This is a genomic window from Herbaspirillum sp. ST 5-3 (genome assembly GCF_004804275.1).
GTDB lineage: Bacteria > Pseudomonadota > Gammaproteobacteria > Burkholderiales > Burkholderiaceae_D > Noviherbaspirillum.
Genome location: NZ_STGI01000003.1, coordinates 283,896 through 341,566, shown reverse-complemented (window position 1 = coordinate 341,566; position 57,671 = coordinate 283,896). Strand labels below are relative to the sequence as shown.

General features: G+C 61.5%; 54 protein-coding genes (2 of these 54 cut by a window edge). 33 read left to right on the top strand and 21 right to left on the bottom strand.

Annotated elements, in window-relative coordinates:
* Both E6W33_RS08505 and E6W33_RS08500 read left to right on the top strand, forming a co-directional pair.
* Positions 1-2,242: the 3' portion of a glycosyl hydrolase family 65 protein gene (locus E6W33_RS08505; RefSeq protein ID WP_136416394.1), read on the top strand. Its footprint begins 131 nt before the window's first position; the window shows 2,242 of its 2,373 coding nt (coding positions 132-2,373); its start codon lies off the left edge, out of view; it ends in the stop codon at positions 2,240-2,242.
* Entirely contained in the window at positions 2,229-3,101 is an 873-nt protein-coding gene (locus tag E6W33_RS08500) for a universal stress protein (protein ID WP_168798573.1), read from the top strand. Before E6W33_RS08505 ends, E6W33_RS08500 begins: the two co-directional genes overlap by 14 nt.
* Here the strand turns inward: E6W33_RS08500 and E6W33_RS08495 are convergent.
* On the bottom strand, positions 3,060-3,950 hold the full coding sequence (locus tag E6W33_RS08495; protein WP_136416390.1) for an AraC family transcriptional regulator: 891 nt from the start codon (positions 3,948-3,950) through the stop codon (positions 3,060-3,062). The genes E6W33_RS08500 and E6W33_RS08495 overlap by 42 nt on opposite strands.
* A 190-nt stretch (positions 3,951-4,140) precedes the next feature.
* On the opposite strand from E6W33_RS08495, the gene E6W33_RS27810 reads away from it, so the two are divergent.
* Entirely contained in the window at positions 4,141-6,243 is a 2,103-nt protein-coding gene (locus E6W33_RS27810; protein ID WP_136416388.1) for a methyl-accepting chemotaxis protein, read from the top strand.
* Between the two features lie 176 nt (positions 6,244-6,419).
* On the opposite strand, the gene E6W33_RS08485 is transcribed toward E6W33_RS27810, so the two are convergent.
* The 3 genes from E6W33_RS08485 to E6W33_RS08475 form a co-directional block, all read right to left on the bottom strand.
* Positions 6,420-7,583 carry an integrase core domain-containing protein gene (locus E6W33_RS08485; RefSeq protein ID WP_136416386.1) on the bottom strand — a complete coding sequence of 388 codons (1,164 nt, stop codon included), beginning with the start codon at positions 7,581-7,583 and terminating at the stop codon, positions 6,420-6,422.
* A 655-nt stretch (positions 7,584-8,238) separates the two neighbouring features.
* Complete coding sequence (locus tag E6W33_RS08480; RefSeq protein WP_136416384.1) at positions 8,239-9,228, bottom strand: aldo/keto reductase; 990 nt, start codon at positions 9,226-9,228, stop codon at positions 8,239-8,241.
* A 73-nt stretch (positions 9,229-9,301) separates the two neighbouring features.
* On the bottom strand, positions 9,302-10,291 hold the full coding sequence (locus tag E6W33_RS08475) for an LLM class flavin-dependent oxidoreductase (RefSeq protein ID WP_136416382.1): 990 nt from the start codon (positions 10,289-10,291) through the stop codon (positions 9,302-9,304).
* A 224-nt stretch (positions 10,292-10,515) separates the two neighbouring features.
* Here E6W33_RS08475 and E6W33_RS08470 point away from each other — a divergent pair, with 224 nt between their 5' ends.
* The 16 genes from E6W33_RS08470 (at position 10,516) to E6W33_RS08395 (ending at position 24,813) form a co-directional block, all read left to right on the top strand.
* On the top strand, positions 10,516-11,619 hold the full coding sequence (locus E6W33_RS08470) for an alkene reductase (protein WP_136416380.1): 1,104 nt from the start codon (positions 10,516-10,518) through the stop codon (positions 11,617-11,619).
* Positions 11,620-11,703: 84 nt separating this feature from the next.
* Positions 11,704-12,549 (top strand): formate dehydrogenase accessory sulfurtransferase FdhD, encoded by an 846-nt coding sequence (locus E6W33_RS08465; protein WP_136416378.1) that lies wholly within the window; start codon positions 11,704-11,706, stop codon positions 12,547-12,549.
* A gap of 142 nt (positions 12,550-12,691) precedes the next feature.
* Positions 12,692-13,396: an ABC transporter permease gene (locus tag E6W33_RS08460; RefSeq protein ID WP_136416376.1), complete on the top strand. Its 705-nt coding sequence runs from the start codon at positions 12,692-12,694 to the stop codon at positions 13,394-13,396.
* Positions 13,396-14,067 (top strand): energy-coupling factor ABC transporter ATP-binding protein, encoded by a 672-nt coding sequence (locus E6W33_RS08455; protein ID WP_136416785.1) that lies wholly within the window; start codon positions 13,396-13,398, stop codon positions 14,065-14,067. Before E6W33_RS08460 ends, E6W33_RS08455 begins: the two co-directional genes overlap by 1 nt.
* A 70-nt stretch (positions 14,068-14,137) precedes the next feature.
* Positions 14,138-14,896, top strand: coding sequence for a substrate-binding domain-containing protein (locus E6W33_RS08450; RefSeq protein WP_247869596.1), 759 nt, complete (start codon positions 14,138-14,140; stop codon positions 14,894-14,896).
* Positions 14,897-14,930: 34 nt separating this feature from the next.
* Positions 14,931-15,383: a DUF3306 domain-containing protein gene (locus E6W33_RS08445; RefSeq protein WP_136416372.1), complete on the top strand. Its 453-nt coding sequence runs from the start codon at positions 14,931-14,933 to the stop codon at positions 15,381-15,383.
* Between the two features lie 40 nt (positions 15,384-15,423).
* Positions 15,424-17,532 (top strand): 4Fe-4S binding protein, encoded by a 2,109-nt coding sequence (locus E6W33_RS08440; protein ID WP_136416370.1) that lies wholly within the window; start codon positions 15,424-15,426, stop codon positions 17,530-17,532.
* A gap of 196 nt (positions 17,533-17,728) precedes the next feature.
* Complete coding sequence (locus E6W33_RS08435) at positions 17,729-18,388, top strand: molecular chaperone TorD family protein (protein ID WP_136416368.1); 660 nt, start codon at positions 17,729-17,731, stop codon at positions 18,386-18,388.
* 17 nt (positions 18,389-18,405) lie between these two features.
* The gene (locus E6W33_RS08430) at positions 18,406-18,636 is read left to right on the top strand and encodes a twin-arginine translocation signal domain-containing protein (protein WP_136416366.1); all 231 of its coding nucleotides are present in this window, start codon (positions 18,406-18,408) and stop codon (positions 18,634-18,636) included.
* Between the two features lie 13 nt (positions 18,637-18,649).
* Positions 18,650-21,541, top strand: a complete 2,892-nt coding sequence (locus tag E6W33_RS08425; protein ID WP_136416363.1) for a formate dehydrogenase subunit alpha — start codon at positions 18,650-18,652, stop codon at positions 21,539-21,541.
* Between the two features lie 35 nt (positions 21,542-21,576).
* A complete protein-coding gene (fdh3B, locus tag E6W33_RS08420; RefSeq protein ID WP_136416361.1) occupies positions 21,577-22,257 on the top strand; it encodes a formate dehydrogenase FDH3 subunit beta in 681 nt (226 codons plus the stop codon).
* The gene (locus E6W33_RS08415; RefSeq protein WP_136416359.1) at positions 22,254-22,487 is read left to right on the top strand and encodes a hypothetical protein; all 234 of its coding nucleotides are present in this window, start codon (positions 22,254-22,256) and stop codon (positions 22,485-22,487) included. The genes fdh3B and E6W33_RS08415 overlap by 4 nt, the downstream gene beginning before the upstream one ends.
* A 2-nt stretch (positions 22,488-22,489) precedes the next feature.
* Positions 22,490-23,605: a formate dehydrogenase subunit gamma gene (locus E6W33_RS08410; protein WP_247869577.1), complete on the top strand. Its 1,116-nt coding sequence runs from the start codon at positions 22,490-22,492 to the stop codon at positions 23,603-23,605.
* A gap of 15 nt (positions 23,606-23,620) precedes the next feature.
* Entirely contained in the window at positions 23,621-23,980 is a 360-nt protein-coding gene (locus E6W33_RS08405) for a hypothetical protein (protein WP_136416357.1), read from the top strand.
* 16 nt (positions 23,981-23,996) lie between these two features.
* Positions 23,997-24,341, top strand: coding sequence for a hypothetical protein (locus E6W33_RS08400; RefSeq protein WP_136416355.1), 345 nt, complete (start codon positions 23,997-23,999; stop codon positions 24,339-24,341).
* A 31-nt stretch (positions 24,342-24,372) separates the two neighbouring features.
* On the top strand, positions 24,373-24,813 hold the full coding sequence (locus tag E6W33_RS08395; protein ID WP_136416353.1) for a DUF3305 domain-containing protein: 441 nt from the start codon (positions 24,373-24,375) through the stop codon (positions 24,811-24,813).
* Between the two features lie 9 nt (positions 24,814-24,822).
* On the opposite strand, the gene E6W33_RS08390 is transcribed toward E6W33_RS08395, so the two are convergent.
* Both E6W33_RS08390 and E6W33_RS08385 read right to left on the bottom strand, forming a co-directional pair.
* Entirely contained in the window at positions 24,823-25,320 is a 498-nt protein-coding gene (locus tag E6W33_RS08390) for a universal stress protein (RefSeq protein ID WP_168798572.1), read from the bottom strand.
* A gap of 11 nt (positions 25,321-25,331) precedes the next feature.
* Positions 25,332-26,639, bottom strand: a complete 1,308-nt coding sequence (locus E6W33_RS08385) for a putative Na+/H+ antiporter (protein ID WP_247869576.1) — start codon at positions 26,637-26,639, stop codon at positions 25,332-25,334.
* Positions 26,640-26,837: 198 nt separating this feature from the next.
* On the opposite strand from E6W33_RS08385, the gene E6W33_RS08380 reads away from it, so the two are divergent.
* Positions 26,838-28,427 (top strand): ATP-binding protein, encoded by a 1,590-nt coding sequence (locus E6W33_RS08380; RefSeq protein ID WP_136416349.1) that lies wholly within the window; start codon positions 26,838-26,840, stop codon positions 28,425-28,427.
* On the top strand, positions 28,417-29,037 hold the full coding sequence (locus E6W33_RS08375; RefSeq protein ID WP_136416347.1) for a sigma-70 family RNA polymerase sigma factor: 621 nt from the start codon (positions 28,417-28,419) through the stop codon (positions 29,035-29,037). Before E6W33_RS08380 ends, E6W33_RS08375 begins: the two co-directional genes overlap by 11 nt.
* Before the next feature lie 721 nt (positions 29,038-29,758).
* Here the strand turns inward: E6W33_RS08375 and E6W33_RS08370 are convergent.
* A complete protein-coding gene (locus E6W33_RS08370; RefSeq protein WP_136416345.1) occupies positions 29,759-31,579 on the bottom strand; it encodes a glycoside hydrolase family 15 protein in 1,821 nt (606 codons plus the stop codon).
* A 296-nt stretch (positions 31,580-31,875) separates the two neighbouring features.
* Between E6W33_RS08370 and E6W33_RS08365 the strand changes: the two genes are divergently transcribed.
* From E6W33_RS08365 to E6W33_RS26980, 5 genes are all read left to right on the top strand, one after another.
* The gene (locus E6W33_RS08365; protein ID WP_136416343.1) at positions 31,876-33,675 is read left to right on the top strand and encodes a thiamine pyrophosphate-requiring protein; all 1,800 of its coding nucleotides are present in this window, start codon (positions 31,876-31,878) and stop codon (positions 33,673-33,675) included.
* Positions 33,676-33,701: 26 nt separating this feature from the next.
* The gene (locus E6W33_RS08360) at positions 33,702-34,805 is read left to right on the top strand and encodes an enolase C-terminal domain-like protein (protein WP_136416341.1); all 1,104 of its coding nucleotides are present in this window, start codon (positions 33,702-33,704) and stop codon (positions 34,803-34,805) included.
* On the top strand, positions 34,790-37,729 hold the full coding sequence (locus E6W33_RS08355) for an FAD-binding and (Fe-S)-binding domain-containing protein (RefSeq protein WP_136416340.1): 2,940 nt from the start codon (positions 34,790-34,792) through the stop codon (positions 37,727-37,729). The genes E6W33_RS08360 and E6W33_RS08355 overlap by 16 nt, the downstream gene beginning before the upstream one ends.
* 52 nt (positions 37,730-37,781) lie before the next feature.
* Positions 37,782-38,267, top strand: coding sequence for a hypothetical protein (locus tag E6W33_RS08350; protein ID WP_136416338.1), 486 nt, complete (start codon positions 37,782-37,784; stop codon positions 38,265-38,267).
* A gap of 164 nt (positions 38,268-38,431) precedes the next feature.
* A complete protein-coding gene (locus E6W33_RS26980; protein WP_168798559.1) occupies positions 38,432-38,977 on the top strand; it encodes a Spy/CpxP family protein refolding chaperone in 546 nt (181 codons plus the stop codon).
* A 66-nt stretch (positions 38,978-39,043) separates the two neighbouring features.
* Here the strand turns inward: E6W33_RS26980 and E6W33_RS08340 are convergent, their stop codons facing one another.
* The gene (locus E6W33_RS08340; protein WP_136416336.1) at positions 39,044-39,367 is read right to left on the bottom strand and encodes a BON domain-containing protein; all 324 of its coding nucleotides are present in this window, start codon (positions 39,365-39,367) and stop codon (positions 39,044-39,046) included.
* A gap of 478 nt (positions 39,368-39,845) precedes the next feature.
* Between E6W33_RS08340 and E6W33_RS26975 the strand changes: the two genes are divergently transcribed.
* The 7 genes from E6W33_RS26975 to E6W33_RS08310 all read left to right on the top strand — a co-directional run bounded on the left by E6W33_RS26975 (position 39,846) and on the right by E6W33_RS08310 (position 46,697).
* Positions 39,846-40,013, top strand: a complete 168-nt coding sequence (locus E6W33_RS26975; RefSeq protein WP_168798571.1) for a hypothetical protein — start codon at positions 39,846-39,848, stop codon at positions 40,011-40,013.
* A 555-nt stretch (positions 40,014-40,568) separates the two neighbouring features.
* A complete protein-coding gene (locus E6W33_RS08335) occupies positions 40,569-41,831 on the top strand; it encodes an MFS transporter (protein ID WP_136416779.1) in 1,263 nt (420 codons plus the stop codon).
* 320 nt (positions 41,832-42,151) lie between these two features.
* Entirely contained in the window at positions 42,152-42,673 is a 522-nt protein-coding gene (locus E6W33_RS08330) for a hypothetical protein (protein ID WP_136416334.1), read from the top strand.
* 285 nt (positions 42,674-42,958) lie between these two features.
* Complete coding sequence (locus tag E6W33_RS08325; protein WP_136416332.1) at positions 42,959-43,570, top strand: hypothetical protein; 612 nt, start codon at positions 42,959-42,961, stop codon at positions 43,568-43,570.
* Positions 43,571-43,920: 350 nt separating this feature from the next.
* Positions 43,921-44,724, top strand: a complete 804-nt coding sequence (locus E6W33_RS08320; protein ID WP_247869575.1) for an alpha/beta hydrolase — start codon at positions 43,921-43,923, stop codon at positions 44,722-44,724.
* Positions 44,725-44,875: 151 nt separating this feature from the next.
* Entirely contained in the window at positions 44,876-45,616 is a 741-nt protein-coding gene (locus E6W33_RS08315; RefSeq protein ID WP_247869574.1) for a sulfite exporter TauE/SafE family protein, read from the top strand.
* Positions 45,617-45,809: 193 nt separating this feature from the next.
* Positions 45,810-46,697 (top strand): mechanosensitive ion channel family protein, encoded by an 888-nt coding sequence (locus tag E6W33_RS08310; RefSeq protein WP_168798570.1) that lies wholly within the window; start codon positions 45,810-45,812, stop codon positions 46,695-46,697.
* 89 nt (positions 46,698-46,786) lie between these two features.
* On the opposite strand, the gene E6W33_RS08305 is transcribed toward E6W33_RS08310, so the two are convergent.
* The 13 genes from E6W33_RS08305 to nrfD all read right to left on the bottom strand — a co-directional run.
* Positions 46,787-47,080: a hypothetical protein gene (locus tag E6W33_RS08305; protein ID WP_136416326.1), complete on the bottom strand. Its 294-nt coding sequence runs from the start codon at positions 47,078-47,080 to the stop codon at positions 46,787-46,789.
* Between the two features lie 379 nt (positions 47,081-47,459).
* Complete coding sequence (locus E6W33_RS08300; RefSeq protein ID WP_136416324.1) at positions 47,460-49,244, bottom strand: hypothetical protein; 1,785 nt, start codon at positions 49,242-49,244, stop codon at positions 47,460-47,462.
* Between the two features lie 328 nt (positions 49,245-49,572).
* A complete protein-coding gene (locus tag E6W33_RS08295) occupies positions 49,573-50,559 on the bottom strand; it encodes an SDR family oxidoreductase (protein ID WP_136416322.1) in 987 nt (328 codons plus the stop codon).
* A 3-nt stretch (positions 50,560-50,562) separates the two neighbouring features.
* Entirely contained in the window at positions 50,563-50,886 is a 324-nt protein-coding gene (locus E6W33_RS08290; protein ID WP_136416320.1) for a cytochrome C oxidase subunit IV family protein, read from the bottom strand.
* Entirely contained in the window at positions 50,883-51,533 is a 651-nt protein-coding gene (locus E6W33_RS08285) for a cytochrome c oxidase subunit 3 (RefSeq protein WP_136416318.1), read from the bottom strand. The genes E6W33_RS08290 and E6W33_RS08285 overlap by 4 nt, the downstream gene beginning before the upstream one ends.
* Positions 51,530-53,155 (bottom strand): cytochrome c oxidase subunit I, encoded by a 1,626-nt coding sequence (gene ctaD, locus E6W33_RS08280; RefSeq protein WP_136416315.1) that lies wholly within the window; start codon positions 53,153-53,155, stop codon positions 51,530-51,532. The genes E6W33_RS08285 and ctaD overlap by 4 nt, the downstream gene beginning before the upstream one ends.
* Positions 53,136-54,086 (bottom strand): cytochrome c oxidase subunit II, encoded by a 951-nt coding sequence (gene coxB / locus E6W33_RS08275; protein ID WP_136416313.1) that lies wholly within the window; start codon positions 54,084-54,086, stop codon positions 53,136-53,138. The genes ctaD and coxB overlap by 20 nt, the downstream gene beginning before the upstream one ends.
* Positions 54,083-54,883, bottom strand: a complete 801-nt coding sequence (locus tag E6W33_RS08270) for an SCO family protein (protein WP_247869595.1) — start codon at positions 54,881-54,883, stop codon at positions 54,083-54,085. The genes coxB and E6W33_RS08270 overlap by 4 nt, the downstream gene beginning before the upstream one ends.
* On the bottom strand, positions 54,883-55,218 hold the full coding sequence (locus E6W33_RS08265; protein WP_136416309.1) for a hypothetical protein: 336 nt from the start codon (positions 55,216-55,218) through the stop codon (positions 54,883-54,885). Before E6W33_RS08265 ends, E6W33_RS08270 begins: the two co-directional genes overlap by 1 nt.
* Positions 55,211-56,266, bottom strand: coding sequence for a hypothetical protein (locus E6W33_RS08260; RefSeq protein ID WP_211097264.1), 1,056 nt, complete (start codon positions 56,264-56,266; stop codon positions 55,211-55,213). Before E6W33_RS08260 ends, E6W33_RS08265 begins: the two co-directional genes overlap by 8 nt.
* Positions 56,263-56,874 carry a cytochrome c gene (locus E6W33_RS08255; protein ID WP_136416306.1) on the bottom strand — a complete coding sequence of 204 codons (612 nt, stop codon included), beginning with the start codon at positions 56,872-56,874 and terminating at the stop codon, positions 56,263-56,265. The genes E6W33_RS08260 and E6W33_RS08255 overlap by 4 nt, the downstream gene beginning before the upstream one ends.
* Positions 56,871-57,404 (bottom strand): DUF3341 domain-containing protein, encoded by a 534-nt coding sequence (locus tag E6W33_RS08250; RefSeq protein WP_136416304.1) that lies wholly within the window; start codon positions 57,402-57,404, stop codon positions 56,871-56,873. Before E6W33_RS08250 ends, E6W33_RS08255 begins: the two co-directional genes overlap by 4 nt.
* Positions 57,401-57,671: the end of an NrfD/PsrC family molybdoenzyme membrane anchor subunit gene (gene nrfD, locus E6W33_RS08245; protein ID WP_136416302.1), read on the bottom strand. The gene runs 1,115 nt beyond the window's last position; the window shows 271 of its 1,386 coding nt (coding positions 1,116-1,386); its start codon lies beyond the right edge, outside the window — the gene reads right to left on this strand; the stop codon is at positions 57,401-57,403. Before nrfD ends, E6W33_RS08250 begins: the two co-directional genes overlap by 4 nt.

The following is a 57,671-nucleotide window of genomic DNA, read 5'->3' as shown; positions in this document are numbered from 1 at the left end:
TTCCGTTGCCAACGGCTATCTCGGCAGCCGCGGGTCCTTGCCCTTCGGCACCTCACTATCGGCGCCCATGGTATTTATCGCCGGTGTATTCGACCTCGTGCCGCCATCCACCCTGCCCGAGATGGTTGCCGCGCCGGGCTGGACGCTGCTGTCGCAGGCAACCGGCCCCAACCGCCTTGCAACCGAAAGTCTTGCGCTGCTCGGACACCGCCGCATGCTCGACATGCGACAAGGCATCTTTCGGCGCGAGTTCCGTTTCAGCGACAAGGAGGGCCGCGTCATTCATGTCCGCTTCCTGCGCCTGGCCTCGCTGGCGGACCGGCACATCCTGCTGCAAAGCTCGCTGTGCACCGCGGAAACCTATTCGGGGCCATTGGCGATTCGCTCCGGCTTTGTCCAGTCGCCCGGTTCCGCCACACAGACCTTTTCCTCGAGCACGACTTGCAGGGAGTCCCCTTCCGGACCGGTGCAGATCCTCGCAGGGCGCACCCACGCCGGCACGACCATCGCACTCGCGGTGGCCGCCCGGCTCAATGCCGCGACGGCCAGCGAGCATGCGCCGCGCATCAACATCAGCAGCACGGCCGGCGCGATGGACAATGTGATGCAGATGGAAGTCGAAGCGGGAAAGGCCTACCAGTACGACTGGCTGGAAGCCTGCCATACCTCGCGCGACAATCCGCATCCGGAACAAGCCGCCGTCGCGCAGCTGGAACGCCTGCTCGCGGAAGGCGTCACGCCGGCCATCCGCCGCCATGTCGAAGCGTGGGCGAGACGCTGGCAGGCGGCCGATGTGGAGATCGAGGGCGACGTGGAGGCGCAGCGCGCGATCCGCTTTGCCTGCTATCACCTGATATCCGCCGTCAATCCCGCCGACGAACGCGTCTCCATCGGCGCGCGCGGCCTGAGCGGGAGCGGCTACAAGGGACACGTCTTCTGGGATACCGAAATCTTCCTGCTGCCCTTCTATACGCTGACCGATCCGCCCTGCGCCCGCGCCTTGCTGATGTATCGCTTCCACACGCTTGCGGCCGCGCGCGACAAGGCGCGACGACTGGGCTACACCGGCGCGCTGTACGCTTGGGAATCGGCCGATTCGGGCGAGGACGTGACGCCACCCTACGCGATCACGCCGGTCGGTGAAGTGCTGCCGGTCGTCACCGGCCTGCAGGCGCACCACATCAGCGCCGATATCGCTTACGCCGTCTGGCAGTACTGGCAAGCCACGGGCGACGACGATTTCCTGTGCAATGCCGGCGCCGAAATCCTGGTCGAGACGGCCAGGTTCTGGGCCGGCCGGGGCGAGATCGAGGGAGACGGCCGCTACCATATCCGCAAGGTCATCGGGCCGGACGAATACCATGATGAAGTCGATGACAACGCCTATACCAACTGGATGGCGCAATGGAATCTGGATTGTGCGTGCACCACGGTCGGCATGATGAAAGAGCGCTGGCCGCAACCATGGCGTGATCTGGCCGGGCGCATCGGCTTCGATGACCGTGAGCTTGAACGCTGGCGCAGCGTCAGCGCGGCGATGTACACCGGCATGGATGCCGAACGCAATCTGATCGAGCAGTTCCAGGGCTACTTCGAGCTGGAGGACATCGATCCTGCGCAATATGCCCCGCGCAGCCTGCCGCTCGACATCATCCTCGGCCGCGAGCGTACCCGGCGCAGCAAGCTCGTCAAGCAGGCGGATGTGGTGATGCTGCTGCATCTGTTCGGCGAGCGGATTCCGCCCGCCATGCTGGAAGCGAGCTTCCGCTATTACGAGCCGCGCACGGAACACGGCAGTTCCCTGAGCCCGGCGATGCATGCGCTGATCGCCGCGCAAATCGGCGACATGGATATGGCTTTGCGCTATTTCCGGCAAGCGCGCGAGATCGACCTGGCCGACAACATGGGCAACGCCTCCGGCGGCGTGCACATGGCCGCGCTCGGCGGATTGTGGCAGGCGCTTGTGTTCGGATTCGCGGGATTGCGCACCAACGAAACCGGCCTCGCACTGAGGCCGAATTGCCCGCCCGCCTGGCGCGCCGTGCGCCTCAAGCTGCTGTGGCGCGGCCGACAGCTTGCGCTGCGCATCGGGCCCGTACAGCTGGAAATCGAACTGCTCAACGGAACATCGATCCCCGTCACGGTGGGCAACGCACCCGCAGTCCTGTTGGATGCGGGCCGGACATCGCGCTGGGAATGGACAGACGGGACATGGAAGGAGCTTGCAAGTGAATACCGATAAAGCCATGCAGGTCGTCTTGCCGCTGGCGGATCCCCGAAGCCTCGTGGCCGCGTTTCCCGTCGCGCGGGTCGTGGCGAACACCGCGCATGCCGGCCTGCATATCGTGACCACCGGCGCACATCTGCCCGCAGTGCAGGACTTCGTGGAGCGCATGTCCCTGCCGCAGGAAGAACGCGATGCCATTGCCATCGAGGCAGCATCCGGCGATGTGATCGACGCCGCGATGCGGACGCTGGACGCGGCAAGACAGTCCGTGGTGGTGCTGGCGGCGCGCATCGGTGACGAGACGGACCGCAATGCGGATACGGACGCAGCCTTCGGACGGCAAGTGCTGGAGACAGTGACGTGCCCTGTTCTCGTCGTCCCGCCGGACAAGGACATGAGCGCTTGGCGCTGGCGCAAGGAATTGCTGCCGCAGGATGGCACGCCGGGTTGTGCGGGCGCGCTGGCGCAAATCATCAACCGCTCCGCGTCGCTCGGGATCGAAAACCTGGTGCTGCGCATCGCCGGCGCCAACGTCGGTCAGCCGACCGAGCCGGGAAGCCTGGCGACGCCACGTTATGTGGACCATCCGCAATACGAATGGGAGCAGTGGGGACAGGAGTTCCTCGATCGCATTTGCGGCATGGGCGCGCGCGTGGACGAAGGCAAGCTGACACTGTTGATGGCCAGCGGCGAGCCCGGTGCCGAGACGATCCGCGTGGCACGCGAGAAGGAAGTCGACATGATCGTGCTGCCCTGGCACTGCGCCATCGGTTCCGGTCGCGCGCACCTGATCAAGGCCGTCCTGCGAGGCGCGCACTGTCCGGTGCTGCTGTTACCCGAAGACGGCGGCGGGCGCTGCGCCGCCGATGGGTGAGCGTGCCTTGTCCCCGGCGGAGACACCGGCTGCGTTTGCGTTCAGCCAGGCCCGCGGCGACATGCCGGTGTACTCGGTGAACGCCCGCGTGAATGCCGGCTGACTGCCGTAGCCCACGTCCAGGCATACCGTCTTGACCGCCCGGCCCTTTTTCAGAAGCTGTTGTGCCAATCCGATGCGCCATTGCGTGATGTACTCGCCGGGCGTAATGCCGACAACTTCGCGGAAGAACCCGGCGAACTTGCTGCGCGACATGCCCGCAAGCGACGCCAGCTTTTCAAGGGTCCAGTTTTCTTGCGGATTTTCGTGGATCGCCACCAGCGAGCGGGCAAGCCGCTCATCCGCCAGACCGGCCAGCATGCAAGGCGACAGCTTCCCGGTCTGGAACACGTGGCGCATGATCTGAACAATCAGCACATCACACAACCTGTCCAGGATCAGCTCCCGGCCGCACTGCTCCATGGATGCCTCGGCGAACAGCAGGTCGAGCGTCCCCTTCAGGCTGTCGAGCTGCGCAAGCGGGACATCGAGAACATCGGGCAGCGCCTTGGCCAGCGGATTGTTATTCCCACCCTGGAACGTGATCGCCGCGCACAACAGCCTGGCCGACGTCGTCGGGGGCACATGGACCAGATGCGTCAGTCCGCGCGGATAGAACACGATGGACGGTTCATCGACATGCAGCGAAGGCTGGTCTTCGTGATGAAAAATCACCGGTCCCTGCTTCACCACATGCAGTTGTCCGGTGGCGCCATCTTCCCGGAAATGGTTCGAGCCGCAAAAGTCGCCGTTGTAAAAGACACGCGCGCTGAAGTTGTGACGTCCGACAAGGGTAGAGATTGTATCCATGCGAGGAGAATCAGAACGATTGAGGACGATTGGTTATACATTCTGGACGAACGGCAACCTTTCTACAAGCCAACTAGGCTAACTTGACGAAAATCAACAACTACGTTGTTTCCTTGCCGCACGGACCATTCGCAAAACGATCGCCGACTGCGCCGGAAAGCCGATTAACCATCACTTTCAACTCCCAAAAATGAGAAACAACCAGCCCATCACCGGCGTGGAATACATGCTGCGCAATGACCAGTCGCTCATCTCGCGTACCAATGCGAAAGGCATCATCACCTACACCAACCGCGACTTCGTGGAAGTCAGCGGATTTACCGAAGACGAACTGATCGGCGCGCCGCACAATATCGTGCGCCACCCCGACATGCCGGTGGAAGCCTTCGAGGATTTCTGGCTGACCCTGAAATCGGGCTATGGCTGGACCGGCATGGTGAAGAATCGCCGCAAGAACGGCGACCACTACTGGGTTCTCGCCAACGCCACGCCGATCTGGGAAAACGGCACGGTCACCGGCTACACCTCGGTGCGCACCATGCCCAGCCGCGAGCAGATCGAGGAAGCCACGCGCGTCTATGCGCATATCAAGGAAGGCAATGCCAAAGGCCTGAAAATCCGGCACGGCAAGGTAGTCAAATCCGGTCTGACCGGCATGCTTGCGTCGCTGCGGCACCTACATATTCGCGGCCGCATCAACGCGGTACTGGCGGCCCTGTGCCTGGTCATCATCGCCATCGGCGCTCTCGGCCTGATGGGCCTGAACAGTTCCAATCGCAGCCTCGACAGCATGTACCAGGATCGTATCGTACCGATGGGGCAGCTCGACACCATCGTGCGACTGCTCAATCGCAGCGATATTGCCTTGCTGGAGTCGCTGGACAGCAACGACCCGCGCGTCGCCGGCGATGCGCGCCGGCAGATCGACGAGAACGGACGCACAATCGATGCGCAATGGAAGGCGTATACCGCCACCATGCTCACTACCGATGAAAAGCGTCTGGCGGACCAGTTCGCCGCCGATTACGCGCGCTATCTGAAAAATGGCCTGAGCCCGGCTTCCGCCGCCCTCGCCAAGAACGATATGGCAGAGGTCAAGCGCCTCCACGACCAGGTGATGATCCCGGCATTCGTGCCGGTGAGAACGGGCATCAACGAACTCTTGAATATCCAGCTCGTGGTAGCGAAACAAGCGGCCGAAGCCGCGGCGGACCGGTATGCCACCATTCGCAACACCGTCGTCGCGGCAACGCTCCTCGCATTGGGATTTGCCGTCTTCATGGGCGTCGTCCTGTCGCGCGCCATCGTGCGGCCGCTGAGTACAGCGGTGGACGTCGCCAAGCAGATCGCTGCCGGCAACCTGATGGCGCAAGTCGACAGCAGTTCGCAGGACGAGACCGGCCAGATTCTGCATGCCCTGTCGGTGATGAAATCCAGCCTCACCAATATCGTCGCCGGCGTGCGGCGCAACGCGGAGAGCATCGCCGCCGGCGCCGCGCAGATCGCCATCGGCAACGCCGACCTGTCGGCGCGCACCGAGCGCCAGGCATCCAGCCTGGAAGAAACCGCGGCGAGCATGGAAGAACTCACCTCCACCGTGAAAAACAACGCGGAAAATTCGCGCGGCGCCAAGAAGCTCGTCGAGGGCGCGCGCGACACGGCGGCCGAAGGCGGCGCGGCCATGGACCAGGTAGTCCGGACCATGGAATCGATCACCGCAAGTTCGCAACGCATCACCGACATCATCGGCGTCATCGACGGCATCGCATTCCAGACCAACATCCTGGCGCTGAACGCCGCCGTGGAAGCGGCGCGCGCCGGCGAACAAGGTCGCGGCTTCGCGGTCGTCGCCGCAGAGGTCAGAACCCTCGCCCAGCGCAGCGCCGCGGCCGCAAAAGAGATCAAGGACCTGATCAATGCATCGGTTTCCCAGGTCGAGCATGGATCGACCGAAGTCAGCCATGCGCGCAGGACGATGGAAGACATCATGGCCTCGGTCAGGCGTGTGGCCGACATCATGAACGACATCACCGCGTCTTCGCAGGAACAGAGCAGCGGCATCGAACAGGTCAGCCAGGCGGTTGTGCATATGGACCAGGTGACGCAGGAGAATGCGGCGCTGGTGGAAGAAGCTGCAGCGGCTTCGGAGTCCTTGCAGCAGCAAGGGATGGAGTTGATGCAGGCGGTTGGGGTGTTTCGTGTGGAAGGCTCACATCAGGCTGCTTCGGTGACGCGGATTGGTTCACGGGTGGGTGGGAATGTGGTGGTGCGGGGTGGGAGGCGGGTTGCGTGATGTGTGGGCTTGAGTCGTTTTTTCTTCGGTGATTCGGTGCGGGTGGTTCTCCGTGGAGGCTTGCCGGGGGCGGCCCGGCAGCCGCTCACTTTCTTTGCTTCGCCAAAGAAAGTGAGCAAAGAAAGGCGACTGTAGGAGTCAACCAGATAGGTAACAAAAAAGTTCAATCACATGGGTTACACCTTCAGGTTCAAGTAAGCTCGCTCGCCGCCCTTGCGTTCATCAAATCGGCCCAATGCAATTGGGCCGAAATATACCTGCCATATCCCATCCCCAATCGCTTCTATCCCCACCTGCTCACCGGCGAGCAGGTTACCGATATAAATCGTCAGGCTGCTCCAATAAACCACGCCGCTGCGATGTACCTTTGCCCGATCGAAATAGCTCGGATACTCCAGCTCCGGCAAACGACGAGGATAGGGACGGTTTGATGCGCTGTAGCAGGCGCTTGGACTCTGCAGTGCCAATCCTTCATGCGGGCGCTGTTCGTTGTAGTACTGACGGAAACTATCTAGCTGCCGCTGTTGTCGCGTCAAATCCGCCTCTGGCGGCCGGCCCAGCGATCGCTTGAGCGTACGATGCATCCGCTCATGCCGCCCGTTCTGTTGCGGCTGTCCGGGCTCAATGCGCTCAGGCCGGATTCCCAGCCGGATCCACCATAGCGACAAGCGGGACAGGTTGCCTACGCCAACACTGGCAAACGGCACGCCGTTGTCGGTGCGAATGCGTTCCGGCAAACCATATTCCTGAAACAGGCGCTCGAACACTTTCTGCGTATCTTCATGCCGCGTTCCCTGCAGCCCCTCGCACCCGAGCAGAAAGCGGCTGGCGTGATCCGTGACCGTGAGCGGATAGCACCAACGGCCATCTGCCGTCCTGAACTGCCCCTTGTAATCGGCGCTCCACAACTCGTTGGGCCGCGCGGCCGAGCGCAGAGGGCCAGGCACGGTGCTGATCTTGCGAACCCGCCGGCGTGTCTGGATCTGCCCGGCACGCTTGAGAACGTTGTAAATCGTCGTCAGAGACGGGATCTCTTCCTGTGCAAACTGGCGTCCCAGCAACGCCTGGATCTTCTTCGGTCCCGGCGCATCGCGTTGCTCCCGCAACTGCAGAATCGCCTGCTTGACCGCATAGGGCGTCTCGGCCTGCGTGTGTCGCTTGTGGCTGCGATCGGACAGGGCCTCGACTCCGCCCTGTCCATACCGCTCAACCCATTTGTAACCCGTCTTGCGGCTGATGCCGTAGCGCTCGCATAGCCGGCTCAAACAGTCCACCTGCCGCAGGTAATCCGCGATGAACAGCACCTTCTCGTCCATTGGTTTGACATCCTTCCAAGGCATGGCTCTCTCCGGCAATGAAGATAGCCATAGGGTAAGTAACTGTTACCCATGTGCTTGAATTAATGTGTTACCAATCAGAGTAAACCGTACCCGACCGCAAAGTCTCCGCCCCTGACGGGGTGCCCGAAGCGCTGCAGGCAAAAGCGGGAAGCGAAATAACTCGCCCTCGCTATGCTCGGAGCTCGGACAGATTTCGCTTCTTTATCCGCTTTTGCCTGCATCGCTTCGGCGGAGCCAGAGCGGGTGTTTTTCAACCCATCCCCATCCCAGCCCTCCCCTTGAAGGGGAGGGAGAATTCCGTTCTTGACCTTGCATCTGAAAACGATAAAGGACAGTCCAACTCCCTCCCCTTCAAGGGGAGGGTCGGGGTGGGGATGGGTTTCAGCGCCCCCTTGAGAAGCTGCCGGAAAAGCACTGCGCAAAGCGGATAAAGAAGCGAAATCTGTCTGAGCACCGAGCGCAGCGAGGGCGAGTTATTTCGCTTCCCGCTTTGTGCGGTGCTTTTCCGGGAACCCCGCAGGGGCAGCGTCTTGGGGTCGCCTTTTTTGCTTACTTTTTTGGCGAAGCAAAAAAGTGAGCGGCCCGCCGGGGCCGGTCCCGGCAAGCCCCCACGAAGAAACTACAGCCCAGCATCACCGAAGAAAAACCCAAACCACTAAGCATTCAACCGACTCATCATCGCCTCCGGATACCGCAACCCCGCCGCAACATCCTTCGGAAAGATCGCATTGATCGCATCCATGTGCGCCTCGTCGATCCTGATCTCGACCGCCGCAACATTCTGCTCAAGATACTTGCGCCGCTTGGTCCCGGGAATCGGCACAATATCCTCCCCCTGCGCCAGCACCCAGGCCAGCGCCAGCTGCCCCGGCGTACAGCCGATCTGGGCCGCCCCTTCCCTCACCTTGTCGACCAGCTGCAGGTTCTTCGCAAAATTCTCGCCCTGAAAGCGCGGACTGCGCGCACGGTAGTCATCCGGCGCGAAGTCTTGCGGGCTTCTGATCTCGCCCGTGAGGAAGCCGCGCCCCAGCGGACTGTAGGGCACGAATCCGATGCCGAGCCGCCGGCAGGTGTCGAGCACTTCGCCTTCCGGATCGCGCGTCCACAGCGAATACTCGCTTTGCAGCGCGGTCACCTGATGCACCTTGCAGGCACGCTCCAGCGTGCGCGCGCCGGCTTCCGACAGGCCGATGTAGCGGATCTTGCCCTCCTTGACCAGGTCGGCCATCGCGCCGACCGTGTCTTCGATTGGCGTGTCGGGGTCGACGCGGTGCTGGTAGTACAGATCGATGGTGTCGATGCCGAGCCGCTTCAGGCTGCCTTCCACCGCCTGCCGTATGTACTCGGGTTTGCCGTTCACGCCATAGTCATTGGGCTTGTCCGGCGTGCGCACGATGCCGAACTTGGTGGCGATGACGAGCTGATCGCGCTTGCCCTTGATGGCGCGCCCGAGCAATTCCTCGTTGGTATGCGGGCCGTACATGTCAGCGGTGTCGAAGAAGGTGACGCCCAGATCGATGGCGCGATGGATGGTGGCGATGGATTCCTGGTCATCGCGGTTGGAATAGAAATCGCTCATGCCCATGCAACCCAGGCCGATGGCGGAGCCTTGCGGACCGTCTTTTCCGAGGCGACGCGTTTTCATCGTTTATTCCTTTCATTAGGCTTCAGCGGAGAGGACCATTGCCGTTGACTGGGAGGCGCAGCGCAGGTTCAGGTCAACGCAAGGACTTTTGAACTTCCGCAGCAATCTCGTAGGAATGAAGACGCGCGGCATGATCGAAGATCTGCGAGGTGATCATCAGTTCGTCCGCGCCGGTACGGGCGATGAAGGCGCTGATTTCCTTCGACACCGTTTCCGGCGATCCGACCGCCGAGCAGGACAGGACCTGTTCCAGCAAGGCCTTCTCCTGCGCGCCGATGCGATTCCAGTAGTCCTCGACCGGCGGCGGCAGTTGCGAGGGCCGGCCGCTGCGCAGGTTGACGAAGGCCTGCTGCATCGATGTCGCGCGGAATTGCGCCTCTTCATCCGTATCGGCAGCGAAAACATTGAAGCCGAGCATGACATAGGGCTTGTCCAGTTGCGCGGAGGGACGGAAGGTCGCGCGGTACAAATCGATCGCCTGCATCATCTGCGCGGGAGCGAAATGCGATGCGAAGGCATACGGCAGGCCGAGCGCCGCCGCGAGCTGCGCGCCGAACAGGCTCGAACCCAGGATCCAGATCGGCACGTTCAATCCCGCGCCGGGCACCGCGCGCACCGAGCGCCGCGATTCAGCGGAAAAATAATCCATCAGCTCGACGACATCCTGCGGAAATTCGTCGGCGTCGGAGGCAAGATTGCGGCGCAAGGCGCGCGCGGTGGCCTGGTCGGAACCGGGAGCGCGCCCGAGGCCCAGATCGATGCGGCCCGGAAAGAGCGATTCCAGCGTGCCGAACTGCTCGGCAATCACGAGCGGCGAATGATTGGGCAGCATGATGCCGCCCGCGCCGACGCGGATCGTGGAAGTGCCGCCGGCAATATGGCAGATCAGCACGGCTGTCGCGGCGCTGGCGATGCCCGGCATGCCGTGATGCTCGGCCAGCCAGAAGCGATGGTAGCCCCAGCGCTCCGCATGCTGCGCGAGGTCGAGACTATTGCGAAACGACTGCGCGGCATTGCTGCCTTGTGCAATCGGGGAAAGATCGAGAACGGAAAATTGGGTCATTTCAATTGTATGGGTGAGATGGTGCGCTGTTCTGAGATTGCGCTTTTGCGGGCGGGCAATTCCACCCTTCTCCGCGCAGATGACAAGGATGATGATAGCGAAATACGCCTCTGCTCGTACGCCACGCCCAGCGCACAACGGAACCAAACCCCAGCCGCAACATCACACTTGACATATCCGCCCCTGGCGGACACTCCGATCAATGGCTACCGGAGTCGACACGCATGAACACCAGATCCGCACCGAAAATCGATGTCTTCTCGCCCATCGCACTGGACTCCCTGCAACTGAAGAACCGCCTCGTCATGCCGCCGCTGACGAGAAGCCGTGCCGAGCCGGGCAATCTTCCCTCCAGCATGGCGGCCACCTACTACAGCCAGCGCGCGGGTGCCGGCCTGATCATCACCGAAGCGACACAGGCCAGCGCCGGGGGCCAGGGTTATATCGCGACACCCGGCATTTACAGCGAAGCACAGGTCCAGGCATGGACGAAGGTGACCGACGCAGTTCACCAGAAAGGCGGCGTGATCTTCATGCAGCTATGGCATGTGGGCCGCATTTCGCATCCCGACTTCCGCGGCGGCGATCTGCCGGTCGCGCCTTCCGCCATCGCGCCGCGCGGCGTGCAGACCTACACCGCGGACGGCCTGAAGGATATCCCCACGCCGCGCGCGCTGGAGACGCATGAAATTCCGGTCATCGTCGAAGAGTTCAGGCAGGCCGCGCGCAATGCGAAGATCGCCGGCTTCGACGGCATCGAAGTGCATGGCGCGAACGGCTATCTGCTTGACCAGTTCCTCGAAGACGGCACCAACCAGCGCACCGACCGCTATGGCGGCAGCATCGAAAACCGCGCGCGCCTGCTGCTCGAAGTGATTGCAGTGACCGCCGACGTGTGGGGCAGCGATCGGGTCGGTGTGCGCCTGTCGCCGGGCGGCACCTTCAACGACATGTGCGACCGCCATCCGCAGGAAACCTTCGGCACAGTCGTGAGGCGTCTCGCGGCGCTCGACCTCGCCTACCTGCACCTGATCGAACCGATCCAGCCGCAAGGCGAGCACCCGATGCCCGACTTGTCCGTGCATTTCTTCCGGCCGCTCTATCCCGGCACGCTGATCGTTGCGGGCGGCTACAACCTGGCGCGCGCCAACGCAGTGCTGCAAGCCGGCCTCGCCGATATGGTCGCCTTCGGCCAGTCCTTCCTCGCCAATCCCGATCTCGTCGAACGCCTGCAGCGCGGCGCGCCGCTCAACACGCCCGATCCGCAGACCTTCTATAGCGGCGGCGCCAAAGGTTATATCGATTATCCGACGCTGGCAGAGCTGTAAACCCGGACATCCGGTTGACGCGCCGCAAGGCCGGCAACCGCGCATTTGGGCACACTGGCAAATCCAAACCGCAGGATTTACCCCATGCCGCATCGCCCCGCCTTGTCCAACGCGAGCATCGACCTGACGCATGAGGTAGACGTACTGGACGAACGCGGCCGCTGTTCCACCATTGCTATCCCGGCCGAGCGGCCCCTGACCGTCTACGTGGACAAGCGCGAACTCGTCACCCTGATGACGCTCGGCAGCGCGCCGGAAGCCTTGACGCTGGGCTATCTGCGCAACCAGCGGCTGGTGCGTTCCATAGAGGAAATCGTCTCGCTGCAGGTTGACTGGGAGGTCAACGCAGTGGCGGTCAGGACGCGTTCCGGCATCGCCGACATCGAGGAGAGGACGGCGCGCAAGGTAGTCACGACAGGTTGCGGTCAGGGCTCGGTATTCGGCGACCTGATGGAGGAAGTCGATACCATCACCCTGCCCGCCGATGCACGGCTGGCGCAGTCCGTTCTCTACCGTATCATCGACACCATCCGCACCCAGCCCTCGATCTACAAGCAGGCCGGCTCCGTGCATGGCTGCGCATTGTTTTCTTCCGAGGGCCGCCTGCTCTACTTCATCGAAGATGTCGGCCGGCATAACGCAGTCGATGCCATCGCCGGAAAAATGTGGCTTGACGACATGCGCGGCGACGACAAGGTGTTCTACACGACAGGCCGCCTGACCTCGGAAATGGTGATCAAGGGCGCGCAGATGGGCATTCCTTTTCTGCTGTCGCGTTCCGGCACCACGCGCATGGGCCATACGGTGGCGCAGCGCCTCGGCATGACCCTGCTCGCGCGCTGCACCGGCAAGCATTTTCTGCTGCTCACAGGAAAGGAGCGGCTGGTTTATGAGCCGCATCTATTGAGTAGTGTCATAAGCCTTGCGTGATGCGAAGCTGAAACAGATGTCGGCGTCGTAACATGGGCCGGCATGCTGCTGAAAACATCGCACAGCGGTTCTTTCAACAGCATGCCAGACCGGGCTTTCATTGCGGTATACCGGCCGCCGCGTTCTCAGGATCACGATTCCCATGGGCTTGAACGATTCCGTGCACGCCGCGTTTTCCCTTCTTCTTTCAGGAGACGCGGGGCTGTGGCAGATCGTGTGGATTTCCGTGAAGACATCGCTGCTCGGCATGCTGGTGGCGGCGCCGCCCGCGCTGGTGCTCGGCTATCTGATCGGCACGCGCGCTTTCTCCGGGCGGCGCATCGTGATCTGGCTCACGCAGGCCGCCTTGTCCCTGCCGACCGTGCTGATCGGATTGCTGCTGGTCATGATGCTGTCGCGACAAGGGCCGATGGGCAGTCTGCAGTGGTTGTTTACCCAGCCCGGCATCGTGTTTGGCGATGCGCTGATCCTGCTTCCGCTGCTGATCGCCCTGACGCTCGCGGCGGTGCAGGCGACCGACCCGCGCATTGCCGAAACCGCGATCGCGCATGGCGCATCCGGCTGGCGCCTCATGTGCACCGTGCTGCATGAAGCACGCTTCGGCGTCATGGTCGCTGCCGTCAACGGCTTCGGCCGCGTCATTTCGGAAGTCGGCTGCGCGCTGATGGTGGGCGGCAATATCGCCGGAGATACGCGCACTATTCCGACCGCGATTGCGCTCGAAACCAGCAAGGGCGAATTTGCCCAGGGCATCGCGCTCGGCCTCATCTTGATGACGATTGCGCTGGTCATCAATGCCGCAATGCTGCTATTGCAGGGCAACGCCGGTTCTTCGATGGGGGCATGATGAAATCCTTGCTGAACATCCATCGTCTGCAAAAGAAAATCGGCCAGCGCCTGCTGCTCGACATCGATCAACTGCACATCGAGGCAGGCTGCGCCTATGTATTGACCGGCGCCAACGGTTCGGGCAAGAGCACCCTGCTGCGCGTGCTGGCAGGCCTGATGCCGGCCGACATTGCAGAAGCGAACTTCAGCGGCAATGCGGTTCGGCTTTCCCCTTATCCGAAGGCCATGCGCGACGCCATTGTGTACGTGCATCAGCATCCGGTGCTGTTCTCCACCAATCTGTTCCACAACATCGCTTACGGTCTCTTGGCGCGCGGCGTGAGCAAGGCCGAGGTTGCCAGGCGGGTCGACGAGGCGATGGCATGGGCGGGCATTGCGCACCTGCGAAGCAGCAAGCCGGCCGTGCTGTCCGGGGGAGAAAAGCAGCGCGTCGCGCTGGCGCGTGCCAAGGTGCTGTCGCCGAGATTGCTCCTGCTGGACGAACCGACCGCCAATCTCGACGGCCGGGCGAAGGAGCAGGTGATCGGCCTGATTCCCTCTCTGCTGGACGCCGGCAACAGCATCGTCATCGCCTGCCATGACCGCGACCTCATCGCGGTTCCCGGCATGCAGCGCATGAAGCTGCGCGACGGCCACCTGCAACTGAAAACTCCTTCAACGCCGTCCTGAAAGGAAAACCATGCGCCTCTCTTCATTGCACTGTCGCGTTGTTCTGGTCCTGCTCGGCCTGCTCTGCGGCATGTCTGTCGCAAATGCCCAGACGCTCCGGCTGTCGACCACCACCAGCACCGAGAACTCCGGCCTGCTCGCCTGGCTGCTGCCGCAGTTCGAGCAGGAGACGCACTTGAAGGTCAAAGTGATCGCGGTGGGTACCGGCAAGGCACTGGAACTGGCGAAGAACGGCGACGTCGACGTCACGCTGGTGCACGCGCGTGCGTCGGAGGACAGGTTTGTGGCCGAGGGACATGGCGTGAACCGGCGCGATGTGATGTACAACGATTTCCTGCTGGTCGGCCCGACCAGTGATCCGGCCGGCATCCGCGGCGAAAAGAATGTGCTGCACGCGATGAAGAAAATCGTCGCCACGCAGGCCCGCTTCATCTCGCGCGGCGACAACTCCGGCACCGACCAGATGGAAAAAGCGTACTGGAAGCAGCTCGGCGTCTCGCCTTCCGGGCCCGGCTACCTGTCGGCCGGCGTCGGCATGGGCCAGGTGCTGAACATGGCCGGCGAACTGCAGGCTTATACCCTGACCGACCGCGCTACCTACGGCGCGTACCGCGCGAAGACCGGGCTGGCGATCATGGTCGAGGGCGATCCGAAAATGTTCAATCCGTATGGCGTGATCGCCGTCAATCCGGAGCGACACAAGGAAGTGAACTACGCGGGTGCAATGCAGTTCATCCAATGGCTGACTTCCGCCGAAGGGCAGAAGAAGATCGCGGCCTTCAAGGTGGACGGACAGCAGTTGTTCTATCCGTCCGCATCAGCGCCGTGAGCGGCGCGCATCGTCGGCACACCGGGGACAAGACATGGCTGCAGAGGGATTTTTCCAGCGCTGGGCAAAAAGGAAAGCCGAATTCGCGAAGGCGGAAAACGGCAAGCCCGATGTCCATCCAGTTGAAGATGCCGTCAAGCCGGCAACGACTTCCGGCAATGCGGACGTGCCCATGCTGCCGACCATGGAGGACGTGAAGCATCTCGCGGCCGACTCCGATTACTCGCTCTTTGTCGCGAAAGGAACCGACCCGACAGTGCGGCGCGCGGCAATGAAGGCGCTCTTTTCCGATCCGCACTTCAATGCGATGGATGGCCTCGATGTCTATATCGGCGATTACACCCGGCCCACGCTGCTGACACCGGTGATGCTCGCGGCCTTGCAGCACGCACGCAGCATTTTCCCGTCCGCCGAGGAGCAAGAACAGGAGCCGGAGCAGGAGCCAAATGAGGCCGGCAAGGATGACCCACCCGCGCCGGATGCATAGGATGTGCCGGACATGCAAGCATGACAGACAGGCGGATTTCATGAACACGACATTCAGGATTTGCAGTTGCAACCGCAGCATGCCGCTCGACGCCGCCGCAGGCGAAAAACTCGGCAAGGCGCTCGGGACGGAAGCTCTTCCGGTCGCGCACGAATTGTGCGGAAGGCAAGTGGACGCCTGCCGCGATGCGCTGAGGGGAACGGCGCCGGTGGTGGTCGGCTGCACGCAGGAGAGCGCGCTGTTCGAGGAACTCGCGCAACAGGAAAATGGCGCTGTCCCGCTGCGCTTCGTGAATCTGCGCGAAACAGCGGGGTGGGGTTCGCAGGCGGCAAGCGCCCTCCCGAAGATGGCGGCGCTGCTGGCCGACGCCGCCCTGCCCGCCGCCGATCCGGTGCCGGTGGTGAACTATTCCTCGCGCGGCCGCGTGCTGGTCATCGGCAGCGCCGACCGGGCACTGCCATGGGCGGAGCGCCTGAGCAAGCAGTTGAGCATCAGCCTGCTGCTGACCGATGCACGCGCCACGACTTCCATGCCGCACGCGCGCCGCTATCCGGTGTTGTCCGGCGCGCAAGTCGAGATCGGCGGCTGGCTGGGTGCGTTCACGGTGCGCTGGCAGCAGTCCAATCCGATCGACCTGGACCGATGCGTGCGATGCAATGCCTGCATCGACGCCTGCCCGGAAAACGCGATCAGTCCGGTCTTCCAGATCGACCATGAGCGCTGCAAGCGGCACGGCGATTGCGTGGAAGCGTGCGGCGCGGTCGGCGCCATCGATTTCGCGCGGCAGCCAATTCGGCAGGAGCTGCAATGCGACCTGGTATTCGATCTGTCCCCGGCGCCCTTGATCACGCTGCACGAGCCGCCGCAAGGCTATGCCGCGCCCGCGAACGACATCGCAGCCGAGCATGAAGCCGCGCTGCGCCTGGGCCAACTGGTCGGTGAATTCGAGAAGCCGAAATACTTTCGCTACAAGGAAAAACTCTGCGCCCACAGCCGCAACCGGAAAACCGGCTGCACCGCCTGCATCGATGTCTGCTCCACCGGCGCAATCAGCACGTCAGACAGCAACGGCAATCACATCAAGGTGGATCCGCATCTGTGCATGGGCTGCGGCGCCTGCACCACGGTCTGCCCGTCGGGCGCGCTCGGCTATGGCTATCCCGATGCGCCGCATCTGGGACGGCGTCTGAAAACGCTGCTCACCACCTATGCGGCAGCCGGCGGCAAGCAGCCGGTGCTGCTGTTCCACAGCAAGGAAGGCGGCACCGCGCTGATCAATACGCTGGGCCGCCTGGCAAAAGGCGGCAAGCGCTTGCGCGGCCTTCCGGCGCGCGTCATCCCGCTGGCGCTGCATCACGTCGCCTCGGCCGGCATCGACCTGTGGCTGAGCGCCATTGCCTGGGGCGCATCCGGCATCGCCGTGCTCGCCACCGGCGAAGAAGCGCCGCAGTACATGACCGCGCTGAGAGAACAGATGCAGATTGCGCAGGCGATCCTGTCGGGCCTCGGCTACGGCGGCACCCATCTGCAGTTGATCGAGGCTGCGACGCCGGAAGCGCTAGACGCGGCCCTGCTGCATGCGCCGCGCGGTGAAGTGCCGGGAGTGCCGGCCAGGTTCAATGCCTTTGCCGACAAGCGCGATACGCTCGATTTCGCCATCGGACATCTGCAGGAACACGCTCCCGCGAAGGTAGAGGAAATTCCGCTTCCGGCAGGTGCGCCTTTCGGCAGCGTGCAAGTCGATTCCGCCGCCTGCACCCTGTGCATGGCATGCGCCGGCGCCTGCCCTTCGTCCGCGCTGATGGACACCACCGACCGGCCGCAGCTGCGCTTCATCGAAAAAAATTGTGTGCAATGCGGCCTGTGCGTGCAGACCTGCCCCGAGAGCGCGCTCACGCTCGTGCCCCGGCTGAACCTGCGCGATGCGGCAAAAAATCCTCTCGTGCTGAATGAAACGCGGCCCTTCTCCTGCATACGCTGCAACAAGCCCTTCGGCACGGAGAAGGTGATTGAAAGCATGCTGGCAAGACTGGCCGCCCATGATGCGTTCAGCGCCAATCTGGAGCGGCTGAAGATGTGCGGCGACTGCCGCGTGATCGACCTGATGCAGTCCAACCCGGGCGCGTTTACCTCGGCGCGGCGGCCATGATTCCGCGAGGCATTTTTGCCAGTCGGCTTTTGATGAGACGCAAATCGTTGTCGACTAGTTCTCGTTTTGAGGCCGGCAGGAGAAACATTTGGCCATTCCTGAATCAAATAGCGGTCGGTGCGCGTACTTTGAGCCCATTTCCTGCCCGACAGCACACATCGTCCGTGGAGGCGCATTTGAACAGAAAGCGCGTCGAATGAATCGGCCCGAAGCCGCGTATGCAGAGCATACGGTACAGGAGCAGGACGACGCGGACGAACTGGCCCGCGCCGACTTCTACGCGCTCATCGCGCGCCTGCTGCTCCGTGCGCCTGACGCGACGCTGCTGACCGTCCTGGCCGGCGCCGATTCGCTTGCCGCCGGACAAGCCGGCAATCCGCTGGAACTCGCCTGGGAAAAACTGATTCTTGCCGCCGGCGTGATCGACGCCGACGCCGTACGCGAGGAATTCGACGCCCTGTTCATCAGCATCGGCACACCACAGGTCAATCCTTACGCATCGCTGTACCTGGCCGGCTTCATGATGGAAAAGCCGCTGGCGGGATTGCGCGCGGACCTTGCGCAACTCGGCCTGTCCCGCGCGGCGGGCAGCGGCGAACTGGAAGACCATCTCGGCGCCTTGTGCGAAGCGATGCGCATCCTGATCGCCGGCGCCCCGGGTGTCACGCCACAGCCACTCGCCGTGCAAATGACGTTTTTCGAGAAGCACATCGCCACATGGTATTTGCCGTGCCTGGACCACATGCGTGGTGCGCCGGGCGCGAATTTCTATCAGCGGGTTGCCGATTTCATCCAGGCCTTCTTCGAGATCGAAGCCGAGGCATTCACGATGGATGAGGCATGTTCATTGAAGTGAGCCGGAGGAGCGGGAACATGGACAAGAACAAGGCGACCGATCATTCAAAGACCGCGTCTCGACGCAATTTCCTGGCCGCGGCCGTAGGCATGCCGGCACTCGCCGGCGCCGCCGCGCTGCTGACGCCACAATCCGACATCAAGGCAGATCCGCCTGCCGCGTCCTCGTCCCCTTCTGTCCCTTCCGACGCGAAGGGATATCACGAAACGGAACACATCCGGAAATACTATTCCACCGCGGCTTTCTGAGGAGGCGTCAATCATGTCCCTTGTTCGGAAATCCGGCGGCGCCGACAGCCAGGCCACGCTGGTGCGCAGAAGTGCGGAGCGCAGCGCCTCGTCCAGCTCGTCCACCATGAATCGGCGCGGCTTCCTGATGCGCACCGGCGTCACCGCAGGCGCGGCCGTCCTCGCACGCCAGCTCCCCTTGAACGTGATTCAACCAGCCGCAGCAGCCGAAGCGGCAGACGCGCCGGCCGCTGCCGCCGGCCAGCCGGAACTGAAACACACCATCTGCACCCACTGCTCGGTCGGCTGCTCGGTGGACGCCATCGTGCAGAACGGCGTGTGGGTGCGCCAGGATACCGCTTTCGACTCGCCGTTCAACATGGGGGCGCATTGCGCGAAAGGCGCATCGGTGCGCGAGCACGGGCACGGCGAGCGCCGCCTGCGCTATCCGATGAAGCTGGTCGACGGCAAGTACCAGCGCATTTCCTGGGACCAGGCGATCAACGAGATCGGCGACAAGCTGCTGCAGATCCGCGAGAAGTCCGGACCGGACGCGATCTTCTGGATCGGCTCCAGCAAGCACAACAACGAGCAGTCCTATCTGCTGCGCAAGTTCGTGTCGATGTGGGGCTCGAACAATTGCGATCACCAGGCGCGCATCTGCCATTCGACGACGGTTGCCGGCGTGGCCCAGACCTTCGGCTACGGCGCGATGACCAATTCCTTCAACGATCTCTCGCACAGCAAGGCGGTCCTGTTCATCGGCTCCAATCCCGCCGAAGCACATCCGATCTCGATGCTGCACTTCCTGCACGCGAAGGAACTGGGTGCGAAGATGATCGTGGTCGATCCGCGCTTCACGCGCACCGCGCGCTTTGCCCACCACTATGTGCGGATTCGTCCGGGCACCGACATTCCCTTCGTGTGGGGCGTGCTGTGGCACATTTTCAACAACGGCTGGGAAGACAAGGAATACATCGCGCGCCGCACCTACGGCATGGACGACGTGCGCAAGGAAGTCGCGAAATGGACGCCGGACAAGGTGTCGGATGTGACCGGCATACCGGAAGAAGCCGTCCGGCTCGCGGCCGAAATGCTGGCCAAGAATCGCCCTTCCTCGATTGTCTGGTGCATGGGCATCACGCAGCATCACGTCGGCACGGCCAACGTGCGGGCGCTGTGCATCCTGCAACTGGCACTGGGCAATATCGGCGTTGCCGGCGGCGGAGCCAACATCTATCGCGGCCATGACAATGTGCAGGGCGCGACCGACGTCGGACCCAATCCGGATACCCTGCCCGGCTACTACGGCGTGGCCGAGGGCGCATGGAAGCATTTCTCGGCGGTCTGGGGTGTCGACTACAACTGGATGCTGTCGCGCTTTGCCTCCAAGGAGCTGATGGAAAAGCCGGGCATGACCGTGTCGCGCTGGTTCGACGGCGTGCTGGAAAAGAACGAATTCATCGACCAGCCGAGCAATCTGCGTGCGGTTTTCTACTGGGGTCATGCGCCCAACAGCCAGACGCGCCTGCCGGACATGAAGGCGGCAATGCAGAAGCTCGACATGCTGGTCGTGATCGATCCCTATCCCAGCATGACGGCCGCGATGCACGGCCGCAAGGACGGCGTGTATCTGCTGCCGGCGGCGACGCAATTCGAAACCCAGGGTTCGGTCACCGCCTCCAACCGCAGCCTGCAATGGCGCGAGCGGGTGATCCAGCCGCTGTTCGAATGCAAGACCGACCATGAAATCATGTACCTGTTCGCGAAGAAGTTCGGCTTTGCGAACGAGTTGTGCAAGAACATCAAGGTCGTCAAGGACGAGCCGGTGATCGAGGACATCCTGCGCGAGATCAACCGATCGTGCTGGACCATCGGCTACACCGGCTGTTCGCCGGAGCGCCTGAAGCTGCACATGCAGAACAAGCACACCTTCAATCCGACCACCCTGCTCGCCGAGTCCGGCCCCTGCAAGGGCGACTACTACGGACTGCCCTGGCCCTGCTGGGGCACGCCGGAGCTGAAGCATCCCGGCACGCCCATCCTGTACGACCTGTCGAAACCGGTGATCGAAGGCGGCCTTCCCTTCCGCGCCAACTGGGGTGTCGAGCACAACGGCGCGCCGCTGCTGGCGGCGGACGGCTCGACCACGAAGGACAGCGAGATCGACACCGGCTATCCGGAATTCGACCATGTCTTTCTGAAAAAACTCGGCTGGTGGAACGAGCTGACGGCGCAAGAACAGGCGCTGGCGGAAGGCAAGAACTGGAAGACCGATCTCTCCGGCGGCATCATCCGCGTGGTGATCCAGCATGGCTGCGCGCCCTTCGGCAATGCCCGCTCGCGCGCCAATGTCTGGAATTTCCCCGATCCGGTGCCGGTGCACCGCGAGCCGCTGGTCACGCCGCGGCGCGACCTGGCCGCGCAATATCCGACCTATGAGGACAAGGCTGCCTTCTGGCGCCTGCCGACGCTCTACAAGAGCGTGCAGGCGGTGGATTTCGCGAAGGACTATCCGCTCATCATGACCTCCGGCCGCCTGGTCGAATATGAAGGCGGCGGCGATGAAACGCGCTCCAACCCCTGGCTGGCCGAGTTGCAGCAGGCCATGTTCGTCGAAGTCAATCCGCTCGATGCGGCGCGCACCGGCGTGAAGACCGGCGAGTTCGTCTGGGTCGAGACACCGACCGGCGCGCGTCTGAAAGTGCATGCGATGGTGACCCAGCGCGTGCCGGAAGGACTGGTGTGGATGCCCTTCCACTTCGGCGGATGGTGGATGGGCGAGGATCTTGAACCGCATTATCCGCAAGGCGCGGCGCCCATCGTGCGAGGCGAGGCGGCCAATACCGGCTGGACCTACGGCTACGACATCGTGACGATGATGCAGGAAACGAAAGCCTCGCTATGCAGGCTGGCGAAGTACTGACAATGCACTGACAAGACACTGACACGGAGACTCGCATGGCCGCCAGAATGAAGTTCATTTGCGATACGGAGCGCTGCATCGATTGCAACGGCTGCGTCACCGCCTGCAAGAACGAGAATGAGACGCCGTGGGGCGTCAATCGCCGCCGCGTCGTGACCATCAACGATGGCGTGCCGGGCGAACATTACATTTCGGTCGCGTGCATGCACTGCACCGATGCGCCCTGCATGGCGGTCTGCCCGGTGGACTGCTTCTACCATACCGAGGATGGCATCGTGCTGCACGACAAGGACATGTGCATCGGCTGCGGCTACTGCTATTTCGCCTGCCCGTTCGGCGCGCCACAATTTCCGGAGACCGGCGCCTTCAATCATCGCGGCAAGATGGACAAATGCACCTACTGCGCGGGCGGACCGGAACCGGACAATACCGAAGCCGAATTCCAGAAATACGGACGCAACCGCATCAGCGAAGGCAAACTGCCCGCCTGCGCCGAGCAATGCGGCACCAAGGCCTTGCTGGCCGGCGACGCCAACACCATCGCCAGGATCTACGAAGCGCGCGTCGAAACCCGGGGCTACGGGCCGGAGCTGTGGGGCTGGGACATTGCCTACCAACCGTCCAAGGGCGGCGAGATCAAGGCCAAGGGCAGCGGACCGCGCCCCAACCAGGACCTGAACGATTTCCAGAACAATCCACGAAAGCTGCCGACATGAAAAACTCGCGATTTCTGATGGCGCCAATGGTGCTGATGATGCCGCTGCTGCTGACGGGCTGCCTGGAAGTCGAGCAGCACCCGACCTGGATCGACGGCAAGTACGACGGCAAGGCGGACAACCTGCCGCCGCAGGCCAATTTCCACAATGACCGGCTGGCGTGGTATGCGGCGATTTCCAATCGCAATCTGCGCCAGAACGAATACAACCGGACCAACGACCGGAGGTAGACATGCTTCTCGCCCCTATCCGACCGCGCCTTTGGCCTGCCATGTTGCTGGCCGCGTTGCTGGTCTTGCTGCTGGCATGGTTTCCCCTTACAGCGCACGCGGCGGTTCCCAACGACAGTGCGCATCCCGCCTATGCGGAGGAGCAGACCATCCTGCAGGTTGAAAAAGGCTTGCCGGAACCCGGCTACGGCGACGCGGCGTCGGGGCGCGAGCATTTCGACCGGCACTACATCATTCCGCCCGGCTTCATGCCGGAACAGGATGTGATCCTCCAGCGCGGCGGCAACACCTGGCGCGTCCTGCGCAACGGAAGCTTCGCCACCATCTTCGGCGTGCTGGTCCTGGTCGTGCCGCTGCTGCTCTTCGGCTTCTATCGCGCCTTCGGCCCGGCACGCCTCGAACATCCGGCAACGGGACGCAAGATCCAGCGCTTTTCGGATTGGGATCGGCTGATCCATTGGACGACGGCAATCGCTTTCCTGACGATGGCCATCACCGGCCTGATCGTCCTGTTCGGCAAGAAGGTGCTGCTGCCATGGATGGGCCATGAAGTGTTCTCGTGGTTTGCCGTCATCTCGAAGTATCTGCACAACTTCGTCGGACCGCTGTTCATTGCCTGCTCGATCATCCTGTTCTTCAACTTCGTGCGCAAGAACCGCTTCGTTCGCGGCGACTGGATCTGGATCCGCAAGGCCGGCGGCATGGCCAGCCACGAACATGTACCGACCGGCTATTTCAATCCCGGCGAAAAGCTGTGGTTCTGGGGCGGAGTGACGCTGCTCGGTCTCGTCATGTCGCTGACCGGGTTGATGCTGGACTTCCCCTACTTCATCAATACCGGCGCGAATACCGGCTTCACCCGTTATCTGCTGCAGATGTCCAATTATTTCCACCTTGCCGGCGCCACCTTGTACATCATCGCCGCGATGGGACATATCTATCTCGGCACGCTGGGAACACCCGGCGCCTATGAGGCCATGCGCTACGGCACGGTCGACGAGGAATGGGCGAGGACGCACCACGAACTCTGGTACGACGAAGTGCAGGCGGACAGCCGCCGTACCGTCACGCCCGGCCGTCCGATTCCCCCCGGCACCACGCCGCGCCCCGGAAGCTGAGGAAGGAACAACACCATGGACAGCAGAAGCGCCATTCTTCTCGGACTTTCCGTCGCGCTGACGAGTGCGCTGGCCGGCTGCAACAAGAGCGACACCTCGCCCGCCAGCGCCGATGTCAGGCAGACCCATTTCCCCGGCGGCGTCACCTCGGGCGGCGGCACCAGCGGCGAGATCATGGCGCGCGCCAGCAGCGCAGGGGCCAGTGCGAAGGCCGGCGGCGACGAAGGCAAGCGCGGCCAGGCGGCGACGCCGAGCGGCAATGTCAGCGGCACGCCGGGCATTCCCGAAGGCGCGGGCGGCACGACGAGCGGATCCGCCATGGGCGGCACCACGCAAGGGGCAGCCGGCACGAAAGCCGCGCCGGCTCCGAAGTAGTCGAAAGGACAGAGCCATGCACAAGCGAAAACCAAGGTCGCTGACGGCGGCGATCCTGCTGGCAGGATTGTTCTCCGTCGGCGCCGCCGCCAAGTTGCCGCCGCCGACACCGGAGCAGCAACAGGCCGCGGCCGCCAAAAAGGAGCAGGCGGCAGCACAGGCGGCCAAGGAAAAGGAAGCGCTGGACGCGACCATGGACAAGATCGCCGCACGCTGGCGCGCCGGCGGCGGCAAGACGCATCCGCCTTCGGCCGCGGCGGAAGCGGTGGTCCCGGTGCGCAGCGAAAAGCTCGGCACCGCGGCGCCCAGCACCGATGTCAAGCAACCGGAAAAACAGGGGCCGCCGGACAAGATCAAGTAAGACCTATCGCCTATAGAGGAGACAACCAATAATGCGAATGGCCCGAATGCCGATCGCCGTGGTCATGCAGCGCCGTAACATACGCCACAAATGGGCAGGCGACGCATGGTCGGCTGTTGGCGTCGTACCCGATCCCGGCGGCCTGGCGCCTGTCACCCCGCTCGGCCGTAGCGAAGACGGCGAGTCCTACCTCGTGTCGGGCCTGCATCTCGACATCTACCCGGATGAAGACGACGGCTACTTCGAAAACTGGGCTGCGCCGGAGCCGAAGGTGTTCGTCATGTGGCGGCTGCAGGAGCAGCGCGCGATGCCGGTGGCCGCCTCGGTCAGCTACGGAGAAGGCACGCGCATGCTGGACTCGGGAGAACCGGTCGACGGCGTCGCGATGCCGCGAGAGATCCACGCGTGGCTGGCGCAATACCTGCAAGAGCACTATCGCCCGCGCGAACGTCGGGGACGGGAGCACGGATAGGAAGACGGCTCACATCGCCACCGGAACACCATCCGAGCCCACGCTGATCACGGGAACCGAGCGCTGCCGGCGCAGCACCTCGCGCGCCACATCCACCGACAAGAGTTTGACGAGGCGCGGATACGGAACCGGCATCACGATGGCATCGCAGCCGCACTGCTCGGCCATGTCAAGGATATTAAAAGCCACATCGCCTTCGCGCATCAGATATTCGACCTCGATGCCGGCTTTCTGCAAGTCGATCGCGGCATCGTCCATCAGCAACTTGCCGCGCGCCGACTGGAACCGGAGCAGATCGTCCTCGCTCTTGTAGCGCAGGATGCGCCATTCATCCGGGGGAACGGCGACAAACAGGAGCGACACGCGCACCGGCGTGCCGACGCGATGCTGCTGCAATGCATAACGGATGGGCCAGCGCGAACGTTCAGTCGCGTCCATCGGAATCAGCAGGTGAAGAGGCGCCCCGCCGGTACGGTTGGAATCGTTCATATTGGTCATGTCACTCATCGCGGCCTCCATTAGAGAAGCTGAAAGGCAAGAATGGCGACGCAGGTCGGCAGGGCCGCTGCGGCGAACAAACCGCCCGGGCTGATCGCTTCATCACGGAAGTAGCCTTTCAGAATCGAGAAGCCGGCCGGATTCGGCGCATTGGCAATCACCGTCAGCCCGCCGCCCGTCACCGCCCCCGCAACGAGCGCGTACTGGAATTCGGGAGTGACGCCCTCCACCAGCGAACCGAGGTAAGTCAGGGCCGCGTTGTCAGTCACGGCAGTCAAGGTCGTGGCGATGTAGTAAAGCGATGTCGAATCGACCTGCGCGAGGGTCGCTTCCAGCCACCACTGCTGGAGTCCGCCAAGGGTCACGAGCCCCGCGAGAAAGAACGCCACCATGAGGCCTTCGCGCAGGATCAGCTTGTCCTGATGACGCTGGTAGGCATGCGTGAAGCCCAGGAAGAACAGGAACATGCCCATGAAGATGACCGGATGATGGGCGAAGGCGACCACCGCCGCCAGGAAGACCATGTGCACCCCGACAACGAACGGCGGCACGCTGCCCGGCGCCTCCGCTTTCACGGCAGCCGGCCCCTTCTCCACGATCTCCTTGCGGAAGAACCAGGTCACCGCGGCAGCGTTCACAAGCACCGCGATGGCCGCCTTCCAGCCGAAATGCGCCAGCATGAACGGCGTATCCCAGCCCCATGTCGCGGCAACCATCAGCACCGGCGGCGCCGCAAACGACGTGAGGGTACCGCCGATCGAGACGTTGACGAACAGCACGCCCAGGCTTGCATATTGCAGGCGGGCGCTCAGATGATTGGTAAAGAAACTGTTCCGCAGCAGTATCGCTGCGAGTGTCATCGCCGCCGGCTCGGTGATGAAGGAGCCGAGCATGGGAACCAGCGAGAGGCACAGGAAATAAACGGCCAACGCGTCGGGAATCGGAATCGCATGGGCCAGCTTCCGGACCAGCGCCAGCACGGCTTGCAGGATTGGTTTGCTGGCCGCGATGACCATGATGACGAACACAAACATCGGCTCGGTATAGTTGCGCCCGTCGAGATAGTGGACGGTTTCATCCTTGCCCGTGATGGCAAACATGATCACCATCAGGACGAGCGCCCAGAGTCCGAATACGACCTCCACCTCCCCCAGCAAATGCCAGAGCCCGGCATGGCCCGGTTGCAGGACCGCCAGTTGCGAAAAAATCCTGGTCGAGAAAGTGTGCAGGACCGCGACGGCAAAGATGACCGCCGCGATCACTTCAATGGAATTCGACGCGAGCGATGTCATGGCCTGATATGCGGAACGGGTTGCGATGACTTTCATCTTAGGCGCGCAGCCTGCCCTTGAAAATTGGGGCGGGCACGTACGGCAAACCACTATCGAAATCCCTGCGACGAGCACTGGTACCATTGCTCTTTGAGCCAATCTAAGTGAATCCCTTACGGGCTTTTGCGAATTACCAACGCGGCCATGTACGCACACAATGACAATTTGAAACCACGGAACAGTCAGGTGGCGTCCATGTTTCCCGTTTTGCGTTTCGGCTGGCACGACTCGCTCGTGCTGATCCTGGGCTACGTCGCTCTCGACTGGGTGAGCTATATCCATCCGCTGTACGGTCTGAACATCACGCCTTGGAGCCCCGCCGCCGCGCTCGGCCTGGCCTATGTGCTGCGCTTCGGCCCCAGGGCGGCGGCGGCGCTCGGCGTGGCGATCCTGATTGCGGATGCATGGGTACGCCATCTTCCTGCCGCGCTCGCCTTATGGGTCGCGCTGTCGGCGCTGCTGACCTGCGGCTACTGGGCCATCGCGGCGCTGCTGCGGCGACGGCTGGCGGGTACCAGCCTGTTCGCGGACCTGCACGGCCTGATCGAGTGGGTGATCATCATTGCGCTCGGCACGCTGCTCAACAGCGTCGTGTTCGTCTCCGCGCTGTCCTTCACGCGGCTGATCCCGCCCGAGGCCTGGAGCAGTGCGCTGCTGCGCTACTGGGTCGGCGATTGCGTCGGCATCATCGTCTCGATGCCGATTTTCTGGATGCTGCTGGACGAGCGCGGACGCGCCAAACTGCGCGCGGTCTGCCTGACCCGGCGCATGGCGGTGTATTTCCTGGTCATGCTCCTCAGCCTGTGGGTGGCATTCGGCATCGGCGCGCAAGCCAACTACAAATACTTCTATGTCCTGTTCCTGCCCATCGTCTGGATGGCTGCAAAGGACGGCCTGACCGGTGCCGTGCTCGGAGCGACCATGGTGCAGCTCGGCATTATCGGCAGCGTGCAGCTGCTCGGTTTTCCTGCGGTGACCGTGCTCGAAATCCAGACGCTCACGGTGGTGCTGGCATTGCTCGGCTTTTTCATCGGCGTGGTGGTTGATGAAAAACAGCGCATGAGCGCGGAGCTGCGCCAGACCCTGCGGCTGGCCGCCGCCGGCGAAATGGCGGGCGCCCTTGCGCATGAAATCAATCAGCCCCTGACCGCCCTCTCCGCCTATGGCGGCGCATGCGAAAAACTCCTCGCGCAAGGCGATACCGGCGAACGCCTGCGTGATGTCATCCAGCGCATGGTCGCGGAGTCGCATCGCGCCGCCGAGGTGGTGCGTCGCCTGCGCGATTTCTTCCGCACCGGCGCCACGCAGCTTGAACACGTCCCGCTGGCCGCGCTCCTGTCGGCCGCAAGCGAGCCGTTCGAGAAGCGCGCGAGGGAGCAGGATGTCACGCTGAGTATCGCAGAGGTTCCCGCCTGCACGCTGTTGGCGGACAGGCTGCAGATCGAGGTGGTCCTGCGCAATCTGTTATCCAATGCATTCGACGCGGTCACCGCGCAGCCGGGAGACAAGCGCAGCATCCGCATCACGGCCTGGCTGGAAAATCCGCGCTCGGTCTGCATTTGCGTCGAGGATTCCGGCAGCGGCGTACCGGCGGAACTGGCGGCGCACCTGTTCGAAGCATTTCATTCATCGAAGGCAAGCGGCCTCGGGCTGGGGCTGACCATCAGCCGCGCGATTGCCGAAGCACACGGCGGCAATCTGCTGGCGGAACCGGCCGACCATGGCATATTCAAACTGATTCTGCCGGTCGAAGGAAAAAGGGAGAGAAGCGATCATGCCACCTAGCGGATATACCGTCTTCATCGTCGACGACGACCAGTCGGTGCGCGATGCGCTCGGCCTGCTGCTGAGCGTGCAAGGCTACCCAATCACCTTGTTCGCCGATGCGGAAAGCTGCCTCGCGGCGTATCGGGCGGACTGGCGCGGCTGCATCCTCATCGATATCCGCATGCCCGGCATCGACGGGCTGGCGCTGCAGAAGCGGCTGCTGGAAATGGGCAGCACTCTGCCCGTGATCGTCATGACCGGCCACGGCGACGTGGAGTCGGCGCGTGAAGCCTTTCGCTCGCAGGCGATCGATTTCCTGGAGAAGCCGATCGACAATGACAAGCTGATGGCGGCCATCGACGAAGCGTTCCGGCGGCAATCCGCCGTGCAGGAAGTGCACGGTCAGGCGGCCGAGTTCCAGCAACTGCTGGCGACCCTCACCGCGCGCGAACGGGAAGTCATGGAACTGGTGGTGGCCGGCCGTCACAACCGCGAAATCGCCGACCTGCTCGGAATCAGCAGCCGCACGGTCGAAGTCCACAAGGCGCGGATGATGGCCAAGCTGGGCACGCAACGCATCCCGGATCTCGTGCGCTTGATGTTACAGAAGCACAGGCGAAGCGAATAAGTGCTACCGAAGCACTAGCCTGTTGCGGCAAGCGTTGCGTGGACTGCAAGTGCTTTCTTCGGTGACCCGGCGCTGTTGGCTCTTCGTGGAGACTTGCCGGGGGCGGCCCGGCAGCCGCTCACTTTCTTTGCTTCGCCAAAGAAAGTAAGCAAAGAAAGGCGACCGCAAAGTCTCCGCCCCTGACGGGGTGCCCGAAGCCCTTCAGGTAAAAGCGGGAAGCGAAATAACTCGCCCTCGCTGCGCTCGGTGCTCAAACAAATTTCGCTTCTTTATCCGCTTTTGCCTGCAGCGCTTCGGCGGAGCCAGAGCGGGCGTTTTTCAAACCATCCCCACCCCGACCCTCCCCTTGAAGGGGAGGGAGTAGGACCGTTCTTTATCGTTTTCGCAAGACAGCTAGTGAGCAAACCGCTCCCTCCCCTTCAAGGGGAGGGCCGGGGTGGGGATGGGGTGTGCATTTCCCTTTCTGACGACGCCAAAAGCGTGTCTGTCAAAACGGAGCAAGAAGCGAAACTTGTCTGAGCCGAAGGCGAGTTTGTTTCGCTTCCCGTTTTGGCAGACACGCTTTTGGGAACCCGCGCAGCGGGCGGCGGCAGTAGGGTCGCCTTCTTTTGCTTACTTTTCTTGGCGAAGCAAGAAAAGTAAGCGGCCGCCGGGCCGCACCCGGCAAGCCACAACGAAGAACCTACAGTACCGGGGCACCGAAGAAAAACACTCCCCCCTTCTACACCGCCTTCGCCTTCTCCAGCGCCAGCCGCGCGGTAATCTGCGACACATGCGTCAGCGCCTGGGGAAAATTCCCCAGCATCTGGCCGCTTTCCTTGTCGAACTCTTCAGAGAACAGGCCGAGTTCATTGGCGCAGCCGAGCGCGCGCCGGTAGTATTCCCAGGCCCGCTCCTGCCGCCCCTGATACGCAAGGCAGCGCACCAGCCAGAAGGTGCAAGGCACGAACGCGCCTTCGCGTCCCGGCAGTCCGTCCGGCGAGTCGTACCGGTCCAGCAAGCCGCCCCGGTCCAATGCATGGCAGATGGCATCGGTGGTGCGCACCATGCGCGGATCGTCATAGGCAACAAAGCCGGTGCGCGGCAACAGGAGCAGGGCCGCATCGAGATATGCGTCGCCGAAGGCTTGCATGAAAACGCCACGCTGCCGGTCGTAGCCGTCGCGCTCGATGGCCTCACGGATGGCATCGCGGGCTTCCGCCCAGTGCTCTGTCGGCGCCGGCAATTGCTTTTCCTGCGCGAGCCGGATGCCGCGATCCAGCGCACTCCAGCACATGGCCTTGGAATGCACGAAGTGACGTGGCTCGTCGCGGAATTCCCAGATGCCGTGATCGCGCTCCTGCCACTTCACAGCCACCATGTTGACCACGTCGGAAAGAAAATTCCAGTACGGCGCATCGATCTCGCGCCCCTTGGCATGCCACTCCCAGGCCATTGCCAGAATCTCCCCGTAGATGTCGAGCTGTGTCTGCTCCGATGCAAAGTTGCCGATGCGGACCGGTCGCGAACCGCGATAGCCTTCCAGCCAGCCGAGTTCCACCTCGGTCAGGCGACGCTTGCCGTCGACCGCGTACATGATCTGCATTTCCGCCGCGCTGCCCGCCGAGCTGCGCTGGACGAACTTGAGGAAGCGGTCGGCTTCGCGCTCGCACCCCAGCTCATAGAGCGCGCGCACCGTGAATACCGAATCCCGCACCCAGCTGAACCGATAGTCCCAGTTGCGTTCCTTTCCCGCGCTTTCCGGCAGGGAGGTGGTCGGCGCCGCAATGATGGCGCCGGTGCGTTCGAAGCTCAGCGATTTCAACACGATGGCCGAGCGCAGCGTCTGCGCGTCCGGGCCGCTCGGATGCGCAATGCGGCTCCCCCATTTGCGCCACCATGCGCAGGTATGCGCAAAGGCCTTGTCGGCCTCGAAGCCGTTGGGCTGCAGCACCGACGGACGCTCATCGATCTGCTCGGGAGGGACGAAACGGATCGACAGTCGGACGCGTTCGTCCGCGCCGAGGCGAAAAGTGACGGCGAGTCCGCTGTCGCGCATGACGTCGAGCGGCTTGTCGCAATGGATCACGAGGCCGACGTTGCTGCCGATCGCGGTATAGACGCCGTCGCCGTGATCCCGCACATGCGGAACGATTTCGCCGAAGTCGAAGCGCGGCGATATTTCGATGCGGAATTCAAGACAGCCGGAGATGCCCTCCAGCAGACGCACATGCTCATGATGCAGCTGCTCTTCCGCATCGTCATCCATGGCAAAGAAATCATGCAGACGCGCCTCGCCGCCCTGGCTTCGAAAATGGGTTTCGAGAATCATTGTGTCGGACACATAACGCCGCCCCGTCTCGATTCCATCCCCTTGCGGACAGATAGCGCAATAACCGCCCTTGTCCCAATCGAGCAGACGGCCGAAGCAACTGTCCGAATCGAAGCGCGGCATACAGCACCAGTCGACCGAGCCGTCTTTGGAAATGAGCGCCGCGCAATGACAATCGCTGATCATTGCATAGTCGGCAATCGCAGGGTATCGGGAGGCGGAATCGGTCATGGCGCAGGCGCGGCACATTCAAAATTACCGCGACGAAAATTTGTCGAGGACATGCATGTGACCAATGGAACAATGACAAGTTGCATGCCCTCGTTGCCGTGGAGCCGGGCAGCGGGCTGCAGATTTTACCGATCCCGGGTAAATCGTTCCTGGCCGATTTTTCCGCATTGAAATCGTTTCCGGTGCAGCGGGCTCGCACACGCGCGTTCCGCCTGCGCAGGCCGCTTTATATTTGCTCAAATGTTTTGGCACGCTGTTTGCGGCTTCATCGGGATTCGATCTTCATGGAGGCGCAAATGGAAACCACCGTCGGAGATTTTCTCCTGCAACGTCTTTCCGCCTGGGGCGTGCGGCGCATCTATGGCTATCCCGGCGATGGCATCAACGGCATCATGGGCGCCTTGGGTCGTGCCCAGGAAAGCATTGAATTTGTGCAAACACGCCATGAAGAGATGGCGGCATTCATGGCGACTGCCCATGCCAAATTCACCGGCGAGGTCGGCGTCTGCCTTGCCACGTCGGGGCCGGGCGCGATTCATCTGCTCAACGGCTTGTATGACGCCAAGATGGACCACCAGCCGGTAGTGGCGATTGTCGGCCAGCAAAAGCGCATGGCGCTCGGCGGCGACTACCAGCAGGAAGTCGACCTGCTCTCGCTGTTCAAGGATGTTGCGCATGAGTACGTCCACATGGCGGTGGTACCGGAACAGGTGCGGCATCTTGTGGACCGCGCCATGCGCATCGCGCGCGATCAGCGCACCGTCACCTGCATCATTTTCCCGAGCGACTTGCAAGACATGCCGGCAGTGGAAAAACCGCCGCGCGAGCATGGCTCGGTGCACTCGGGCATCGGCATGACCGGGCGACGCACGGTGCCGGGCCAGGCCGACCTGCTTGCTGCCGCGGACATTCTGAACGCAGGCAAGAAGGTCGCGATGCTGGTCGGCGCGGGCGCCCTCGATGCGACCGACGAAATCATCCAGACCGCCGAACTGCTCGGCGCGGGTGTCGCCAAGGCCTTGCTCGGCAAGGCCGCGGTGCCGGACGACCTGCCCTTCGTCACCGGCTCCATCGGCCTGCTCGGCACCAAGCCGAGCTGGGACCTGATGACGGAATGCGACACGCTGCTGATGGTCGGCTCCTCCTTCCCCTACTCCGAATTCCTGCCCAGGGAAGGCCAGGCGCGCGGCGTGCAGATCGACATCGACGGACGCATGCTCAACCTGCGCTATCCAATGGAAATCGGCCTGGTCGGCGACAGCCGCGACACCTTGCGCGCGCTGATCCCGCATCTGCAACGCAAACAGGATCGTAGCTGGCGCGAGGACATTGAAAAGAACGTCGACCGCTGGTGGCGCGTGCTCGAAGGCCGCGCCATGAACGAGGCCAAGCCGATCAATCCGCAGCGCGTGTTCTGGGAGCTGTCGCCGCGCTTGCCCGACAACTGCATCCTCACCTGCGACTCGGGATCGGCGGCCAACTGGTACGCGCGCGACCTCAAGATCCGGCGCGGCATGATGGCGTCGCTATCGGGCGGACTGGCGACCATGGGACCAGGCGTTCCCTATGCAATCGCGGCCAAGTACGCGCATCCCGATCGTCATGTGATCGCGATGGTGGGCGACGGCGCGATGCAGATGAACGGCATCAACGGCCTGATCACGATTTCGAAAGTGTGGAAGGACTGGAGCGATCCTCATCTGACCATCCTGGTGCTGAACAACAGCGACCTCAACCAGGTGACCTGGGAGCAGCGCGCGATGGAAGGCGATCCGAAGTTCCTCGCATCGCAGGTGCTGCCGCCATTCCCCTACGCCGCCTACGCCGACATGCTCGGGCTGGGCGGCATCCGCGTCGACAAGCCGGAAGGCATCGCACCGGCCTGGGAGCGCGCCTTGTCGGCGCGCGTGCCGACGCTGGTCGAAGTCGTGACCGATCCCGACGTGCCGCCGCTGCCGCCGCATATTTCGAGCGAGCAGACCAAGGCTTATCTCTCCGCACTCTGGCATCGCGATCCCGATTCGCTCGGCATCATCCAGGCGTCGATCAAGGAAGTGTGGGACGGGTTGTTCCCGCCCGGGAAATCAGGGAAGTAAGTGGAGCCAAGTGGAGTCGCCCAAGCATGTCTACGCAAGAATCCCCCGTGCCGATCAAGCATGTCGGCATCGAAGCCTACACCATCCCGACCGACGGCCCGGAATCGGACGGCACGCTGGAATGGGACGCGACCACACTGGTGCTGGTGCACATTAATGCCGGCGGTGCCAGCGGTATCGGCTATACCTTTGCCGGTATCGCCACCGCCACCCTGATCCGCGAGAAGCTCGCGCCGCTGCTGCACGGCAGCGATGCGCTGGCGATCAATGCACGCTGGCAGGACATGGTGCGGACGATACGCAACATGGGCCGGCCGGGCATCAGCTCGATGGCGATTTCGGCCGTCGACAACGCGCTCTGGGACCTCAAGGCCAAGCTGCTCAATGTCTCGCTGGCGGCGCTGCTGGGCAGCACACGGCACGCGATCCCGGTGTATGGCAGCGGCGGATTCACCAGCTATTCCAGCGAGCGCCTGCAGCAACAGCTTGGCGGCTGGGCGCAGAGCGGCATGCAGATGGTGAAGATGAAAATCGGCCGCGAACCGGAGCGCGACCTGGCGCGGGTGCGCGAGGCGCGCGAGGCGATCGGCACCGAGACACAACTCTTCGTCGATGCCAACGGCGCCTACACCCGCAAGCAGGCACTGGCATTCGCGCAGCAATTCGCCGAGTACGGCGTCACCTGGTTCGAGGAACCGGTTTCGTCGGATGATCTCGCCGGCCTGCATCTGCTGCGCGATCGCGGCCCCGGCGGCATGGCGATCACCGCCGGCGAATACGGCTATGACCTGCCCTACTTCCGCCGCATGCTGGAAGCGCAGGCCGTCGATGTGCTGCAGGCCGATGCAACGCGCTGCGCCGGCATCACCGGCTTTCTCGGCGCGGCCGCCTTGTGCGAAGCCTTCGGCGTCCCGCTGTCGAGCCATTGCGCACCGGCCTTGCACCTGCCGCTGTGCTGCGCGGCGCGGCCGGCGATACATCTCGAATACTTCCACGACCATGCGCGCATCGAACAAATGCTGTTCGACGGCGCGATCACCCCCGACAAGGGCAAGCTCACGCCCGATCTGAGCCGCCCGGGACTGGGGATCGAATTCAAGAGACAGGACGCACGATGTTACGAGGTTTAGTCCGCGGTTTAGTCGATACACAATCGAAGGCACCACCGCTGTCCGCCGGTTTCGGCGACATGCAACAACTGGAAGCCGAACTCGCGCACAGCATTCAAGGCGAGGTTCGCTTCGATGCCGGCAGCCGTGCGCTGTACGCGACCGACGCATCGAACTACCGGCAGGTACCGATCGGCGTCGTGATTCCGCGCAGCGTCGAGGATGTCATCACGACCGTGCGGCTCTGCTATCAATACGGCGCGCCGGTGCTCTCGCGCGGCGGCGGCACCAGCCTGTGCGGCCAGTGCTGCAACGTCGCGGTGGTGATGGACTTCTCCAAATACCTGAACAAGATCCTGGAGATCGACCGCGAAGCGAAAACCGCGACCGTGCAGCCCGGCCTCGTGCTGGACGACTTGCGCGACGCGGCCGCCAAGTTCGGCCTGACCTTTGCGCCGGACCCGGCGACGCACACGCACAATACGCTGGGCGGCATGATCGGCAACAATTCCTGCGGGCCGCATTCGGTGATGGGCGGCGAGACGGTGCACAACGTCATCGAGCTCGACATCGTCACCTACGACGGCACGCGCATGACCGTGGGCGAAACCAGCGACGAGCAATTGCGCGAGATCCTTTCCCGCAATGACCGGCGTGGCGACATCTACGCGCAGCTGCAGAAACTGCGAGACCGTTATGCCGCTGCCATTCGCGAACGCTTTCCGCAGATCCCGCGCCGCGTCTCCGGCTACAACCTGGAAGCGCTGCTGCCGGAGCACGGCTTCCATGTGGCCCGCGCACTGGTCGGGTCGGAAAGCACCTGCGTGGTGATACTCGGTGCCAAGCTGCGCCTGCTGGACAAGCCGGCGGTGAGCTCGCTGGTGGTGCTCGGCTACAAGGACGTGTACGAAGCCGGCGACCATGTGCCGGAAATCCTGAAACACAAGCCGATCGCGCTGGAGGGCATGGACGACCGGCTGATTGCCGACATGAAGGCCGTGCACCTGCATCCGGAGAATGTCGAACTGCTGCCCAAGGGCGGCGGCTGGCTGCTGGTGGAGTTCGGCGGCGCCAGCAAGGAGGAATCCGACGCGCAGGCACGCCGGATGATGGATGCGCTGAAGCAGGTCGAGCATCCGCCGACGATGAAACTGTACGACGATCCGCCAGTGGAACAGAAGATCTGGAAAGTACGCGAGTCCGGCCTCGGCGCAACCGCGCATGTGCCGAACCAGAAGCTCACCTGGGAAGGCTGGGAAGATTCCGCCGTGCCGCCCGAGCATCTCGGTGAATACCTGCGCAAGCTGCGCGCCCTGTTCGAGAAGTACGGCTACATGTGCGACCTGTACGGCCACTTCGGCCAGGGCTGCGTGCACACGCGTATCGACTTCGATCTCGAGACCGCGGACGGGATTGCCAAGTTCCGCGCCTTCCTGCATGAAGCGGCGCACCTGGTGACCAGCCTGCACGGCTCGATTTCCGGGGAACACGGCGACGGCCAGTCGAAAGCCGAGCTGCTGCCCATCATGTTCGGCGACGAATTGATGCAATCCTTCCGCGAGTTCAAAAGCATCTGGGATCCGCACTGGAAGATGAATCCGGGCAAAGTCATCGGCGCCTTCCGTGCGGACCAGAACCTGCGCCTCGGCACCGAATACGACCCGCCGCCGGTCAAGGTGCATTTCCATTACGCCGACGACAACGGCAACTTCCCGCGCGCGGTGCTGCGCTGCGTGGGCGTCGGCGAATGCCGCAAGAAGAGCGGCACCATGTGCCCGAGCTACATGGCGACCGGCGAGGAAAAGCATGCGACGCGGGGCCGCGCGCATCTGCTGTTCGAGATGCTGCAGGGATCGGCCATTCACGGCGGCTGGAAGGAACCCGCGGTGCATGAGGCGCTCGACCTCTGTCTGTCCTGCAAGGGCTGCAAGGGCGAATGCCCGGTCCATGTCGACATGGCCACCTGGAAGGCGGAATTCATGGCGCATTATTACGACGGCCGGATGCGCCCGCTGCACGCCTATGCCTTCGGCCTGATCGATCGCTGGGCGAAGCTGGCGTCGCACATGCCGGGCGCGGCGAATTTCTTCACCCAGACCGAGCCCTTCGCCGGCCTCGCGAAGAAGCTTGTCGGCATCGCGCCGCAACGGCGCATCACGCGCTTCGCGGCGCAGCCGTTTACCGAGTGGTTTCGCCAGCGCACGCCCGCCACATCCGCGGCATCCGGCCGCAGAATCATCCTGTGGCCGGACACCTTCAATAACTATTTTCATCCTGACGTGGCGCAGGCTGCGGTCGAAGTGCTGGAACATGCCGGCTGCACGGTCGAACTGCCGCGCATGCATCTGTGCTGCGGGCGCCCCTTGTATGAATTCGGCATGCTCGACCGCGCCAAGGCCTACCTCACGCGCATCATGGAAGCGCTGGCCGACGACATCCACGCCGGCACGCCCATCGTCGGGCTGGAGCCGGCCTGCGTGTCGGTCTTCCGCGACGAACTGCCCAACCTGTTCCCGCATAGCGAACAGGCGATGCGGCTGTCCGGACAGGTGAAGCTGCTGAGCGAATTCCTGGAGCGCGAAGACCTGCACGCGTCCATTCCGGCGCTGCACCGAAGCGCGGTAGTGCACGGCCATTGCCATCACAAATCGATCCTGCACATGGATGCCGAGCAAAGCGTGCTGCGCAAGCTGGAACTCGATTTCCAGGTGCTCGATTCAGGCTGCTGCGGCATGGCGGGTTCCTTCGGCTTCATGGAGGACAAGGTCGATGTCTCGATGGCCTGCGGCGAGCGGGTACTGCTGCCTGCGGTGCGCAATGCCCCGCAAGACACGCTGCTCGTCGCCAACGGCTTCAGTTGCCGCGAGCAGATCTCGCAGGCGACCGGGCGCGAAGCCATGCATCTGGCGCAAGTCCTGCGCATGGCGCTGCGCCAGCCGCGCTGACGGGTGGGCCGCATGCACCAGGTCGTTCCTCAACCTTTCTGATGGAGGCATCATGCTCAGATCAGCTCATGCAACAAGCCCGGCACTTCTTCCGCTATGGCTTTGCCTGTTCATGTCGAGCGCTATCGCGCAAGGCGCGGGAGGCAGCGCCGGCACGGTAAAGAACGAAAATCTGTCCACCCCGGTGATCCCGCCGCTGTTCATCATCGCACCCACCGAAGTACGCACCGATCCCACGCTCGCGAAGGGTTGCTGGGTCCGCCTCTTTCCCGAACCGGAATACAAGGGAATCGACGACCTCACCATCGCCGGCCCCACTGAGCTGCCGTCGCTGCACACGCCAGCCGGCGGCGTGTACTGGAAGCACAAGACGGAAAGCCTGATTGTCGGACCGAAGGCGACCGTGCTCGTCTATGAAAATGAGCATTTCAGCCATCAGACCGCGACACTTGCACCGGGCACGCGCGAACCGCAACTGCGCAAGGGATTGAAATTCACGCAATCCATCGATTCATTGAAGATTCGCTGCGCTTCCTGAACCTCGACGCAATCTCGCCGGCGAGCCCCGAATCCCTTGCCATTTGATACACATCAATCAAACCTGGGTGCCCTCCGCCCAGAATGAATGCAGCTGTTCTGCATCACGCGGAGTATGACGAATGAAGCCCTGAGGAAATCCATCTGCCACACAAGGAGATGAACATGGCAAAGCGTACGTGGAGTGTATTGACGGCATTGTTGATTGCGGCGGGATCCGCTTCCGCCCAGCCCGCTGGTCCGGGACCGGGCATGATGGGCGGTTACGGCATGGGCCCGGGCATGATGGGTGGCTATGGTGGTGGTCCCGGCATGATGGGTGGCTACGGTGGCGGCTACGGCATGGGACCGGGCATGATGGGCGGCTATGGCATGGGTCCCGGCATGATGTGGGGCTATGGACCCGGCGGCTGGGAGTACGCGATCCCGAACCTGACCAACGACCAGCGCGCCAAGCTGACCGACGCCGACAAGAATTTTCACCAAAAGCAATGGCAGCTGATGGAGAAGATGCACGAACTCGGCTATCAGTCCGCCAATGTCTACCGCGACGGCAAATTCGACGAGCAAGCGGCGCGCAAGAACTACGACGCGATGGCGGACCTGCGCAAGCAGATGTTTGAGAATTCGCTCGAACTGCGCCGGAAGATCGACGGCATTCTCACCCCTCAGCAGCGCGAGCAGATGCAGCGTCCCTGGGGCGGGCGTTAAACATGCAGCCCGTGCGCTTGCGGACCCGGCTGGATCCGCAAGCGCACTCAAGAGGAATCAGCACGATCAACGCCCCGATGACGTCGGTTTGACCTGCAGATTGTTGATGACCTTTGATACGCCCGCCACTTGCTTGGCTGTCTGAACCGCCTCGCTCACCTGCTTCGAATTGTCGACGAAACCACTCAGCGACACCACGCCGCGATAGGTATCGACATTGATGGCCATCGCCTTGCCGAAGCTTTCATTCTGTGCGATCTGGGTCTTGACGCGCGCCGTGATCGACGCGTCGTCGAGCGCCTGACCGGTCGAGCGCGAAGTGGATGTCGGTGCGCATGCGCTCAGCAAGAGGGCGAAAGCCATTGGAATGACGTATTTCAAGTTTTTCATGATAGTTCCTTTCCCAGAAATTTCGGTTGAGAAAAACCAGACGCAATGCACAGGTGTCCTCGCTGTCTACCCCGTGGTATACGCATGAGCCATGCCTGCGACACTTCTTCGCAATAACGAAGCTTGCACATTCCATACCAAACGCGGGAAGCGCGGCACGGTACCGCCATGCCATCGCCTTCACGATGCGCCCCTGACTCGGCGCATGGCGATGGGCAGTGATGAGAGAATTTACAAACACCGTGTAATTCGTATTTGTACAAACTGATTTCCGGACGTTCATACATCGCCGTACACATCGATGCCGGCATCCTCCCGCGCATGGCATGCGCCTTGCGGCACTCTGCGCGCCCGCGCAAGCTGCGCCAATAAGTTAGAACAAAGTATGTCCTGCTCCGTTCCCGATCAACAACACAAAGCCCATCGCACGCAAGCCGACATTGCGCGGCGCACCAACTGTTCCTCGGGACGATAGGCGATGTCGCAATCCCTGCTCGTGCTGCTGCGGGGCCTTGCCGCCGGCGCCATCCTCACGAAGCGGGCCGACACCATGATTCCGGAAGCCGTCGAATCCGCGCATAACTCCAGCGGGGTGATCACGGTGCTCGGATTCCTGACGGCTTTTGTGTTGAGCAAGATGGGCTAGATTCCGCCCGGTCGACCAAGCGACAGATTCCCAATTTATCCCTGCGTGTCGTGCGCCGCCGCGATCTCGCTGCCCGATGCGCCGCTCCTGAACTTCATATCGAGCGTCAGCAGGACACCCTTCGGGCCGAAATACACCGTCGAGGGCGGCGCGCCGTATGGTCCGCTCCTTCACGTTCACGGAAAGAAGTGGCGATGACATCGGCTCCAGCCTTCGCCGTGGCAATCGCCCTCGCCGGCCCGACACTGGAATCCAATCCGGTGACAAGCGCCAGTTCGCCTTTTAATCCTTGTTCGTTCATGGGAAGCTCCGTTCGAAATCAAGGGCAGTGATTCATGGTCAATGCGAATCGCGGATTTTGCATGGTGTGATGAACTCGTATTTGCTCCGGCATCCGGCTTTCGGTTCTGTCCCATCATCGATGCAAACCGCATAGCAAAACACCCAATGGTCCGCCGAGCAACACATTCCGAAATATCGGACAATCTCCTGCTGGCGGCGCACGCAATCATGCTGCGCGCCCGACGGATTCACGAACAAGAGGAAGCAGTGGAAATGATTGAGCGACGCAACGGCAGCTGGTATTTCGGATGGAACATCGTGGCGGGCGCGACCCTGCTGACCTTGCTCACGGTGGGCATGCGCATGGGCATCGGCCCCTTTTTCCTCCCCATCGCGAAAGACCTCGGATTCAGCCGCAGCCTGTTGTCCGGCATCGTCGCCATCGGCATGCTCTGCTACGGCATCGGCATGCCGATGGCCGGGCACCTGGTCGGGCGTTACGGCACCCGCTTCGTGCTCCTGCTCGGCACCGCCATCGTCGTCGCCTCCACCATCTGGACCGTCAACGCACGCAGCCCGTTCAGCTTCCTGCTCTCCTTCGGCGTGCTGATGTCGATCGGCCTCGCCTTCACCAGCCCGGTCGCACTCACGCCCGTCATCAGCCGCTGGTTTACGCGCCGGCGCGGCATGGCCCTGTTCTTCCTGTCCACCGGCTCCATGGCCGGCATCGCGATCATGACGCCGGTGTTCACCTTCGCCATCAAGATCGCCGGCTGGCAGAACACGCTTCTCGGCTTCGCTGCCGCCTTCACCGCACTCACCGTTCCCGTCGCACTGTTCATCATCCGCGACACCGCGCCCGAGCACACCGACCTGCTCCCCGAGCAGATCGCCGTCGCGCGCACCGCCTCCGCAGCGCCCGCGCAAACCCTGCGATTCAGCGAAGCCGTGCGCACCGCACCTTTCCTGAAAATCTGCCTCGGCCTGTTCGCCTGCGGTTTCAGCATGAACCTGCTCGGCACCCACGGCGTGCCCATGCTGATGGACCACGGCTTCGACGCCATGACCAGCTCGCTCGGCATCGGCCTCATCGGCCTCGTCGCCATCTTCAGCACCATGGTCCTCGGCCGCATGTCCGACGTCCTGCCGCGCCGGAACATCCTTGCCGCCATCTACCTGATTCGCGGCCTCGGCTTCTTTGCGCTGCTGCTGGTCGGCGCGCATTGGGAGTTGTACGCCGCAGCCACCATCGGCGGCATCGCCTGGGCTGGGAGCATTGCACTGTCCTCCGCGATCCTTGCGGATGTGTATGGTGTGCGGCTGGTGGGTATCCTCTACGGGACGGCGTACCTTGCACATCAGATCGGCGCGATGATCAGCTCGTGGCTGGGGGGCTGGGGATATGAGCGGTTCGGGACGCACTGGATTGCGTTTGGTGCGGCGGGGGTGATGTTGCTGATTGCGGCGGGGGTGGCGTTGAGGTTGCCGTTGAAGGGGTTCACGTTGATGGGGGTGGGGCTGATTGGAGGGCGGTGATGTCTTGGGCTGTAAATCAAGGTGAACAGAAAGTGAACCAGGAAGAAGGGCGTGGTAGGGTTTTGTCTGTAATGACAACTCTCGTATTCGACTCGATGGACTGATTTGTTGCTGGTCAGGAATTTAGCTTCTACACTGACTGCTGTCGCGTGCGTTGTCAGCGCTGTCAGTCTTTCACGAGATTTTATCTGCACGTATAACCCGGGCATTTTGCTTTAAGCATCGGCATGATGCGGACCTGCGGGCTATCGTGGGGCGCGTTTATTTGACGTGCCGTCGTGCATATCAGACAGTGCTGTCTGCCTAAATTAAAAGTTAGCATGAAAAAGCGATTCGGCTTAGCGGTGATCATCCTCACAAATTTGGTAATAAATTCTGTTGCGCTGGCTGGAGACTCTTTTACCGGAACTTGGTATGTCCATGTAGAGGAAGCTTCTGAGCAACCCGATTTTTGGGAAGAGCTGAACTTAATTCAAATTGGGACACACATTTGTGGTGAATGGTCGGCTGGCGCTAAGCTCAAGCAAAGGATTGATGAAGGCTACATAGTCGGAAAGGTGAATGGAAAAAGAGCGACCATTAACCGATGCGTTCATTCTGACAAAGATCCCTCACCAGGAAATTGTCCGGACTTTTCAAAGAAGTGGCGTGACGTATTTGTTCGCCATGGGGAAAAAATCGTAGTGTGGGGGATTGGCAGAGATGGTCACCTTCATACTGACGGAATTCCGTTGTCTCGCACCTCGAAGGTGGATCAAGTGAGCGAAGAAGCATTACATGCATGCAGACGGTGGAGTCGCTTCGGATTCCAGCGTACTCGAGAAAAGGACTCTGTCAAGTGAACGCAATTTGCCTACATTTTTTTATAACTCAATGCTAACAAGTGGTTCGACACCGACACTACGCGCCGGTCAATCTAGCCGTCTTCCCGAACCACCGTTTATGCTCGCACAATGAATCTCACTGAACTAACAGCACTCATTGGCGCTCTTGCGTGGGCACCCCCGATTTTCTCTGGCGTACGGTCATGGCTCACAAAACCTGCCCTGCGAATAATCACGCAGCCAACGCCTGAGGTCGGCTATACAACGTTGGGCCCAATCCTAAATTTGCGGCTCGCGCTAACGGTGAAGCATCGAGACATAGTCATTACGGGTGTGCGCATTAAGCTCACCCACGAATCCGGCGAAGAAACAGTCTTTTCCTGGCGAGGCATCACCCAGCGACTTGGTCAATTCAATGCGCCTCAGGTTGGTACACTGCCATTCGAAAAGGAGCTCAACGTTCTAGCAATGAAGGTGTCGGAGAAGGACATAGAAGAACGCTTGATCCGTTTCCAAAGTAGCGCCTTCCTCGAACGCAAGAGCGCTCTTGACGCCATCGCTGCAAAGAAGCTCTCTTGGCATCGTCAGAACAATGCGTTCAATGCGGAAGAGTTCCTTCGAAACCAAGAGATGAGTGACGTGTATGAACACATCAAGCAGTCATTCAGTTGGAAGCCCGGCTCCTATCGCCTTCAGTTCATCATTGAAGCGCCAGATGTGTTCGACCTTTCAGGCGATGAGTACACCTTCAACCTCACCCCAATGCACATCCAAGACCTATCATCCAATCTGGCCTTTGTCGAGAAGTCATACCGGAATGAAGTTGTGCCAGCGGCAGAGAACGACGAGGCCGCCAAAGCAGAACGCAACATCAGTTGGCGGTGGGTTTACCCTGAAATGTTGGCTGAGCATTGAATATGGCTAACTGGCGGATCAACGCGGACAAAAATACTCCCCATTTTTGCCGGTTAACCTGGGCGTTATACAGCAATCCAGGTGACAAATGGTGACTGAAAAACACTGGTTAGACTACATAGCCGCAATCGGGGCAATTGCTACGCCAATTTTCATGCTTAGGTTGACAGCTATTGGTTGGCCCATGCGCCGGCGCTTGGAATGGCAACTTGAGCAAGCATAGGGTGCGCTTCGCGTACCGATTCGAAGAAACGACCATTCAATGTTCGCAGATATCCGAAGTGCCGCACAGAGCAATTTCCCCGCTTCGCATAACATCGAAAACCGCTCGAAAACAGAAGAATTGTTCCATGGCCTTTAACCGAATCTTCCACCGCCTCGCAAGGCTCTCATCCCTCGCGCTCCCCCTGTTCCTCACCACCACCCTCACCCACGCCGAAGGCCACCTCCTCAAAATCCCCACCCGCCCCGACATCACCACGACCCTATTCTGGGAACCGCATGAAGGCGCAAAGACGACAGTCTTCCTTTTCCCCGGCGGCGGTGGTGGTTTCGGCAAGGTGGAGGACGGCAGGCCGACGAGCCGCAACTTCCTCGTGCGGACGGTGCCGGAGTTTCTTGCGAACGGTTTCAACGTCGCGATCTTCGGCAAGCCAAGCGACACTGACAAGCTCGACTACCCCGATCGGATCAGCGAAGCGCATATCGCCGACATCCGCGCGGCGCTCGACTTCGTGAAGAAGCAGAACGAGGCGCCTATATGGCTGATCGGAACCAGTCGCGGCACCATCTCCGCGACCGCTGCTGCGATCAACATCCATGAACCGGCCATCGCCGGTCTGGTGCTGACGTCGAGCGTTGTCAGTGCGAAGAAAGTCGGTGCAGTGCCGACGCAGGATCTGGCGGCGATCAAGGTGCCTGTCCTGGTCATGCATCACACCAACGACGCTTGCAATGTCTGTTCGCCCAGCGGCGTGCCGGCCATCCTGAGCGGATTGAAGAATGCGCCGATCAAGAAGGAAATCATGGTCAGCGGCGGCGGCAACCCGACGGGCAATCCGTGCGAGGCGCTGCATTGGCATGGCTTCATTGGGATGGAAAAGGAAGCTGTCGATACGATCTCTGACTGGATCAGGCAAGCATCCAAGCCATAGCGGGTGCAAAGATCGGGGCGCCGATTCGAGGATGAGCGGCCGGAGATACTACCCCACTGTCGGAGCCATAACGGTGCGCAGAGCGCACCCTACCTGCTATTAAGCAGTTTCAGCTACCATGTCGTCCTTGCGCAAAATTCCGGGATGCCTCGTGTTATTCGTACTCATACTCGTCGCCGGCCTGTGGGCCGGCCTGCAAAATTCCCTCGCCGGCGGCGGCTCATTTGTGACCTTGCCGGCGCTGATGTTGTCCGGCATGACGCCGCTGGCTGCCAACATCACCTCTACCGTCGCCCTGTTTCCGGGGCAGGTGACCACCGGCCTCGCCGGCCGCAAGCTGGTCACGGGTGTCGGCAAACTGCCCTTCTGGGCACTCTTCGTGATCAGCATCCTGGGCGGTGCGCTGGGCGGCCTGTTGCTGCTCAAGACCTCCCCCATCGTATTCGCCCGACTGGTGCCATGGCTCGTCCTGCTTGCCACTGCCTTGTTCGCCTGGGGCAGCTTCTTTCGCGGGAAAACCAACTCCGGCATGCATCTCGGGCCGGTCGCAACAGCGTTCGCGCAGTTCTTGATCGCGATCTATGGCGGCTACTTCGGCGGCGGCATCGGCATCCTGATGATCGCCGCGCTGACGATGGCTGGGCTGCCGACCCGCAATGCCGGCGCAACAAAAAACGTGCTTGCCGGCGTGATGAATGCCTCAGCCGTGGCCTTGTTCCTGGCATCTCCGCAATTGCACTGGCTCGAAGCCATCACGCTCGGCGCCGGCGCGATTGTCGGCGGCCTGCTGGGTTCATGGGCACTTCATCGCGTCAATGAAAAATTGCTGCGCATCGCGATCGTCTGCATCGGTGCCGCGCTGACTGTTGCCCTGTTTGCCAGACCGATATGATCCACATTGCAAGTGTCTTCCTGAACTATTTCCTTCCCGCGTCGTCCTAAACAAGGCTTCCGCTCGACAACATTAATCTTGTGTCATGCGTCGACGGAAGCCCCCGATTTCATTCGACAACTGGCTTGTGACATGTGCATGCCGCGGCTCGCGGATCATCGCTTGCACGGCCAATTTCCCAAGAGGCGATGACATGATGAATTGGCCGGAGCTATCCGCCCTGCTTGGCGCTTTCGCGCATACTGAACCCGGTCGCATGATCGCCACGCTCGCTTCCGTCAGCGTAGCGGCGATCGTGTGGCGGATCTCAAAAAAGCGCGCGAGATTGAGCAGCTCCACCATACTCGACGTCGAACACCGGCGCGGCAACCTGGTGCTCGCCAAGAATTTGATCATGGCCGCCACGCTGCTTGCCGTCGGCTCCATCTGGGCCACCAAGATCGCCGGCGCCGCCCTCTCGCTGGCCGCCGTGGCCGGCGCCGTCCTGATCGTCAGCAAGGAATTTCTCTCCAACGTGCTGGGATCCGCCATGCTGGCGATATCAAGACCATATCGTGTCGGCGATTTTATCGAGATGGGAGATGCCAAAGGACGCGTACTCGACACTGATCTCCTGGTGACGACGATCGCCGAAACCCTTGCGGGAAATCAGCTCACAGGGCGTACTGCAGTGCTGCCCAACTCGCTGCTTCTGACCCATCCCGTCAAGAATCTGACCGCCACCGGCGCCTATGTCATCAACCTGCTGAACATCGCTGCCAGCCCTTCCGAGGATCTGCTGTCGCTGGAAAAAGCACTGCTACAGGCCGCCAGAGAAGTATGTTCCCCCTGGCTGGCGGACGCCGACAGGCACCTGAAGCAGCTCGAATCACGTGATCTGGTCAACCTGCCATCGGCGGAACCACGCGTGCTTCTGGAATTGCATTGCGCGCATGAAGTGACCCTGGTGCTGCGCTACAGCTGCAGGCCCAACGACAGGGTGAAGGTCGAACAGGCCATTCTGCGCGCATTCCTGCAGCATCGTGGGGCGACGCCAGGCCGCCAGCCAAGGGATGCGCGCGTCCTGGCCGAGGCAGCGTAAGGGTGCGCAACGGCAAGGCACCGGCGTCGCCGCCGGGTTCTACGCCACCAATCGCCGCGTCGACCACGCGGCGATGACAGCGGCCAGGTTTACTGTTCCCTGCCCGGTTTTAGGGAGAGCGAAGCCGATCTGATCGGCAAGTGATAGGAAGGCTGCTCCCAAAGCACCGCGCTCAGCCCGGCACGCAAGGGATCGGACTCTTTACTGGATGTGCGCGGAAGCGCGACCGGCGTGTCAGCCGGCGTATGGTTCAAGAGCCGTTCGAAACTGGCGGCAACCTGTTCCGCGGGCATGGAAGACGCTGCGTCGGACGAAGCAAAAACGTCCAGCGATACAGCGGACATCGCGACAGCAAAAACCGTGTTCAGCAATGCCTTGTTCATGATGCTTCCTTTCATTCAAGCTGGATGTGCCGGAATTGGCATGTGAAAGAATGCATTCGATAGCTGAAGGGAAGCTTAAGGTTTCGGCAAACCGGTGATGTAGCGCGGTTAGATGTATAAGTTGTGATCTGATCTGATAGGAATCGTCAGATTGCGAACTTTCGCGTCACCCAAGCCGGCTGCTCTTTCGCATTTTGTAAAACGTCGGCTTTGTAGCGGAAGCAGCCGTTAATGTTTTAGCTAAGCGGGCAAAAGCGGTAGGACGTGCTGGCCGTGAGACGGAATATAGCTGAAGACGCCTCGCAGGCAGCGTGGCCTGCCGTTCAAGGCCTAGGCATGTCTACCAGGCTCAGGGACGTCCAGTTCAGAATTGACAAAATCAATCAGTATACGAAGTCGCAAGTGATTGGTTCACTAACAGAAATTCAACGTTTTCATCAGCAAACGTCTCGATGGCCGCCAATTGTTTCCCGAATCGTTCGTAGCGAATTTTTGTAAATTCGAAAACCTGATCAAGGCTGTTCAAGTTGTATTCCCCACAAGATGCCAACATCACCTGTGACATTACTTGATCCAAATAATTGTGACCATTTTCAATAAGAGCATGAATAAAAGAAGGGGCTTTGCCAGAATGAACGACTAAGTTCCGAGTTCGATAGATGCGCCGAATCTGCCACGACACTTTTCGTTCATGCAGATCCAGCAGCTCTTTTACTTTTGCTGGTGAACTTAGACTTTCTGAGAGACGAAATATCCGATAGCGCAACAAGTGAAAGTCAGATAAAGCCGCGTATAGCTCATTGCGCAAAGGTTCGCAACTCTGAAGAGTCAATAGCCTTAATGTCGCAGCGCGGATGGATTGAGATTGAGTAGAGATTTTTTTCAATATTTTCTTGGTTTTATACTTGTCCCAATGCACTAAATCAGAAGCAACTTGCTCAACTAAACGCAATATGTAATTAAGCATCAAAGTAGGGTTAAGGCTTGCTACCACTCCGGCCACTTTATTCTGTCCCGCATGGGATGGCGTTAAAGTTTCAAGCGAAATCCAAAGATTCAGCAGTTGATTCTCAGGGATGTTATGTGTAACACCAATCCCATGTAGTTCAACGACACGATCAAACCGCTCAAAACTTCCGCTCGATGACAGGTTTATGTTCCGAAGCATCCAGTTCATTCGCTTGGCAGCAACTGCCGGTCTCAGGTCAAAACCCTTTTCCATAGAACTGCGGTTTTTCTTTACTATTGCGGGCTCTCCTTCGCAGCACAGCTGGACAATCAAAGCTTCTTCCCTCCAAGTAAGCTGAGCTTTATGAGAGAACAAGACAAATAGATCACGGACTTTGTTAAGTCTACTTTCAGCTTCCATTCGTGCAGAGTAGATATCGAACGATTGGATATCGTTAATCCGCACCAATACTTCGTCGGACTTCAAGACAAATCCACTCTTGGCTGAAAATTCAACTAGCTTTTCAGGTATTGAGTCAACTTTTTCGACTTTGAAGTGCGCGCTTTCTTCGTGAATCTTGTTTAGCAATGAAGACGCAATAAAATAAACATCAAAATGATGCGTGTATGGCCAGATGAGTTGAATGAATGCTTGGAAACTATCTCTTGTTTCTGAAAATTTATTTTCTTGGTAGTAAAAAAAATCAACCGTGTTTTTGTAAAGAAAATGCTTGCTTTGCCCCAAATTAATTAGAGTTGTGCAAAGCGTACGTGCAAGCTCATCAATTTCTTTTTTTTTGGAAGCCCGTATTGCTTCGCCCAAGTAATGAACGCAACGTTCAAAGTATCTATATGGGTTCAAGACCCCTGCGAGCACTTGGAGTTTTAGCCTACGTTCCGTGTATGGGACATTTTCGCTCCGCGGGAGATACCTTGACAGGTCGCCTTCAAGCATCGACTTTGCGACACGGTCCCCATGTATAGACCACTCTAATTCATCAAGGACATGCTTGAGATTGGCTTCATCAAGAACTCCACTCTCAATATCTTCCAAAACTAACAAAGCTTCAGCGCAGAGTGCCGGTGCATTCAAAGCGCTAGGCTTGTACGTGTCTAAAGTGTAATCAAATAGAAGCTCCTCCATCCGCTGTGCAAAGAAAAGTAAAGCGGAAATGTCGAATTCAGTCTGCCAGTTCTTTAAGCTTCTAAATCTCATAGTTTCTCTCGAAAAAATAACATAGCACTAGCGCCGACTTCGGCGAGATAACCAAAATGCGAAAAGAGGCATCTACCCTAAGTTTCACAGCATAGCGAAGGGATGAGCAATTGTCCATGCGGCAACAATTTTCAAATTCCGTCGACAATCTGATGGCATCCTTCCCGCCGATTGCTGCTAGCGCCTAGTCAGCTCTGACAGTCTCCTTTCAGTCTTAAGCTGCCTGTGAAAAGGCGTATCCTCAACGGCTAGATTCGGAAGTTCCTGCAAGTCCAAGGCGCGATGAAATCTGACACCGATTGGCAGGTTAGATCTGGTTTACTACAGGTTAGATGAGCACCACCATTCCCAGCCCCAACAGCAATATCACTACCAGCGCCACCACCATCGGCCACCGATGCGTGTTCAACCAAAGCTGCGCACTCCACGTCACCGCCTGGCTGTCAAACCTGCCATGCGCGCCGTGATCGCCCGGCACCGGCTCGTACAAGTTGTCGCGCCGGCCGGGCGAAATCGGTTTGTTGCTCTCCTGTCCCTCGTACGCCTTGAAGGCCAGCATGCGATCGAGGAAACCCGGGATCACGCGCGTGCCGAGTATCGCCTGCACCGCTGGCCAGCCTACCCACAACTCGCGCCGCCGGTGCAGCGCGGCCCAGTAGATGCCGCGCGCGGCCACTTCCGGCTGGAAGATCTTGCCGAGCGGTTTGGGTTGATCGGGGAGACAGGTGCGGCCCCAGTCGAATTGCGGCGTGTTGAATGCCGACAGATGCACCATGGTGAGGTGCACCTTGCTCTTGTCGTGGATCAGTTCGGAGCGCAGCGAGTCGGTGAAGCCGCGAATCGCGCTCTTCGCGCCGCAATACGGCGCCTGCAGCGGAATCGAGCGGTATGCCAGGGCGGACCCGACCTGCACGATGGCGCCGCGATTGCGCGGCTTCATGCGCTTGAGTGCGGCCATGGTGCCCCACACAGCGCCGAGATAGGTGGCTTCGGTCGCGCGGATGAAATCTTCCGGCGAGATGTGCAACACGTCGCAGAAGATGGTCGCCATCGCGTTGTTGATCCAGACATCGATCGCGCCCCATTCGCGCTCCACCATGGCCGCCGCCGCCTCGACCTGACGATGGTCGGCCACGTCGGTCGGCACGATCAGCGCTTCGCCGCCGGCCAGTTCAACTTCCTCGCGCGCGCCTTCGAGTCCGTCGGTGCCGCGCGCGAGCAGCGCCACGCGCCAGCCATGCTTCGCGAATTCGACTGCGGTGGCGCGGCCTATGCCGGCCGAGGACCCTGTGATGACGACAACCTGACCGTGCATGATCTATGCTCCCGCGTCCTGTGCATGTGGCGGCGTCTGCCACGGAACCCGCTGCATCACGCGCGTTGCGTAGTCGGTCTGACTGATACCGAACAGCAAGGCGAGCATGAAGAAGGCAGTCACGGCGGCGATACGCACCAGCGCCGACGCGCTGCGCAGATGCATGAAGAAAATCGCCACCAGCAAGGCCTTGACGACAGCGATCACGAGATTGATCGCGCTGTTCCAAGGACCGAGTTTCAGGAATGCGCTGCCGGCCGTCAGCAGCAGCAGGACCATCAGCGCGAGCCAGACCAGAAGGCTGCGACGATATATGGTCGAATTCATCCGCTTCTCCCCAGCAGGTACAGGATCGGATAGAGAAAAATCCAGATCACGTCAATGAAATGCCAGTACAGCCCGGCGGCTTCCAGGCGCTCGGCACTGGCGAAGCGACGCGCCCCGCGCAACAAGCCGAGCGCGAACACGGCGACCATGACGATGCCTATCGTCAGGTGCAAGGCATGCAGCGCCGTCATCGCGAAGTAGAGAAAGAAGAAGATCTGCGCTGCGTCGGCGTGCGCCTTCTCGGGAAAGGCGAAGCCTGCGCCGGGAAACAGGTGTTCCTGCCATTCATGCCGATATTCGATGCCCTTGATCACGATGAAGGCGATGCCGAGCGCCGCCACACCGAGCAGCAGGCGCTGGGTCACATGCGTCGCGCCGGCATTGCGCGTCTGCACCGCCAGCGCCATCAACAGGCTGCTGGTCAGCAGGATGGCGGTATTGATGGTGCCGAGCAAGGCATCGGTATGCCGGCCGGCTGCCGCGAAGCCCTCCGGAAAATGCGTGCGGCCGTAGAAGTAGCCGAAGAACAGCGGACCGAAGAACATCAGTTCGGTGGCGAGGAAGACCCACATGCCGAGCGTGGCCGCCTCGCCTTGCTGCGCGGCGCTGTCGAACTGCTCGGCGACTTGGGTTCCGGATGAGTTCATTGCGGCGACTCCGTTCCGCTTTGCGGATCGTAGAGATAGGCATCGCGCCGCACCGTCGGGGTTCTATCGAAGTTGTGCTTGGGCGGCGGCGAACTGGTCTGCCACTCCAGCCCGGTCGCGTGCCAGGGATTGGCGTCGGCGCGCTTGCCATAGAACAGCGACCACAGCAGGTAGCCCAGCGGCAGCAGATAGCCGACGGCGAGAATGGACGCGCCGGCCGACGACAGGATGTTGAGCAACTGGAATTCCGGCGGATAGGCATGATAGCGGCGCGGCATGCCTTCATAGCCAAGCAGGTATTGCGGGAAGAAGGTCAGATTGAAACCGAAGAAAATCATCAGTGCCGCGACGCGTCCCCACATCTCGGGATACAGGCGCCCGGTCATCTTCGGCCACCAGAAGTGGATGCCGCCGAGATAGGCCATGACCGAGCCGCCGACCATGATGTAGTGAAAATGCGCGATCACGAAATAGGTGTCGGTCAGGTGCACGTCAAGCGCCAGCGAGGCCAGCACCAGGCCGGACAGGCCGCCGATGGTGAACAGGCCCACGAAGCCGAGCGCGTACAGCATCGGCGCGGTAAAGCTGATGCGCCCCTTGTACAGCGTCGCGGTCCAGTTGAATACCTTGATCGCGGACGGAATCGCCACCAGGAAGGACAGCAGAGAAAACACCATGCTGCCGTACATCGACTGGCCGGAAACGAACATGTGGTGGCCCCACACCAGGAAGCCGATCGATGCGATGCCGAGAATCGCGTAGGCCATGAAGCGGTAGCCGAACACCCGCTTGCGCGCGAAGCAGGGAATGATCTCGCTCGCCACGCCCATGGCCGGCAGCACCATGATGTACACCGCCGGATGCGAATAGAACCAGAACAAGTGCTGGAACAGCAAGGGATCGCCGCCCAGCGCCGGATCGAAGATGCCGACGTGCAGCACGCGCTCGGCCGCCAGCAGCGCAAGCGTCATCGCCAGTACCGGCGTGGCCAGCACCAGGATGATGCTGGTGGCGTAATTGGCCCACACGAACAGCGGCAGGCGGAACCAGGTCATGCCGGGTGCGCGCATGGTATGCACGGTGACGATGAAGTTCAGCCCGGTCAGGATCGAGGAGAAGCCGAGGATGAACACGCCGGTGATGGCGAGGATCACATTGCTCTTCGAGAACATGGTCGAGAACGGCGTGTAGAACGTCCATCCGGTATCGACGCCGCCCAGGATCAGCGCGCCGAGCGTGAACACGCCGCCCAGCACATAGATGTACCAGCTCGTCAGGTTCAGGCGCGGAAAAGCCAGATCGCGCGCGCCGATCATCATCGGCATCAGGAAGTTGCCGAGCACCGAGGGAATCGACGGAATCAGAAACAGCCACACCATGATCACGCCATGCGCGGTGAACAGCCGGTTGTAGGTATCGGCCGAGACCAGGTCGCCCTGCGGCGTAGCCAGTTCCAGCCGGATCATGGCGGCGGCCACGCCGCCAACGAAGAAGAAGGCGGTGATCGATACCATGTAGAGCCAGGCGATGCGCTTGTGGTCATTGGTGGTGAGCCACGACCTCAGCGAAAAGCGGTCGCTCAGGTAATCGGGTGCCGCGCTGTCATTGACCCGTGCGTGCATTGCTGCCTCCGGTGGAGCGAATGTATTCGATGATCGCCATCAGGTCTTCCTCGCTGATCTGCCCGGCGAAGGTGGGCATGATCGGCTCGTATCCCGCGACCACGTCCTTTTTCGGCAGCAGCACGGAGTCATGGATGTAGGCTTCGTCGGCGATGATGGTGCGGCCGTCCTGCAGGTGCACGCTGCGCCCGAGCAGGCCGTGCAGGTCGGGCGCGTGAACCGAGGACTGCGCTTCGTGGCAGCCGCTGCAGCCGTAGCGCCGGTACAGCTCGAAGCCGTGCGCCGCCATGCCCGGTTGCGTGTTGCCGCCTTGCAGCCATGCGGCGAATTCGCTCTGCGGCATCACCACGATGCGCCCGCGCATGTTGGCGTGATCGGTGCCGCAATATTCCGCGCAGAACAGGTGGAATTCGCCGGTCTGCGTGGCCGTGAACCAGATCGTCGTATAGCGTCCCGGCAGCACGTCCTGCTTGATGCGGAAGGCGGGAACGAAGAAGCTGTGGATCACGTCCTGCGACGTCATCACGAGCCGGACCGGCTGGCCAAGCGGCACATGCAATTCATCGATTTCACGCCGGCCGTTGGCGTGCTCCAGCTTCCACATCCATTGCTTCGCCACCACGAAGACCGGCATCGCATTGGGAGGCTCCCGATAGAGCTGCGCGTAGTCGTAGGCGGCCCAGGCAAAGGTGCCGAGAAACAGCAGCAGCGGGATCACGGTCCAGGCGATCTCGATCCTGCGGCCGCGCGTCGGCGCATGGCTGCGATCGGCGCGCGAACCCTTGCGATAATGAATCGAAAAATAAACGATCAGCACCGTCACGGCCAAAGCGACAAAGCCGATGAGGATGAACAAGGCAAGTGCCAGGCTGTCGTAGCGGGCGGCCGCGGTGGATGCGCTCTGCGGCAGCAGGTGGAAGCTGCTGTTCATGCCGCCCTCCTCCGCTTTCGCCATATCCAGATGCCGAGCGCCGCCAGCACCGCCAGACTCCCGATGCGCACCATGGTCATCACGGCCGCGCTGTAACGTCCGTTCACCGGCGCATAGTGCGAACAAAGTAATAACAGCTGATCGACCGGTGAGCCGATGCGGCCGGATGATGCATCGATCAATGCGAGGCGGACATCATGCGGATCGAAACGCACGCCCAAGAAGTAATGCGCAATGCGGCCATCCGGCGTGACAATCAGGAAGCCGGCCGGATGAATGTACTGCTGCGTCGACGGGTCGTAGGCATAATGGAAACCAACACTACTGGCGAGCGTGTCGATCGCCGGCTTGCTGCCGGTCAGGAGATGCAGGTCGCCACCGGCGCGCGCGACCAGACCGGCGTACGACGCCTTCTTGCGCGCGGCAAGCGCCGCATCCTCGGTCGGGTCGATGCTCACGCCGAGCACGCGATACGCATGCCGCGGCAGTCCGACTTCGGACAAGGTTTCCATCACGCCGTCCATCAGCGTGCTGCACAGGTTGGGGCAATGGTAATAGCCGAGTATCAACACCACCGGTTCCTTGTTGAAGAACTTACCAAAATTGACGATGCGTCCACTGTCGTCGGTGAACGCGTCGGACAGCGGCAGTTGCGCATCGAGACGCTGCTCGTATTGCATCTGCGGCGGCGGCGCGGCGACCGGCTGGGCAAGGGATGACTGCAGGCAAAGACACAGCAGCGGAACCTGCAGCAGCGGCGCCGGCCACGCATGGAAATGCTTCGCCAGCCCGTGCATCACTGCTGCTCCCTTGTTGTCGTGGCCATGATGCGCATCGCCTCGTCGACCGGGATGCGCGCGATGCCGCGTTGCTTGTCTATCCATTCCCAGGATGTGAGCAGGTGCTCCTTCTCGGCGAAATACCGTGCGCGCTCCTGCTGCGGTGCGCTCTGCAATTCCGGAGATGCGGCGGAGGGAACGGCTTCGGCCTGCACGCTCCAGCGTTTCCAGAGGAAATACGAGGCCAGCGCCGCCAGCACAATGCCGAGCGCAATCGCCGCCGCGCCCCACAGCACGCCGCGCACATGGATGCCGGTCGTCTCATGCTGCGCGGACTGCTGCGGCTCAGACATGGCCGGCCTCCACTGTCTGCCTGTTCATCGCGATCCATGCCGCCGTGCCGAACGCAAGCACGGCCAGCGGCACGCTCCACGCCCATTGCATCCAGCCGGGCGAGAGCGAGGGCAGGATCATCCAGCACACGTCGAGCAAATGCACGGTGAGCAAGCCGGCCGCCAGCCATCCGAGCAACAGAGGTGCTTCCTTGGCATGGCGAAACAAGAGAATCAGCAAGGGCAGGAAAAAATGGAACAAGGCCAGCAACCACGCAATCAGCAGCCAGCCACCGTGCATGCGGGCGACATACCAGACGATTTCATGCGGCAGGTTGGCCGACCAGATGATCAGGAACTGCGTGAATGCCAGATACGCCCAGGTCATCACATACATCAGCAGCAGATTGCCGAGGTCGCGAAATACCATGGCCGCCGGCAAGGGATGCCTGCGCGTGGCCAGCAGCACCGCGAACGCCATGCCGGACAGCATCTGACCGGTGCCCGCCAGCAGGCCGAACACGCTGGAATACCAGAGCGGCATCAGCGACATGATCCAGTCCACCGCGGCGAGGCTGACGGTCAACCCGTAGACGATCAATGCCGCAGCGGAAAAGCGCGGCGAGCGTTGCAGCGCCACACGCTGACTGAAGTGCCCAAGCAGCGACCAGACGAGGAGATAAGCCACGCTGCGCAGGATGAAGAACCACGGCGTCAGCCATGCGCTCTTGAAGCCGGCGCTCTTTACCTGCAGTTCGCCTGCCCAACGCTGCGCGCCATTCGCTGCATGCAGCGCCCATGGATACAGGTCCTGCATGCCGAACAGCAGCGGCAGGAACAGCACGGCCAGCAGCCACACGTGACGCGCATTGCCCAGCAGAGGCGCGCGGATCGCCTCGCCCCATGTACCGCCGGTGAGGTTGTGCACCCAGACATTGGCGAGCCCGCCCATCACCAATCCCGAGCAGAACCACCATGCGGCAAGATAAGCCGCGAGGAATGCCGTGCGCGCAAACCACCAGCCGGCGATGCACAGCCCTGCCAACACGACCATGGCTGCAGTCTTCATGGCCGCCCTCCTTGCCCGCTGGAGGCAAGATGCGCGCGCGCATCGGGCGGAAGTCTTTTCGCGTCGGCGTTCTGGCTCAGTTGCAGGGCGCGTATGTAGGCGACGATGGCCCAGCGGTCGGGAGGCGCGACGCGGTCGGCGTAGGAATGCATGATGCCGTAGCCATTGCTCATCACATCGAAGAAATGACGGTCCGGCGCCTGGCGCAGGCGCTCGCTGTGGTAGGACGGCGGATGCGGGAAACCGCGCCGCGCCACCAGTCCATCGCCGTCGCCCGCCGGACTGTGGCATGGCAGGCAATAGATCGAGTAGCGTTCCTGCCCGCGCCTGAGCAATTGCAGCGTGACCGGATAGGGGTTGGTCTTTGCCGCCAATGCTGCCTTGTCCTGTGTCACCTCGTTTTCACCGCTGCGTCCGCTGGATGTGCCCGCGAAGGGTCCGCTGGCGAAGGGCACGCTGTCGGGCGGCAAGGGTCGCGATGAATTGCCGTCGGCGAACAGCGCGCTCTGCGCAAAGGGCTTGTATTTCGGCTGGTCGTACATGTCCTGCATGGCCTTTTCGCATGCGGTCAGGCAGAGCACGCACAACAGGCAGGCGAGCATCCTCATGCCGGCACCTCGCTGACCGACATGGGCTGCAGGCTTTGCAGGAAATCCCGGCTGCGCGCTTCCTGAAAGTGCGGATCATGGACCGGCAGGCAAAGGAAGAAGCGATGACGCGTCGCCTGCTCGAAATCCGGCGCATTGAAGATCGGGTGATACAGGCGCGGCAAGCCGTTGGCAAACAGCATGCCGAACACCGCAGCCAGCGCGGCGCCGAGGATGGCCAGCTCGAAAGTCGACGGAATGAAGGAAGGCCAGCTGTGCAGCGGACGGCCGCCGACATTGATGGGGTAGTCGATGACCGCCGAATACCATTGCAGGAAATAACCGCCCGCCGCGCCGACGATTCCGCCCAGCAGCGCAAACAGCGGCACGCGTTGCCGCCGGAAACCGACGGCCTCGGCGATGCCCTCGACCGGATACGGCGCATAGGCTTCCACCGCGCTGTAGCCCTCGTCCCGCGCGCGACGTGCCGCCTCCAGCAGTGCGTCGCCGGTGCGGAATTCCGCGATCAGCCCGTAAAGCGCCGCGCTCATGTCTTCTCCTCCGCGCTTTCATGCACCAGCTCGCGCATTTCCGCAATCGAGATCGCCGGCAAGAAGCGGATGAACAGCAGGAACAGCCAGACGAACAAGGCGATCGAGCCCAACAGATGCGTCCAGTCCCACAGGGTCGGATAGAACATGCCCCAGGCTGAGGGCATGAAATCGCGATGCAGGCTGGATACGACGATCAGGAAACGTTCCATCCACATGCCGAGATTGACGATCAGGCTGAGGATGAACAACAGCACCACGCTGTGC

Coding starts and splice junctions, on each gene's coding strand:
- E6W33_RS08495 (WP_136416390.1), bottom strand. CDS start 3,950: ATGGATACAATCTCTACCCTTGTCGGACGTCACAACTTCAGCGCGCGT.
- E6W33_RS27810 (WP_136416388.1), top strand. CDS start 4,141: ATGAGAAACAACCAGCCCATCACCGGCGTGGAATACATGCTGCGCAAT.
- E6W33_RS08485 (WP_136416386.1), bottom strand. CDS start 7,583: ATGCCTTGGAAGGATGTCAAACCAATGGACGAGAAGGTGCTGTTCATC.
- E6W33_RS08480 (WP_136416384.1), bottom strand. CDS start 9,228: ATGAAAACGCGTCGCCTCGGAAAAGACGGTCCGCAAGGCTCCGCCATC.
- E6W33_RS08475 (WP_136416382.1), bottom strand. CDS start 10,291: ATGACCCAATTTTCCGTTCTCGATCTTTCCCCGATTGCACAAGGCAGC.
- E6W33_RS08470 (WP_136416380.1), top strand. CDS start 10,516: ATGAACACCAGATCCGCACCGAAAATCGATGTCTTCTCGCCCATCGCA.
- E6W33_RS08465 (WP_136416378.1), top strand. CDS start 11,704: ATGCCGCATCGCCCCGCCTTGTCCAACGCGAGCATCGACCTGACGCAT.
- E6W33_RS08460 (WP_136416376.1), top strand. CDS start 12,692: ATGGGCTTGAACGATTCCGTGCACGCCGCGTTTTCCCTTCTTCTTTCA.
- E6W33_RS08455 (WP_136416785.1), top strand. CDS start 13,396: ATGAAATCCTTGCTGAACATCCATCGTCTGCAAAAGAAAATCGGCCAG.
- E6W33_RS08450 (WP_247869596.1), top strand. CDS start 14,138: ATGTCTGTCGCAAATGCCCAGACGCTCCGGCTGTCGACCACCACCAGC.
- E6W33_RS08445 (WP_136416372.1), top strand. CDS start 14,931: ATGGCTGCAGAGGGATTTTTCCAGCGCTGGGCAAAAAGGAAAGCCGAA.
- E6W33_RS08440 (WP_136416370.1), top strand. CDS start 15,424: ATGAACACGACATTCAGGATTTGCAGTTGCAACCGCAGCATGCCGCTC.
- E6W33_RS08435 (WP_136416368.1), top strand. CDS start 17,729: ATGAATCGGCCCGAAGCCGCGTATGCAGAGCATACGGTACAGGAGCAG.
- E6W33_RS08430 (WP_136416366.1), top strand. CDS start 18,406: ATGGACAAGAACAAGGCGACCGATCATTCAAAGACCGCGTCTCGACGC.
- E6W33_RS08425 (WP_136416363.1), top strand. CDS start 18,650: ATGTCCCTTGTTCGGAAATCCGGCGGCGCCGACAGCCAGGCCACGCTG.
- fdh3B (WP_136416361.1), top strand. CDS start 21,577: ATGGCCGCCAGAATGAAGTTCATTTGCGATACGGAGCGCTGCATCGAT.
- E6W33_RS08415 (WP_136416359.1), top strand. CDS start 22,254: ATGAAAAACTCGCGATTTCTGATGGCGCCAATGGTGCTGATGATGCCG.
- E6W33_RS08410 (WP_247869577.1), top strand. CDS start 22,490: ATGCTTCTCGCCCCTATCCGACCGCGCCTTTGGCCTGCCATGTTGCTG.
- E6W33_RS08405 (WP_136416357.1), top strand. CDS start 23,621: ATGGACAGCAGAAGCGCCATTCTTCTCGGACTTTCCGTCGCGCTGACG.
- E6W33_RS08400 (WP_136416355.1), top strand. CDS start 23,997: ATGCACAAGCGAAAACCAAGGTCGCTGACGGCGGCGATCCTGCTGGCA.
- E6W33_RS08395 (WP_136416353.1), top strand. CDS start 24,373: ATGCGAATGGCCCGAATGCCGATCGCCGTGGTCATGCAGCGCCGTAAC.
- E6W33_RS08390 (WP_168798572.1), bottom strand. CDS start 25,320: ATGAGTGACATGACCAATATGAACGATTCCAACCGTACCGGCGGGGCG.
- E6W33_RS08385 (WP_247869576.1), bottom strand. CDS start 26,639: ATGAAAGTCATCGCAACCCGTTCCGCATATCAGGCCATGACATCGCTC.
- E6W33_RS08380 (WP_136416349.1), top strand. CDS start 26,838: ATGTTTCCCGTTTTGCGTTTCGGCTGGCACGACTCGCTCGTGCTGATC.
- E6W33_RS08375 (WP_136416347.1), top strand. CDS start 28,417: ATGCCACCTAGCGGATATACCGTCTTCATCGTCGACGACGACCAGTCG.
- E6W33_RS08370 (WP_136416345.1), bottom strand. CDS start 31,579: ATGACCGATTCCGCCTCCCGATACCCTGCGATTGCCGACTATGCAATG.
- E6W33_RS08365 (WP_136416343.1), top strand. CDS start 31,876: ATGGAAACCACCGTCGGAGATTTTCTCCTGCAACGTCTTTCCGCCTGG.
- E6W33_RS08360 (WP_136416341.1), top strand. CDS start 33,702: ATGTCTACGCAAGAATCCCCCGTGCCGATCAAGCATGTCGGCATCGAA.
- E6W33_RS08355 (WP_136416340.1), top strand. CDS start 34,790: ATGTTACGAGGTTTAGTCCGCGGTTTAGTCGATACACAATCGAAGGCA.
- E6W33_RS08350 (WP_136416338.1), top strand. CDS start 37,782: ATGCTCAGATCAGCTCATGCAACAAGCCCGGCACTTCTTCCGCTATGG.
- E6W33_RS26980 (WP_168798559.1), top strand. CDS start 38,432: ATGGCAAAGCGTACGTGGAGTGTATTGACGGCATTGTTGATTGCGGCG.
- E6W33_RS08340 (WP_136416336.1), bottom strand. CDS start 39,367: ATGAAAAACTTGAAATACGTCATTCCAATGGCTTTCGCCCTCTTGCTG.
- E6W33_RS26975 (WP_168798571.1), top strand. CDS start 39,846: ATGTCGCAATCCCTGCTCGTGCTGCTGCGGGGCCTTGCCGCCGGCGCC.
- E6W33_RS08335 (WP_136416779.1), top strand. CDS start 40,569: ATGATTGAGCGACGCAACGGCAGCTGGTATTTCGGATGGAACATCGTG.
- E6W33_RS08330 (WP_136416334.1), top strand. CDS start 42,152: ATGAAAAAGCGATTCGGCTTAGCGGTGATCATCCTCACAAATTTGGTA.
- E6W33_RS08320 (WP_247869575.1), top strand. CDS start 43,921: ATGGCCTTTAACCGAATCTTCCACCGCCTCGCAAGGCTCTCATCCCTC.
- E6W33_RS08310 (WP_168798570.1), top strand. CDS start 45,810: ATGATGAATTGGCCGGAGCTATCCGCCCTGCTTGGCGCTTTCGCGCAT.
- E6W33_RS08305 (WP_136416326.1), bottom strand. CDS start 47,080: ATGAACAAGGCATTGCTGAACACGGTTTTTGCTGTCGCGATGTCCGCT.
- E6W33_RS08300 (WP_136416324.1), bottom strand. CDS start 49,244: ATGAGATTTAGAAGCTTAAAGAACTGGCAGACTGAATTCGACATTTCC.
- E6W33_RS08295 (WP_136416322.1), bottom strand. CDS start 50,559: ATGCACGGTCAGGTTGTCGTCATCACAGGGTCCTCGGCCGGCATAGGC.
- E6W33_RS08290 (WP_136416320.1), bottom strand. CDS start 50,886: ATGAATTCGACCATATATCGTCGCAGCCTTCTGGTCTGGCTCGCGCTG.
- E6W33_RS08285 (WP_136416318.1), bottom strand. CDS start 51,533: ATGAACTCATCCGGAACCCAAGTCGCCGAGCAGTTCGACAGCGCCGCG.
- ctaD (WP_136416315.1), bottom strand. CDS start 53,155: ATGCACGCACGGGTCAATGACAGCGCGGCACCCGATTACCTGAGCGAC.
- coxB (WP_136416313.1), bottom strand. CDS start 54,086: ATGAACAGCAGCTTCCACCTGCTGCCGCAGAGCGCATCCACCGCGGCC.
- E6W33_RS08270 (WP_247869595.1), bottom strand. CDS start 54,883: ATGCACGGGCTGGCGAAGCATTTCCATGCGTGGCCGGCGCCGCTGCTG.
- E6W33_RS08265 (WP_136416309.1), bottom strand. CDS start 55,218: ATGTCTGAGCCGCAGCAGTCCGCGCAGCATGAGACGACCGGCATCCAT.
- E6W33_RS08260 (WP_211097264.1), bottom strand. CDS start 56,266: ATGAAGACTGCAGCCATGGTCGTGTTGGCAGGGCTGTGCATCGCCGGC.
- E6W33_RS08255 (WP_136416306.1), bottom strand. CDS start 56,874: ATGAGGATGCTCGCCTGCCTGTTGTGCGTGCTCTGCCTGACCGCATGC.
- E6W33_RS08250 (WP_136416304.1), bottom strand. CDS start 57,404: ATGAGCGCGGCGCTTTACGGGCTGATCGCGGAATTCCGCACCGGCGAC.